The 57,671-nt window shown below is 34.3% G+C and carries 48 protein-coding genes and 1 riboswitch (1 of these 49 running past the window's edge); of the genes, 28 read left to right on the top strand and 20 right to left on the bottom strand.

The window, feature by feature from the left end:
- On the top strand, window positions 1-605 hold the 3' portion of the coding sequence (gene pgeF, locus A9G11_RS03105) for a peptidoglycan editing factor PgeF (protein WP_176701228.1). The gene continues 163 nt to the left of window position 1, outside the view; only the last 605 of its 768 coding nucleotides appear in the window; the start codon falls outside the window, past its left edge; its stop codon occupies window positions 603-605.
- Window positions 606-646: 41 nt separating this feature from the next.
- Here pgeF and A9G11_RS03100 read toward each other — a convergent pair whose 3' ends face one another.
- The 6 genes from A9G11_RS03100 to queD form a co-directional block, all read right to left on the bottom strand.
- Window positions 647-1,741, bottom strand: a complete 1,095-nt coding sequence (locus A9G11_RS03100; RefSeq protein ID WP_065618074.1) for a DUF1176 domain-containing protein — start codon at window positions 1,739-1,741, stop codon at window positions 647-649.
- Window positions 1,742-1,825: 84 nt separating this feature from the next.
- Window positions 1,826-2,917 carry a DUF1176 domain-containing protein gene (locus A9G11_RS03095; protein ID WP_065618073.1) on the bottom strand — a complete coding sequence of 364 codons (1,092 nt, stop codon included), beginning with the start codon at window positions 2,915-2,917 and terminating at the stop codon, window positions 1,826-1,828.
- A 180-nt stretch (window positions 2,918-3,097) separates the two neighbouring features.
- The gene (locus A9G11_RS03090; RefSeq protein WP_065618072.1) at window positions 3,098-4,138 is read right to left on the bottom strand and encodes a DUF1176 domain-containing protein; all 1,041 of its coding nucleotides are present in this window, start codon (window positions 4,136-4,138) and stop codon (window positions 3,098-3,100) included.
- A 701-nt stretch (window positions 4,139-4,839) separates the two neighbouring features.
- On the bottom strand, window positions 4,840-5,910 hold the full coding sequence (locus tag A9G11_RS03085) for a DUF1176 domain-containing protein (protein WP_065618071.1): 1,071 nt from the start codon (window positions 5,908-5,910) through the stop codon (window positions 4,840-4,842).
- Window positions 5,911-6,023: 113 nt separating this feature from the next.
- Window positions 6,024-6,638: a 7-carboxy-7-deazaguanine synthase QueE gene (locus A9G11_RS03080; RefSeq protein WP_065618070.1), complete on the bottom strand. Its 615-nt coding sequence runs from the start codon at window positions 6,636-6,638 to the stop codon at window positions 6,024-6,026.
- Window positions 6,639-6,640: 2 nt separating this feature from the next.
- Window positions 6,641-7,063, bottom strand: coding sequence for a 6-carboxytetrahydropterin synthase QueD (gene queD / locus A9G11_RS03075; RefSeq protein ID WP_065618069.1), 423 nt, complete (start codon window positions 7,061-7,063; stop codon window positions 6,641-6,643).
- Between the two features lie 3 nt (window positions 7,064-7,066).
- Window positions 7,067-7,112, bottom strand: a riboswitch (PreQ1 riboswitch).
- A gap of 158 nt (window positions 7,113-7,270) precedes the next feature.
- On the opposite strand from queD, the gene A9G11_RS03070 reads away from it, so the two are divergent.
- The 3 genes from A9G11_RS03070 to clpB all read left to right on the top strand — a co-directional run bounded on the left by A9G11_RS03070 (window position 7,271) and on the right by clpB (window position 12,680).
- Window positions 7,271-7,657 carry a DUF2946 domain-containing protein gene (locus tag A9G11_RS03070; RefSeq protein ID WP_065618068.1) on the top strand — a complete coding sequence of 129 codons (387 nt, stop codon included), beginning with the start codon at window positions 7,271-7,273 and terminating at the stop codon, window positions 7,655-7,657.
- A 219-nt stretch (window positions 7,658-7,876) separates the two neighbouring features.
- Window positions 7,877-9,862: a TonB-dependent copper receptor gene (locus A9G11_RS03065; protein ID WP_218056024.1), complete on the top strand. Its 1,986-nt coding sequence runs from the start codon at window positions 7,877-7,879 to the stop codon at window positions 9,860-9,862.
- Between the two features lie 247 nt (window positions 9,863-10,109).
- Window positions 10,110-12,680, top strand: coding sequence for an ATP-dependent chaperone ClpB (gene clpB / locus A9G11_RS03060; RefSeq protein ID WP_065618067.1), 2,571 nt, complete (start codon window positions 10,110-10,112; stop codon window positions 12,678-12,680).
- 169 nt (window positions 12,681-12,849) lie between these two features.
- On the opposite strand, the gene A9G11_RS03055 is transcribed toward clpB, so the two are convergent.
- Window positions 12,850-13,440, bottom strand: coding sequence for a hypothetical protein (locus A9G11_RS03055; RefSeq protein ID WP_065618066.1), 591 nt, complete (start codon window positions 13,438-13,440; stop codon window positions 12,850-12,852).
- 505 nt (window positions 13,441-13,945) lie between these two features.
- Between A9G11_RS03055 and A9G11_RS03050 the strand changes: the two genes are divergently transcribed.
- Complete coding sequence (locus A9G11_RS03050) at window positions 13,946-14,749, top strand: Cof-type HAD-IIB family hydrolase (RefSeq protein WP_065618065.1); 804 nt, start codon at window positions 13,946-13,948, stop codon at window positions 14,747-14,749.
- Window positions 14,750-14,781: 32 nt separating this feature from the next.
- Here A9G11_RS03050 and A9G11_RS03045 read toward each other — a convergent pair whose 3' ends face one another.
- Entirely contained in the window at window positions 14,782-15,543 is a 762-nt protein-coding gene (locus A9G11_RS03045) for a DeoR/GlpR family DNA-binding transcription regulator (protein ID WP_065618064.1), read from the bottom strand.
- Window positions 15,544-16,041: 498 nt separating this feature from the next.
- On the opposite strand from A9G11_RS03045, the gene glgB reads away from it, so the two are divergent.
- The 8 genes from glgB to A9G11_RS03005 all read left to right on the top strand — a co-directional run bounded on the left by glgB (window position 16,042) and on the right by A9G11_RS03005 (window position 27,738).
- Entirely contained in the window at window positions 16,042-18,219 is a 2,178-nt protein-coding gene (glgB, locus tag A9G11_RS03040; protein WP_065618063.1) for a 1,4-alpha-glucan branching protein GlgB, read from the top strand.
- A 1-nt stretch (window position 18,220) separates the two neighbouring features.
- The gene (gene glgX / locus A9G11_RS03035) at window positions 18,221-20,122 is read left to right on the top strand and encodes a glycogen debranching protein GlgX (RefSeq protein ID WP_065618062.1); all 1,902 of its coding nucleotides are present in this window, start codon (window positions 18,221-18,223) and stop codon (window positions 20,120-20,122) included.
- Window positions 20,123-20,135: 13 nt separating this feature from the next.
- A complete protein-coding gene (glgC, locus tag A9G11_RS03030) occupies window positions 20,136-21,425 on the top strand; it encodes a glucose-1-phosphate adenylyltransferase (protein ID WP_065618061.1) in 1,290 nt (429 codons plus the stop codon).
- A 9-nt stretch (window positions 21,426-21,434) separates the two neighbouring features.
- Window positions 21,435-22,892 carry a glycogen synthase GlgA gene (glgA, locus tag A9G11_RS14310; RefSeq protein ID WP_065618060.1) on the top strand — a complete coding sequence of 486 codons (1,458 nt, stop codon included), beginning with the start codon at window positions 21,435-21,437 and terminating at the stop codon, window positions 22,890-22,892.
- Window positions 22,893-22,904: 12 nt separating this feature from the next.
- The gene (gene glgP / locus A9G11_RS14305) at window positions 22,905-25,355 is read left to right on the top strand and encodes a glycogen/starch/alpha-glucan family phosphorylase (RefSeq protein ID WP_065618059.1); all 2,451 of its coding nucleotides are present in this window, start codon (window positions 22,905-22,907) and stop codon (window positions 25,353-25,355) included.
- Between the two features lie 167 nt (window positions 25,356-25,522).
- Window positions 25,523-26,311 (top strand): lysine/arginine/ornithine ABC transporter substrate-binding protein, encoded by a 789-nt coding sequence (locus tag A9G11_RS03015; protein ID WP_065618058.1) that lies wholly within the window; start codon window positions 25,523-25,525, stop codon window positions 26,309-26,311.
- A 3-nt stretch (window positions 26,312-26,314) separates the two neighbouring features.
- Window positions 26,315-26,998 carry an ABC transporter permease gene (locus A9G11_RS03010; RefSeq protein ID WP_065618057.1) on the top strand — a complete coding sequence of 228 codons (684 nt, stop codon included), beginning with the start codon at window positions 26,315-26,317 and terminating at the stop codon, window positions 26,996-26,998.
- A gap of 14 nt (window positions 26,999-27,012) precedes the next feature.
- Window positions 27,013-27,738: an ABC transporter permease gene (locus tag A9G11_RS03005; protein ID WP_065618056.1), complete on the top strand. Its 726-nt coding sequence runs from the start codon at window positions 27,013-27,015 to the stop codon at window positions 27,736-27,738.
- A gap of 79 nt (window positions 27,739-27,817) precedes the next feature.
- Here the strand turns inward: A9G11_RS03005 and A9G11_RS03000 are convergent, their stop codons facing one another.
- Both A9G11_RS03000 and lexA read right to left on the bottom strand, forming a co-directional pair.
- Window positions 27,818-28,225 carry a hypothetical protein gene (locus tag A9G11_RS03000; protein ID WP_065618055.1) on the bottom strand — a complete coding sequence of 136 codons (408 nt, stop codon included), beginning with the start codon at window positions 28,223-28,225 and terminating at the stop codon, window positions 27,818-27,820.
- A 50-nt stretch (window positions 28,226-28,275) separates the two neighbouring features.
- A complete protein-coding gene (lexA, locus tag A9G11_RS02995; RefSeq protein ID WP_065618054.1) occupies window positions 28,276-28,902 on the bottom strand; it encodes a transcriptional repressor LexA in 627 nt (208 codons plus the stop codon).
- Between the two features lie 419 nt (window positions 28,903-29,321).
- On the opposite strand from lexA, the gene coaE reads away from it, so the two are divergent.
- The 4 genes from coaE to tsaD are packed head-to-tail and all read left to right on the top strand — an operon-like array spanning window position 29,322 to window position 31,945.
- Window positions 29,322-29,936 carry a dephospho-CoA kinase gene (gene coaE / locus A9G11_RS02990; protein ID WP_065618053.1) on the top strand — a complete coding sequence of 205 codons (615 nt, stop codon included), beginning with the start codon at window positions 29,322-29,324 and terminating at the stop codon, window positions 29,934-29,936.
- Entirely contained in the window at window positions 29,933-30,670 is a 738-nt protein-coding gene (zapD, locus tag A9G11_RS02985) for a cell division protein ZapD (protein ID WP_065618052.1), read from the top strand. The genes coaE and zapD overlap by 4 nt, the downstream gene beginning before the upstream one ends.
- A gap of 25 nt (window positions 30,671-30,695) precedes the next feature.
- Window positions 30,696-30,914: a DNA gyrase inhibitor YacG gene (yacG, locus tag A9G11_RS02980; RefSeq protein ID WP_065618051.1), complete on the top strand. Its 219-nt coding sequence runs from the start codon at window positions 30,696-30,698 to the stop codon at window positions 30,912-30,914.
- Window positions 30,914-31,945: a tRNA (adenosine(37)-N6)-threonylcarbamoyltransferase complex transferase subunit TsaD gene (tsaD, locus tag A9G11_RS02975; protein WP_065618050.1), complete on the top strand. Its 1,032-nt coding sequence runs from the start codon at window positions 30,914-30,916 to the stop codon at window positions 31,943-31,945. The genes yacG and tsaD overlap by 1 nt, the downstream gene beginning before the upstream one ends.
- A 97-nt stretch (window positions 31,946-32,042) precedes the next feature.
- On the opposite strand, the gene A9G11_RS02970 is transcribed toward tsaD, so the two are convergent.
- Window positions 32,043-32,399 (bottom strand): DUF4282 domain-containing protein, encoded by a 357-nt coding sequence (locus A9G11_RS02970; RefSeq protein ID WP_065618049.1) that lies wholly within the window; start codon window positions 32,397-32,399, stop codon window positions 32,043-32,045.
- Between the two features lie 125 nt (window positions 32,400-32,524).
- Here A9G11_RS02970 and ycaO point away from each other — a divergent pair, with 125 nt between their 5' ends.
- The 6 genes from ycaO to fba all read left to right on the top strand — a co-directional run bounded on the left by ycaO (window position 32,525) and on the right by fba (window position 38,873).
- The gene (gene ycaO / locus A9G11_RS02965; protein WP_065618048.1) at window positions 32,525-34,291 is read left to right on the top strand and encodes a 30S ribosomal protein S12 methylthiotransferase accessory factor YcaO; all 1,767 of its coding nucleotides are present in this window, start codon (window positions 32,525-32,527) and stop codon (window positions 34,289-34,291) included.
- 448 nt (window positions 34,292-34,739) lie between these two features.
- Window positions 34,740-35,210, top strand: coding sequence for a PTS sugar transporter subunit IIA (locus A9G11_RS02960; RefSeq protein WP_065618047.1), 471 nt, complete (start codon window positions 34,740-34,742; stop codon window positions 35,208-35,210).
- Complete coding sequence (locus A9G11_RS02955; RefSeq protein ID WP_065618046.1) at window positions 35,204-35,485, top strand: PTS sugar transporter subunit IIB; 282 nt, start codon at window positions 35,204-35,206, stop codon at window positions 35,483-35,485. The genes A9G11_RS02960 and A9G11_RS02955 overlap by 7 nt, the downstream gene beginning before the upstream one ends.
- 24 nt (window positions 35,486-35,509) lie before the next feature.
- The gene (locus A9G11_RS02950; RefSeq protein ID WP_065618045.1) at window positions 35,510-36,892 is read left to right on the top strand and encodes a PTS ascorbate transporter subunit IIC; all 1,383 of its coding nucleotides are present in this window, start codon (window positions 35,510-35,512) and stop codon (window positions 36,890-36,892) included.
- Between the two features lie 122 nt (window positions 36,893-37,014).
- The gene (locus A9G11_RS02945) at window positions 37,015-37,974 is read left to right on the top strand and encodes a carbohydrate kinase family protein (protein ID WP_065618044.1); all 960 of its coding nucleotides are present in this window, start codon (window positions 37,015-37,017) and stop codon (window positions 37,972-37,974) included.
- Window positions 37,975-38,012: 38 nt separating this feature from the next.
- Window positions 38,013-38,873, top strand: coding sequence for a class II fructose-1,6-bisphosphate aldolase (gene fba, locus A9G11_RS02940; RefSeq protein ID WP_065618043.1), 861 nt, complete (start codon window positions 38,013-38,015; stop codon window positions 38,871-38,873).
- Between the two features lie 109 nt (window positions 38,874-38,982).
- Here fba and A9G11_RS02935 read toward each other — a convergent pair whose 3' ends face one another.
- A complete protein-coding gene (locus tag A9G11_RS02935) occupies window positions 38,983-39,816 on the bottom strand; it encodes a shikimate 5-dehydrogenase (RefSeq protein ID WP_065618042.1) in 834 nt (277 codons plus the stop codon).
- 70 nt (window positions 39,817-39,886) lie between these two features.
- Between A9G11_RS02935 and A9G11_RS02930 the strand changes: the two genes are divergently transcribed.
- The gene (locus tag A9G11_RS02930; RefSeq protein WP_065618041.1) at window positions 39,887-40,216 is read left to right on the top strand and encodes a nitrous oxide-stimulated promoter family protein; all 330 of its coding nucleotides are present in this window, start codon (window positions 39,887-39,889) and stop codon (window positions 40,214-40,216) included.
- A 704-nt stretch (window positions 40,217-40,920) separates the two neighbouring features.
- On the opposite strand, the gene A9G11_RS02925 is transcribed toward A9G11_RS02930, so the two are convergent.
- From A9G11_RS02925 to A9G11_RS02910, 4 genes are all read right to left on the bottom strand, one after another.
- Window positions 40,921-41,901, bottom strand: a complete 981-nt coding sequence (locus A9G11_RS02925; protein ID WP_065618040.1) for a hypothetical protein — start codon at window positions 41,899-41,901, stop codon at window positions 40,921-40,923.
- A gap of 95 nt (window positions 41,902-41,996) precedes the next feature.
- Window positions 41,997-42,971: a hypothetical protein gene (locus A9G11_RS02920; protein WP_065618039.1), complete on the bottom strand. Its 975-nt coding sequence runs from the start codon at window positions 42,969-42,971 to the stop codon at window positions 41,997-41,999.
- Between the two features lie 138 nt (window positions 42,972-43,109).
- On the bottom strand, window positions 43,110-44,069 hold the full coding sequence (locus A9G11_RS02915) for a hypothetical protein (RefSeq protein WP_065618038.1): 960 nt from the start codon (window positions 44,067-44,069) through the stop codon (window positions 43,110-43,112).
- A gap of 3 nt (window positions 44,070-44,072) precedes the next feature.
- Complete coding sequence (locus A9G11_RS02910) at window positions 44,073-44,678, bottom strand: hypothetical protein (protein ID WP_065618037.1); 606 nt, start codon at window positions 44,676-44,678, stop codon at window positions 44,073-44,075.
- Window positions 44,679-45,134: 456 nt separating this feature from the next.
- On the opposite strand from A9G11_RS02910, the gene A9G11_RS02905 reads away from it, so the two are divergent.
- Window positions 45,135-46,124: a hypothetical protein gene (locus A9G11_RS02905; protein ID WP_065618036.1), complete on the top strand. Its 990-nt coding sequence runs from the start codon at window positions 45,135-45,137 to the stop codon at window positions 46,122-46,124.
- Window positions 46,125-46,246: 122 nt separating this feature from the next.
- On the opposite strand, the gene ppsR is transcribed toward A9G11_RS02905, so the two are convergent.
- Complete coding sequence (ppsR, locus tag A9G11_RS02900) at window positions 46,247-47,071, bottom strand: posphoenolpyruvate synthetase regulatory kinase/phosphorylase PpsR (RefSeq protein ID WP_065618035.1); 825 nt, start codon at window positions 47,069-47,071, stop codon at window positions 46,247-46,249.
- A gap of 268 nt (window positions 47,072-47,339) precedes the next feature.
- Between ppsR and ppsA the strand changes: the two genes are divergently transcribed.
- The 3 genes from ppsA to mltG all read left to right on the top strand — a co-directional run bounded on the left by ppsA (window position 47,340) and on the right by mltG (window position 52,607).
- Entirely contained in the window at window positions 47,340-49,721 is a 2,382-nt protein-coding gene (gene ppsA / locus A9G11_RS02895; protein ID WP_065618034.1) for a phosphoenolpyruvate synthase, read from the top strand.
- A 771-nt stretch (window positions 49,722-50,492) separates the two neighbouring features.
- Window positions 50,493-51,578, top strand: a complete 1,086-nt coding sequence (gene alr, locus A9G11_RS02890) for an alanine racemase (RefSeq protein ID WP_065618033.1) — start codon at window positions 50,493-50,495, stop codon at window positions 51,576-51,578.
- 6 nt (window positions 51,579-51,584) lie between these two features.
- The gene (gene mltG, locus A9G11_RS02885) at window positions 51,585-52,607 is read left to right on the top strand and encodes an endolytic transglycosylase MltG (protein ID WP_065618032.1); all 1,023 of its coding nucleotides are present in this window, start codon (window positions 51,585-51,587) and stop codon (window positions 52,605-52,607) included.
- Between the two features lie 53 nt (window positions 52,608-52,660).
- Here mltG and fdhF read toward each other — a convergent pair whose 3' ends face one another.
- The 3 genes from fdhF to aegA all read right to left on the bottom strand — a co-directional run bounded on the left by fdhF (window position 52,661) and on the right by aegA (window position 57,514).
- Window positions 52,661-54,808 (bottom strand): formate dehydrogenase subunit alpha, encoded by a 2,148-nt coding sequence (gene fdhF, locus A9G11_RS02880; protein WP_065618093.1) that lies wholly within the window; start codon window positions 54,806-54,808, stop codon window positions 52,661-52,663.
- Between the two features lie 103 nt (window positions 54,809-54,911).
- Entirely contained in the window at window positions 54,912-55,448 is a 537-nt protein-coding gene (locus tag A9G11_RS02875) for a 4Fe-4S binding protein (protein WP_065618031.1), read from the bottom strand.
- Window positions 55,445-57,514: a formate-dependent uric acid utilization protein AegA gene (gene aegA / locus A9G11_RS02870; RefSeq protein WP_065618030.1), complete on the bottom strand. Its 2,070-nt coding sequence runs from the start codon at window positions 57,512-57,514 to the stop codon at window positions 55,445-55,447. The genes A9G11_RS02875 and aegA overlap by 4 nt, the downstream gene beginning before the upstream one ends.
- Window positions 57,515-57,671 lie beyond the last annotated feature (157 nt).

Raw genomic sequence — 57,671 nt, 5'->3', positions numbered from 1 at the left:
AAGATCAACAAATTCCAAGTGAACCCTATTGGCTAAACCAAACACATAGTACGACTGTCCTTGATATTTCTCAGCTCCCGTTACAAACCCCAATCGGTATAGTTAATAATAAACAGATGCTCGATGCTGATGCGTCTTATACACGTCAGGCTAAACAAGTAAGCGTCGTATTAACGGCTGATTGTATGCCCGTGTTATTTTGTTCTGTTAAAGGCGATGAAGTTGCATCGGCGCATGCAGGTTGGCGAGGGTTATGTCATGGAATATTAGAAAAGACGGTGAAGAAATTTATCTGTCCTGTGAGTGACATTTTAGTTTGGCTAGGGCCTGCCATTAGTGCCAAAAAATTTGAAGTTGGTGCTGAGGTAAAAAAACAATTTGAAGCAGTTGCTCCAGAAGCAAAAAATGCATTTAAATTAATTAATGAGAAAGAGCAAAAATATTTGGCAGATCTCTATTTAATTGCCAAACAACGATTAACTGCTGTAGGTATTACTCATATTTTTGGCGGTGATTATTGTACTTTTACTGAACAAGATAAATTCTATTCTTACCGACGTGAAAATAAAACAGGCAGAATGGCTTCAATGATCTGGTTTGATTAAAACCGTTAAATATTAACGGTTTTATCACTATCTTGGTTATTTTAGCGCTCCGCTGTTTTTACTTCGCTAACAAATACAGGCAAGAACCATGCACCTCCGGCAAATTCTTGCCCGCTAAATTCAGTTTTTGCCTCGAGTGAGAATTGTTTGCCATCCCAAATCCAATCAGCTACGTTCATACATCCGTCACCACCTCTGCCTAAATCTACACAGGGTTTAGCATTGATAGTACCATCTAAATAAATATCCCCCATTTTGGTGATGAGTTTGATATTACTATCGATTGGTTCGATGGCATTAGGAATTAGCCAATAAGCAAAGTTACTTTCACGAGGGGTAAAGTCACAAAGTACTTCAAGTAATTGATAGTTATCGTCTAATTTTATTAGCCGGGGAGAGGGAAATTCATCTCTAAAGATAGTATAGTCATTCTCTTCACCAGTGAGTTCTTCAAAGGCAGTACAATTGGACTCTAATACTTCAGGCTCTAAATTAACTTCATGCAGATAACGTTGCTTAAGTTCCGGAAATAGTGCGATTGCTTCTTCAAAGGTTATGTTTTGATTTTGCTCAGGATTAGGAACACGAGCTTTATAAATGACAGGTGGTTTGTTGGCTGAGTAAACTTTTGATTCATCTTGATTGCCGGTATTTATTACCGCACCGGTTGTGCCTATTCTTCCTTGTTGTTCATCCATTTTAAGCATGACTGCATTAAAACCAGCATCAGATAAGACTCTTTTTTTATCGTTTGAATTAAACGAAACCGTATTATTATCACCCTTTAGCGCTTGGATAATTTTTTCAGTTTGTTGTAGTGAAAGTTCATAATAATATTCATCTGCTATCCATGATAAATCACCTAATGATTGATTATTGATTGACAAACTAATGGGGATTGCTTCTGGCTCATCATAATTAAGTTTAATATACCCCGAAAAGGATTGATTCTTGCCTGCGTGACGAATCAATAAAAGTGAAATATCATTTTCTTGTTGCTTATTATTATAACCAACAGCTCGACAAGTTAAGGTATTGTCACAAACAATTTCCCAATCTTTATATTTGAATACGCCTTTTTGAGCTAAGGCACAACTTGAAAATACCATTAAAAATAAACAAAAATAAAAGCGCATTGTCTTATTACCCTAAAAAAAATTGCCTTGATTAATATAATTAGTCTACATTGAAATTATCTTTATACTAGTCATTGTTATCTACTAGCTTTTGATTTTACTGACAAAAATTGGCAAAGACCAAGTAGAGGCATTATCCCGCAAGCTTTGAGCAATTTCAGATTGCAAAACGAAGGATTCACCTGTCCATATCCATTGTTTTGCAATGTTGATAAAGAAAGAATGGTCGTTATATATAACCTGTTGTAAATTGTCAGAGGTAATGATGCCATAATAGTAATCATTCGCTGTCTTGGTTACCAGTTTTATATCGTTATCATTGGGTGTATTGACATTAGGTATAACCCAGAAACTATATAAATTTGAAGTGGGTTGCCCTATATCACAAAAAACTTTCAATAAATTGTATTCATCATTTAAAGTTATGAGTTCTGGTAAAGGAAGATTTTTATTGGCAAAATCTTTATCGAGATTATTGGAGCTATTTGCACCATTACAATTTATCTTTTCTTCATTGGCATAACGCTTTTTAAATTCAGGGAATAATTTATTGATTTCAGAAAAAGTAACATTTTTGATGGGTTTATCACCAACATCAGTGGCAGCTTTAATTATTGGCATCAATGTAGGGCGATAAACCTGAGATTCATCTTTATCACCGGATGATATGATGGCACCAGTCGTGCCAATCCGACCTTGCTTTTCATCCATTTTCAACATAGCGGCATTAAATCCAGCGTCGGATAAAAACCATTTTTTATGAGCCATATAAAAGAAGATAGTGTTTTTATCGCCTTTCAATGCTTCAATTAATTGAGTAAGTTGAAATTTTGAAAGTTCATAGAGATTGTCTTCTTTCCATTTTAAAGGACCGAGGGATTTATCATTAATTGCTAAGCTAAGTAGCGTTTCACCAGGCATCTGATCGTCTATTTTAACTTGGCCACTAAGCGGTTTATTCGCACCTGCTTTACGTTCTAATAATAATGCCATGCGCGCATAAACATTACCGTTTTTTCCCTGATCATAAGAGCCAACAGCACGACAGGTTAAAGTATTATCACAAGCCACCGCCCAATCTTTATATTGGAAAAAATCGTCTTGTTGAAAAGTATTATCTTGTGCCAAAGCAAGCCCTGAAAATAGTATAAAAAAGAGATAAATATAAGAACGCATCCGTTTATCATCCACAAAAAAATTATCTGATTAAATATTATCCGCCAAATATATAGCTCCGATATAAATGTTGCAACTTTTAAATTTATGAAATCAGATCATGATTGCTTATTTTAAATAATCAGATAGTTAAGCAATGAATGTTTAATGTGCTTTGCAATTAGTCCCTATTAATGTCTGTTATTTAATCGCAGTAACCCAAGTAGCTAAATACCATGCTGGATCGACTTTTGTTCTGTTACAAGGGGGATTTATGCCACTAAAGCTCAATATAAATTGATTTTTAGACCATGTCCAAGTTTGGTTAATAGCGCAATTATTTTGATTTTCTATTATGCTTGAGTCGATCGTACCGTTTTTGTAAGATGTCCCTTTTTTAGTCACCAGTTGAATATTACTATCAATCGGATTAATAGCATTAGGTATCACCCAGTAAGCAAAATTAGGGGAATCCATATCATATACACAAAATACTTCAAGTAAATGGTAGTAGCTATCTAACTTAATAAGTCGTGGTAAAGGATAATCGCCTTCTTCAAAACTGATATCAAGATCATTTGACTGCATATATTCATTACAATTTATGCCGTCCTCGCTATTTTCATAACGTTTTTTGAATTCGGGGAAAAGGGTTATTATCTCATTAAAAGTTATATTACGGCTCTGTTCTGGAGTGATCACCGGACTTTTATTAATTATTTGGAAAAATATAGGTGGATAGACATTTGACTCATCTTTAGAACCAGATCTTATCACTGCGCCGATAGTGCCAACTCTACCTTGCAGCTCATCCATTTTTAACATAACAGCATTAAAACCTTCATCAGATAAATTCCAAGTTTGCTGACTATTATAAAAGGTCACCGTGCTATCATTTTTTTTCATTGCTTCAATTATTGCTAGAGTTTGTTGCTCAGTGAGTGAATAGGGTTGTTCATCTTGTGGTTCGATTATTCCGGTAGGTTTATCGTTAATTGATAAAGTAATTTGCTCATAAATTGAGGGATCTTCTAAATAGACAGATCCAATAATAGGTTGATTTGCTCCTGCATAACGTTTTAAGAAGATTGCACTGTTTTCATCATCAATATAACTATAAGCACGGCAAGTCAAGGTATTATCACAAACCATCCCCCAGTTTTTATAACTGAAATAATCTTCCATGGCAAAAGCAGTAATTGAAAATATAATTAAAAAAAAGTAACAAGCAAAACGGATCATATACTCTTCCTGTTAACATTTACGGTAATAATTATACCTACGGCTATGGTAAAGTTACAATATAAATCAGTAATCTAAATAATATATACCGACGATTTTTACACTATTTATTTAATCATTAAATAAGCAAACATTATTTGCAATTGGTAAAGATGTTTCAGGTTAACTATACGTTTAAGTATCATATAAAAACTGATTTCAACAGCGAAGGGAGTAATAACAGAATTTGTCTATAACATGATGCCTATTTTGTAAAAAATATTCAGGAGTCTATACCATTTCATTTTTTCTTAATGCCTGAATTCAACAGCGAAGAGAGTAATAACAGGATTTGTTTGTCTATAAAACGATGCCTGTATTGTAAAAAATATTCAGGAGTCTATACCGTTTTATTTTTTCTTAACGCCTGAATTCAACAGCGAAGAGAGCGATATCAGGATTTGTTTGTCTATAACATGATGCCTGTATTGTAAAAAATATTCAGGAGTCTATACCGTTTCATTTTTCCTTGACGGCTAAATTCCACAGCGAAGGAAGTGACAATAGGATTTGTTTGTACATAAAATGATACCAGTATTGTAAAAAATATTCAGGAGTCTATACCGTTTCATTTTTTTTGACGGCTGAATTCAACAGCTAAGTGCCGATATATCATTAATATCTGTCAAATTAAATGTCAAACTCGGTTAACTAAGCGATAATTATTTTATTTCACTTACAAAATAAGGGAGATCCCATGCGCCACCGGCAAAACCTCGACATAATCCAGTTGTACTTTCGGCAGAGAGCATAAATTGGTTACCATTCCATACCCAATTTGTCTGTTCCCAGCAATCACCTAGACCTCGACCTTTATGTGAGGCATGTATATTTCCTTCACTGTAGTAACTGCCCATATTAGTCACAAAATGTATATTACTATCATTTGGTGTGGTTGCTTTAGGGATCACCCAATATGCATTAGCGGTATTATATGCAGCTAACCAACAGATGGCTTCAAGTAACTCATTATGTTTATCCAATTCAATGAGTCGAAACGGATGAGGGTTATTAGTCATTTGGTCAGGTTCAATTTCATTTGATAAATCAAAATATTCACACTCAGCTCTTTCATAGTGCTCTTTAAATTCAGGGAATATCGCTATTACTTCATCAAGTGTCATTTCTTTGCTTTGTTCTGATTCATTCATTGCTATTTTTTTTATAACAGGAGCAGGGATTGGCGGGTAAACCTGTGATTCATTTTTTTTACCTGTTTTTATAATTGCACCTAGTGTGCCAACGCGACCTTGCACTTCATCCATTTTTAACATGACCGCATTAAAACCAGCATTTGATAACACCCATTTGTGGTTATTTTGATGAAAAGTAACAATACTGTTATTACTTTTTAAGGCTTGAATGATTGATGAAACTTGTTTTTGTGTCAATTTGTATAGGCCATTTTTATCTTTCTCTAAAGATCCTATTTGTTTGTTGTTGATTGACAAGTTAAATGGCTGGTTTTTAGGTACTTCTTTTTCATCAATATTCGTTTGAACGTAGCCTACTAATGATTGATTAGCTCCAGCCTTTCGTTCTAATAGTATTGAAACAGCGAGATTGTCATCAATACCCATATCTTGGTTATTGTAACCCGCTGCGCGGCAAGTAAGCGTGTTTTCGCAGACAATAATCCAATCTTTATGTTCAAAAACAATACCGTTAGCTAGCTGAGCATTAGCTGAGGTAATAAATAACAGAAGTAGTAAACAAGAAAAAAAACGGAACATATTCAATTCCACTAAAATTGATAATTATCGTCATATAATAACAATAACCTTTTAAAAGTTAATATTTAATTATAATTTTACTAGCATAATGATCCGTTCTTGATATCAATTTATTATTCAATATTAGCTAATTTATGCGTTTGCAAACTCAGTAGCCATTTGTTATCTATTCGCTTATGGTTGATTTCCCCTAAAAGCTCGATCGTTTTAAGCATATTAAACTCACCATTTTTTTCACACGGAGAAAGAAAATAACGCGGTGCATGGATGTGCTTTTCGATATTGTGGCAAAAATGGATAAAATCGTCATGCTCTTCAACGACAATACGTACTTCGTTTGCTTTGGTTTGTTGACTTTTTTGATAACGTGATTGGTAGCAAAATTTAGGGCTAATGGCAAGGTAGTCTATTAGCGGATCAACTTTACCTAAGCCATTGCTTTCCATAGCAATGAAATAACCCTTAGCTTTTAATGGTCTCAATAATAACGATAAATTTTTAACCATAGTTGGCTCACCACCGGTGATAATAATATTGTTACTTTTATATTCCTGAATTTTGGTCATTAGTTCGTCAAGCGTAAAACGAGTAAATTGGCGGAAATTGGTATCACACCAAGTACAATTTAAATTGCAACCGGCAAAGCGGACAAAAATTGCCGGCATACCCGTGTTATAACCTTCGCCTTGTAAAGATTCGAAGATTTCCACAATACGAAATTCACTCATTTTTAACTCCGTTGATACTCACAGTATGAAGTTGGTGTTTCCCATAAAGTGATCTTTGAGACAGGTATATATTGCGATAAACAATCAAAGATATATTTACTCATACCTTCAGCGGTAGTACGGCAAGGAAAGGCAAAAATTTTGCGCTGCATCTCTTGCAGTAGTGAGGCTAAATGGCATTCATTTGTATTGTTTTGATGATATAGATAAGCATGATCAAGCCGATCAATAATATGTTGTTTGACGATGGTTTTTAAATCAGCATAGTCCATGACCATGTCGGCACTTGAACCACTGCAGATCAGCTCTCCACTAATTTCGACGATTAATCGGTAGGTATGACCATGTAAGTTATGGCATTTATGATTATGCCCGTCTAACATATGACAAGCATCAAATTGGAACTCTTTGGCAATTTTGAACATCTACTATTCCTAGTTTTTTTACGTGGGATGGGTTACGAACCACGGTTAGGTTGGCTAACAAAATAAAGCACATAATATAGAGGATTAAAGGTAATTTGTCATCTTTAATCCCTTGCTTAATTTAAGACGATAATGATTATCATTTAAATTTGATTATTTTTACGCTACTATACTATCATCTGGTTATCTAACTGATATCTTAATCTGATGAAGCATATAAATAGAGTAGGTTATCTTGGTATTGTTAGTATTTTGCTACTAACGCTTATTCCGTTTGCTTCGAGAATAGCAAGTTCGATAAATTCTCAACATTTATCAACACCACATTGTCATCAAACCACCTTAGATGCATCGACAGCGCCGCATTCAACCAATCATCAATCACCACATGCTAAACATAAAACTAATCCAGATAGTTGGACAAGCATGTGTGATTATTGTGAACTATTTATGCAGGTACCGGTGTTAATTTATGTCAATGTACCTATTGTAAAAATCTTTATTTCAGTCACGTTGGTTAAAAACCATTCGCCTGAATTTGTTAAAGTGTATCGCTTTAACAGTCATCATATCCGCGCACCGCCTTTGGTTTAAGCCTCTTTAAGTAATTAATTAACCGTAAATACGCTATAACAAAGCGGATGCTTTAAGTTGTAGATTTACGTTTTTGCGCTCAATAGTAGTTAAGCTAATCCAAATAACAAAGGTTGGAATAAGGTGCTATGCGCCTTTTTATAACCAGCCAATCTTATTCAATGGTTATTAACGACTAATGAAGTGGGACTTTTGCCTTTAAAAATAAAAGGAGTCGGTATGATTACTGACAAAAAAAATATGAAATTAATCTATTTAAGTGGATTTATTGCGTTAAGTTTGAGTGATTTGGCTTATGCTGAAACTCAAAAAGATCCGAATATTGATCCAACACCACAAGATACAATGATTGTGACTATGGTTGAACAATCAGCACCACTGATTGTAATAACAGATCCTAAAAAACCAAGACAACCGATACCAGCTAGTGACGGGGCTGATTATTTAAAAACGATTCCAGGATTTTCGCTGATGCGTAAAGGTGGATCTAATGGTGATCCTGTTTTTCGTGGCATGTTTGGTTCAAGGCTTAATATCTTGACTAATGGAGGGACTATTTTAGGTGGCTGTGGCGGTAGAATGGATACGCCAACCTCATATATTTCACCCGAAACTTACGATCGAATTACTGTGATAAAAGGCCCTGAAACTGTCATTTGGGGGCCAATGGGATCGGCTGCCACTATCTTATTTGAACGGGATATTTTGCACTTTTCAAAAGTTGATGGTTTTATGCGTGGTGATTTGTTAGCGGGTACAGATAGTCGTTTCGATCAGAGTTTTGATGGCGCTTTCGGTAATGAGGATGGCTATATTAGATTGATTGGTAACCATGCTAAAGCCAACGATTATCATGATGGTAACAATGATCGAGTACATTCTAAATGGCGTCGTTGGAATACAGATATCTCTCTGGGTTTTACTCCCAATAAAGACACTGCGTTAGAAGTGACCGCAGGTAAAGGTAATGGTAAAGCCAGTTATGCCGATCGGGGTATGGATGGTTCACGATTTTTACGTGAATCTTTAGGGATGCGCTTTGAACAAGCTAATATTACTGAATTTTTAGCTAAGCTTGAAGGTCAGGTCTACTATAATTATATCGATCATATGATGGATAACTTCCATTTACGTCCGGTTAGTATGCATAAAATGGAATCGAATCCTTCCAGAAAAACAGTTGGCGGAAGGATTAATACTACCTGGCAATCAAGTGATATCTTCAAATTACAATTAGGGATAGATGGCCGTCAAGATACCCACAAAAGCAAAACTCGGCGAAATATGTTAACTACTCATAATTGGCAGAAAGATTCTAAAATTTCTAATTATGGGTTATTTAGTGAGTTAAACCTTTATTTATCTGATGTGGATACCATTATTTCTGGTATGCGAGTTGATCGTTATAGTGCTGATGCTACGCAATTAAATCAGAGTCGGCATAAAGTATTACCGGGTGGTTTTATGCGTTATGAGCATGATCTTACTGATTATGCGGCAACGGTATATACCGGGCTTGGTTATACTAGTCGCTTCCCGGATTATTGGGAATTATTTAGTGCCAGTAATAAAGTGCAGATGTTCAAAAAACTTAATCCAGAAAAAACAACACAACTCGATGCCGGAGTCATTTATAAAACTGACACATTAAATGTGCAATTGTCAGGTTATGTTGGTTGGGTGAATGACTATATTCTTTATACTACTTTAGGTAAATTCAACAATGTAAATAATGTTGATGCCAGAACATTGGGTAGTGAATTGAATGTTAACTATCATATCACTTCCAATATTATGACAGATATGGCACTTAATTATTCTTGGGCTAAAAATCGTGATAATCATAAACCATTACCACAAATTCCACCGTTAGAATTGAAATTGGGTTTACATTATCATGCTGATAGTTGGTCTATTGGTGGCTTGTGGCGATTGGTTAACTCCCAACATCGTATTGCTAAAGATCAAGGCAATGTTATTGGCAAAGATTTTGCTAGTAGTAAAGGATTCGGCATTTTTTCACTAAATGGCGAATACACTATTACAAAGCAATTTCGGTTATCAGCCGGTGTTGATAACTTATTCAATAAATACTATGTTGAACACCTGAACCGTGGTGGTGTAGCGACCTTTGGTTATACGGCAAATCAACAAATAGCCGAACCTGGTCGAGTTGTTTGGGCGAAATTACATTATGATTTCTAAATCATTATTTACTTGTTTCCGCTGGCATTGTCAGCGGATTTTTAAGGTTAGGGTGATTTTTTTGGATATTGCCATAACCTTTGTTAAGTGATAAAAATTGATTGATATTCATGATACTAAATCAAATCAAAAAAATTTGTTGACAAGCACTTGAAATTTATCCTTCTACACTTATTTAGTAACCATGCAAATGGTTTAAGTGTTTTTAATACATTTTAGCCAAATTTATTGCTAAGGAGATATTAATATGCGGTTAGACCGACTTACAAATAAATTTCAACAAGCATTGGCTGATGCTCAGTCAATGGCTCTTGGCAAAGATAATCAATATATTGAACCTGAACATGTCCTTGCAGCTATGTTAGCGCAAGAAGCCAGTAGCATTAAACCCCTACTGACCAGTTCTGGTGCTAATTTGCCTTTATTACAACAAGAATTAACACAGGCAATTAACAAATTACCACAAGTTGAAGGGATCGGTGGTGAAGTTATTCCTTCTCAACATTTTGTTCGTATTATGAATTTGTGCGACAAATTAGCACAAAAGAATAATGATAGTTATATTTCGTCTGAGTTATTTATTTTAGCGGCACTTGAAGAAAAGGGTGCGTTAGGTGAACTATTGAAAAAAGCGGGTGTAACCACAGCGCGTTTTACCCAAGCTGTCAATCAAGTAAGAGGGAGTGATAACGTGAATGATGCCAATGCAGAAGATCAACGAGATGCATTAAAAAAATATACCATTGATTTAACTGAACGAGCTGAACAAGGTAAGTTAGATCCTGTTATTGGTCGTGATGAAGAGATCCGTCGTACTGTACAAGTTTTACAACGCCGTACTAAAAACAATCCAGTGTTAATTGGTGAACCGGGTGTAGGTAAAACAGCGATTGTTGAAGGATTAGCTCAACGAATCGTTAATGGTGAAGTACCAGAAGGATTACGTAATAAACGCGTTTTATCATTAGATATGGGGGCTTTGATTGCGGGGGCAAAATATCGTGGTGAATTCGAAGAGCGTTTAAAAGCAGTATTAAAAGATTTAGCCAAAGAAGAAGGCCGAATCATTCTATTTATTGATGAAATTCATACCATGGTTGGTGCAGGTAAAAGCGATGGTGCTATGGATGCCGGTAATATGTTAAAACCCGCATTGGCTCGTGGAGAGTTACACTGTGTTGGGGCTACTACCCTTGATGAATACCGTCAATATATTGAAAAAGATGCAGCATTAGAACGCCGATTCCAAAAAGTTTATGTTGCTGAACCAACTGTTGAAGATACCATTGCTATTTTACGTGGACTTAAAGAGCGTTATGAGATCCACCACCATGTACAAATTACTGATCCGGCAATAGTTGCTGCGGCAACTTTATCGCATCGTTATATTTCCGATCGTATGTTACCAGATAAAGCGATCGATTTAATTGACGAAGCGGCATCAAGTATTCGTATGCAAATGGATTCAAAACCAGAGTCTTTAGATCGCTTAGAACGTCGAATTATCCAATTAAAATTGGAACAACAAGCGTTGAAAAAAGAGTCTGATGATGCCAGTAAAAAACGTTTAGAAATGCTAAATAATGAGCTGGATGAAAAAGAGAAAGAGTTTGCTTCACTTAATGAAGAGTGGAAATCTGAAAAAGCAGCAGTATCCGGCACTCAGCATATTAAAGCGGATTTAGATAAGGCGCGCATTGAAATAGAACAAGCTCGTCGTGCGGGCGATTTAAATAAGATGTCTGAATTACAGTATGGTCGTATTCCAGAGCTGGAAAAACAGTTAGCGCAAGCTACTCAGCTTGAAGGTAAAACCATGAAGTTACTGCGTAATAAAGTAACCGATGAAGAGATTGCCGAAGTCCTTTCTAAAGCAACCGGTATTCCTGTTTCGAAAATGCTCGAAGGGGAAAAAGAGAAATTATTACATATGGAAGAGTCATTACATCAACGTGTTATCGGACAAGATGAAGCCGTTGTTGCGGTGGCAAATGCGATTCGTCGTAGTCGAGCCGGACTTTCAGATCCAAATAAACCAATTGGCTCATTCCTATTCTTAGGTCCAACTGGTGTTGGTAAAACTGAATTGTGTAAATCACTGGCTAATTTTATGTTTGATAGCGAAGATGCCATGATTCGTATTGATATGTCAGAATTTATGGAAAAACACTCGGTTGCTCGATTAATCGGTGCGCCTCCGGGATATGTTGGTTATGAAGAAGGGGGTTATTTAACTGAAGCAGTAAGACGTCGTCCTTATTCTGTAGTCTTACTTGATGAAGTTGAAAAAGCACATCCGGATGTATTTAATATCCTTCTACAAGTGCTTGACGATGGACGATTAACTGACGGTCAAGGTCGAACTGTTGATTTCAGAAATACGGTTATTATTATGACTTCGAACTTGGGTTCAGATTTAATTCAAGGTAAAGTTGATTTAACTTATAATGAAATGAAATCATTAGTCATGACAGTGGTTTCACAACACTTCAGACCTGAATTTATCAACCGAATTGATGAAACTGTCGTATTCCATCCGTTAGGACGAGACAATATCAAAGCGATTGCTAAAATTCAGTTACAACGAGTTGAAAAACGTCTTGCAGAACATGGTTATACTGTATCGATTTCAGATGCTGCGCTTGAACATCTTGCTGAAGTTGGTTTTGACCCAATTTATGGTGCAAGACCACTAAAAAGAGCAATACAACACGAAATCGAAAATCCTTTAGCACAACAAATTTTATCTGGTGCTTTAATACCGGGTAAACCAGTTATGCTGGAGTTAGACGATAATCAAATTGTTGCTAAACAGTAATATTGATGTGGGTTTGATAAGTCAAACCCCATAGCGTTTGTTAAACAAAAAGCCTGAAAATAGAACGTTTTCAGGCTTTTTTTATTGTGATTAAAGATACTTTTTTATTGTGATTAAAGATACTTTTTTATTGTGATTAAAGATACTTTTTTATTGTGTTTAAAGGTAATTAATCTTTAATAGGTGTAACTTGAGAAAACTTAAAGATATATTCAGGCTCCTTTAGCTTGCCGTCTAAACTTAAGCTAGCTTCAACAATGCAAGTACTGCTATCTTTAAATAGGTTACCCGAAAATTTTACTTTTTGACCTTTCTTTAAATTTGATACAGTTTCAAAGAGTGTCGTTGAAGGCTTGATCAGAGTATCGTGAAATGAGTCAGAAAGTGAATTATTCCATGTCTTAACAAAAATATTTTTAGCTATTTGAATTTCTAATACTCCAAAACCGTCTGAATTAGAATCTATTTTAGAAATAATACCGACCCAGTTATCAACCGAGAGCGAACCAAGATTAGCACAAATAGTTTTATTTCTTTCATTGAGCGCACTACCTTTTTGCATATCATTTTCAGCTTTTTTAGCTTTTTCCATAGCTGTTTTAGAAGCTTCAACTATTGCGGCTTGATTTTGGGGATATTCAAGTGATGCTAAAGGGTCATTTTGATCATTGTTGGTACTTACAAAGGCCAAAATAACAAATATAACACCGACGGCGATTAAAATTTTTCTTTTGGTAGACATCTTAGGTTTGTCAGACATATAGAAAATTCTCCTTAATTTCGTTGACAGTATAATAACCACGCATGACAGTTTAATTTAATATTATTATTGATACAAATTTTGTTTTACTGTTCTGTTAAATATGTAACAAAATTAAGTTGGCTATAAATTAGTTATTTATGCCCGGTATTTACCCTGTAAAAGAGATCAGCAAAAAGTGTAGGTTGATGCTAATCAAAATTCATCATTCATCTTATTTAAATTCAATTATCTTCCTAACAATGACATTAATAGATCTCAAACATCTATTACGGTTAATAGATGTTTGGTTTGATAATTAAAAGTCCTTATTTTTTGAACAATAGCGCCTTAAGATACAAAGCCCTTGGGGTTTTTTGATGATTTTTTATCGTGATAAATTAAATAACCATTCAGTTAGCAACCATTTAAATATGCATTTAATCTATCTAAATATTGCATAATATTATATAAACGAGCATAATATTGCATTATGAGGTTTCACTTATTTTTAAGAGGTAACATAATGATTAAATTAATTATTACTGATTTAGATGGTTCGTTTTTAAACAATCAAGGTGATTATGACAGACAATTATTTGCTCAAGTGTATGAACTTATGCTTAAGCAAGGTGTTCATTTTGCAGCTTGTACGGGTAAACAGTGTGATCGAGTTGAAGAGTTATTTGGTCAATATAGCGAAAAGATCTGGATTGTTGGTGACAGCGCAACCACGATTAAATTTAATGGAGAGTTTATTTATCGCTCTTTTATTAATAATGCATTAGGTCAGCGTATTATAAAAACGCTAGAACATGCAAGTTCAGATCATGTCATTATTGCTTGTACAGCAAACGGAGCGATCATCAAATCTAATTTGCCCGACAGGCTTAAAGCAAAAGTTCGCGGATCTTATGCCAATATTATTGAAGTGAATGATCTTCATACCATTACAGACGATTTTATTAAAATCACCGTATATGATGAAACAGGTCAATGCCCGCAAACACGAACTCATTTAAACGATTATGAAAAAGAAGTCTATATTGTAGTTTCAGAAGCTACATGGATTGATATTACAGATTTTGATGTGCATAAAGGCAATACCATTAACAAATTACAACAACTCCTTGGTGTAACTTACCATGAAACTATGGCATTTGGTGATGGTTTAAATGATGTAGAGTTGCTTGAACAAGCTCAATATAGTTTTGCAATGAGAAATGCCTTTGAAGAAACCAAAGCAGTTGCCAATTTTATCACGGGATATAATGATGATAATGCGGTAATGACAACGATTGAACAGATGCTTGCATTACAAGCTAAATAGAGATCAATGCAATTAGCGATAAATTGGCGTTATCAAACTACCTCAATGTGTAAGTTTGCATTTTCAAAGCCTTGAATTTTGGTCTCCTGACTAACTACTATGATATCTATATCTTCACAAGTTGCGACTTTATAGCGCGCAACTTGCAACATTTTATCTGCAATGACAGCAGCAATCACTTCATTACTTTGAGCAATGACTTCTTTTTTAAAACACGCATCTTCATAATACACTGCACTTAGACCGGCTTGAGGATCAAGCCCGCAAACACCAATAAAGGTCTGATCAAAGACCATGTTACGTATTTGATTTACCGTGTCACTACCCATAGTACTACCTGTTTGTGGATTGATTTTACCACCTAATAAAATCACTTCACCATGAGTGCGGCTACTGAGTAAAGAGCCAATTTGCGGGGAATTCGTGACAATGGTTAATTCCATATCTTGCGGTATATAACTAGCCATTGCCAAATAGGTCGAACCAGCATCAATAAAAATACAAGAATTTGCTTTTATTAGTTGCGCACATCTTTTGGCAACGGTTGATTTTTCAGCTACACTTTGTGTCATTCTAGTTTCAAACGTTGCAGATTGCTTGAGTTGACTCACTGCCCCCCCATAAACTCGCTTACATATACCGTCACGCGCCAGTTTTTGCAAATCGCGTCGAATGGTATGCTCTGAAACACCTAACAATCCTACTAAATCAGCACTTACCACACGACCTTTTTGGCTAAGTAGTTGTTGAATAAAGGATTGTCGTTGTTCAGGGAAAGCATCATAATCAATCATGAGAACTCCATAGTAAGCAGGCTAAAACGCAAAGTAACATCACCAAATATCATACCGTTATCAAGCCTAAATATCAAAAAAGCGGTAGATATAGTTGAATTTATTGCAAAGTATGTGATATTAATTAGTTATTAGCTAAATAATTTATTACTATTGTGTTCTAAATATGGCTAATGTAGTTCAGATTGAACACCAAGCTAATCAATGAATTTGATAACTTAATTATCTTGGTTTAAATTAAAGAAAAAGATATTTAATTTTCGTACAAAAAACAGGCGAATTTTATGCTATTTCGCCATTAATCAATTTAATTGCTAGCTCTATTAAAATTAACGTTTTATTAGCACTTTTTGATTATTAAGCGACCGTTTTTTTGTGCTATTTTTTAAACAATAATAAGTATTATTTTAATCTTTAGAATAGTAACTTGCATTCAGAAATAGAATAATAAATCTTGCCAGTGAAATTTGCTTTATTTCAATATAATAGGGAATTTATATGCAATACTCTTTCACTCAGGAGATCAAACGGCTTATCAATGGTCAATGTAATGATCCTTTCTCAATTTTGGGCATGCATCAATGTGGTTCATCTCTTGAAGTTAGGGTTTTTATTCCTAATGCTACTCGTATTGTTCTATTAAACAAATATCCTTCTCAACCCATTATTGAATTATCTCAAATTGATAAAACAGGTTTTTTTGTCGGCAAACTACCCAATAAAAAACAGAAATTTGCTTATCAATTAGATATTTATTGGGGTGATTATCATGAAGTGCGTGATGACCCTTACAGTTTTTGGTTTTGGTTACAAGAGCTAGATGTTTGGTTATTAAAGCAAGGTAAACATTTACGAGCCTATGAAAAATTGGGATCTCACCCGGTTAAAATAGGTGATACACAAGGCGTGATTTTTGCAGTCTGGGCGCCTAATGCCAAACGCGTTTCGGTTGTAGGTGATTTTAATTTCTGGGACGGTAGGCAACATCCAATGCGATTACGCCAAGAAACAGGTGTTTGGGAACTATTTATTCCACAAATTAAAGTTGGTCAACTCTATAAATACGAACTTATTACCAGTCAAAATGCCGTGGTATTAAAGGCCGATCCTTATGCCTTTGGTACCGAAATTCGACCTAATACTGCCTCACGCGTAGAAAACTTTCCTAAGTCACCAATTTGCGATAAAACCTTCAAAGAAGGTAATCAATTTGATAAACCCATAGCTATTTATGAAGTGCATTTAGGTTCATGGAAACGGCATAAGGATAATTCATGGTTGACCTATCGTGAATTAGCCGATGAACTCTTACCTTATGTTAAAGAAATGGGGTTTACTCATCTGGAGTTATTACCGGTAATGGAACATCCCTTTGATGGCTCTTGGGGATATCAACCAATTGGTCTGTTTTCACCAACCAGTCGTTTTGGATCTCCGGATGATTTTGCTTACTTTTTACAAGCAGCTCGTGATCAAGATATTCATATTATATTAGATTGGGTGCCAGGACATTTTCCTGAAGATGAACATGGTTTACGTCAATTTGACGGCACTACACTCTATGAATATCCTGATCCCAAAGAGGGTGTGCATCGAGATTGGAACACGCTTATTTATAATTATAGCCGTTTTGAAGTAAGAAATTATTTAATCAGCAATGCCCTTTATTGGCTTGATGTTTATGGTGTCGATGGTTTTCGATTTGATGCCGTGGCTTCAATGATCTATCGTGATTATAGTCGCCCTGATGGTAACTGGATCCCTAATAAATATGGTGGGCGTGAAAATCTAGAAGCAATCTCTTTTTTACAGGAAGTCAATCATGATATTGGTAAATATTATCCGGGTTGTATTACTATTGCCGAAGAGTCCACTGATTATCCTTATGTCACAAAACCACCGGAAAATAATGGATTGGGTTTTCATTATAAATGGAATATGGGTTGGATGCATGATACCTTAAATTTTTTAAAACTCGATCCAATCTATCGCAAATATCATCATCAACTGATCACTTTTGGCTTATTTTATGCCTATAGTGAAAATTACATTTTACCTTTATCTCATGATGAAGTGGTGTATGGTAAATGTTCAATTTTAAATAAAATGTCGGGGGATACTTGGCAAAAATTTGCTAATTTACGCGCTTATTATGCTTTCATGTGGGCTTATCCGGGTAAAAAATTACTCTTTATGGGGAGCGAGTTTGCACAGTGGAATGAGTGGAATCATGATAGTAAATTAGATTGGTTTTTATTAACTGAAGAGAAAGATAATTTACATCAAGGGGTTTTGCAGTTAGTAAAAAACTTAAATAAACTCTATCAGCACAATCCCCCTTTGTATGAACTTGATTATCAACCAGCTGGATTTAACTGGTTAGTGGTTGATGATAATCAAAATTCTATATTTGTTTTTGAACGGGTAGATCGCCAAGGAAAAAAAATAGTTGTGATCACTAATTTTACGCCAGTTATTCGCTATAATTATCAAATTGGTATATCCGAATCCGGTAAATATCAAGAAATTTTAAATACGGATTCAAACTATTATGGCGGTAGTAATGTGGGTAATTTAGGCTCTATTACTGCAAAGAAAATCCCTAGCCATGGGAAACCGTATTCATTGGAACTAACGGTACCGCCGTTAGCCACTTTGTATTTAACTAGGACATAATATGAATTATTTGCCGATGGGAAGTTGTTATCATGCTAAGAATAATAGTGTTAGTTTTACACTATTTTCTGCATCGGCATTCAAAGTGGAATTATGTCTGCTCAATAATGGTTCAGTTACTACTATTCCTATCAATGAAAAAATAGGTGAAGTCTGGTTTACTTGTATTGAAAATATTAAAACTGGAACGCTTTATTGTTATCGAATTAATGACAATCAGTTGTTATTACTTGATCCCTATGCAAAAGCGATAGAAGTTATCGACGGTCAATTTTGGAGTGTTGTGATTGATGATAATTATGATTGGGGCGATGATTATCCAATTAATATTCCATGGTCAAAAACAATTATTTATGAAGCTCATGTTAAAGGATTAACAAAATTACATCCGAATATCCCTGAGCAACTACGCGGAACCTATGCTGGATTATCTCATCCTATCATGATTGATTACTTAACTGAGTTAGGGATCACCACTATTGAATTACTTCCGGTTCAATTTCATCTTGATGAACCAAGATTACAACAATTAAAACTGCATAATTATTGGGGTTATAACGTTATTGCTCCATTTGCTGTGGAAACAAAATATTGGTCAAAAAGACCCAATACTACACCATTATCTGAGTTTCAAGATATGGTAAAAGCACTACATAAAGCCGGTATTGAAGTTATTTTGGATGTGGTATTTAATCACACCGCTGAACTTGATGCTAGTGGGCCAACGTTAAGTTTGAAAGGTATAGATCCTCATAACTATTATTGGCATGATGAACAAGATCATTTAATTAATTGGACTGGATGTGGTAATTCCCTAAAATTAACTCATCCGAAAGTCATTCAATGGGTAATGGACTGTTTACGTTATTGGGTTTGTACTTGCCATATTGACGGTTTTAGATTTGATTTGGGAACACTATTAGGTCGAACGCCAGAATTTAATTCAACCTCTCCTTTATTTATTGCGATTCAACAAGATCCGATCCTACAAAAAATAAAACTCATCGCTGAACCATGGGATATAGGTCAAGGCGGTTATCAACTTGGGAACTTTCCTTATCCATTTGCTGAATGGAATGATAAATACCGTGATACGATGCGTCGTTTTTGGCTTTATCAAGATATATCACTAGGCGAATTTGCCCAACGTTTTGCCGCATCGAGTATGCTATTTGAAAAGCAAGGGCGTACGCCAGCTAGCTCTATTAATTATATTACTTGTCATGATGGTTTTACCATGAATGATCTTGTGAGTTTTGATCAGAAACATAATCTAGCTAATTGTGAAAATAATAATGACGGTAATAATCAGAATTGGAGTAATAATTTTGGCGTAGAAGGGGCTACCGACAGTCCTGACATTTTGCAAAAACGTCTAATCATACAAAAAAGTTTGTTAGCAACGCTACTATTATCACAAGGTACGCCAATGTTACTTGCTGGCGATGAATGGGGTAATAGTCAACAGGGTAACAATAATGGTTATTGTCAGGATAATGAATTGACATGGTTAAATTGGACGTTTATAAAAGACAATAATAAAGATCTCTTTAATTATGTTAAAAGTGTCATTCAAATTAGAAAACAGATCGTTGCATTAAATCATCATCACTGGTGGCAAGATAACACACAAAACCAAACCAGTTATGATGTCCGTTGGTTAAACCAACAGGGGAATTTAATGTCGGTTTCTGATTGGCAACAGATAGCGCCCAAAATTTTACAAATTGAGTTATCAAATAAGTGGCTTATCGTAATTAATGTATCAGATGAACAACAAAGTTTTTGCGCTCCAGGCATAATAAAAAAATGTATCTTAGGTCAAATAGAGCAACAACAAATAGATACTCATAACTGGAACATCAATGCGCACGCAGTTTCAATTTTAATTTTGCAGGAATAAGGGGGGAGACTATATGGATAATCCATTGGATCAAGATGTTATGTTAGCTAAAGAGCTACCAAACCAAGCAATAGCTCTAATTTTAGCTGGCGGACGAGGTTCACGATTAAAAGATCTGACCTCTAAACGGGCTAAACCAGCGGTACACTTTGGTGGCAAGTTTAGAATCATTGATTTCCCTTTATCTAATTGCATAAATTCGGGAATTCGTCGTATTGGTGTATTAACACAATATCAATCACATTCGCTTATTCAACATATTCAACGTGGTTGGTCATTTTTTAATGAAGAAATGAATGAATTTGTTGATCTGCTACCTGCACAACAGCAGGTAGAAAGTAGTAATTGGTATGTCAGTACTGCCGATGCAGTTTATCAAAACTTAGATATCATCCTTCGCTATCGGGCTAATTATATTGTCATTTTAGCCGGTGATCATATATATAAAATGGATTACTCCAAAATGTTACTTGATCATGTTAAAAAAGGAGCCAAATGTTCAGTAGGATGTATCAAAGTCCCATTAAAAGATGCAACTAGTTTAGGTGTAATGGCGGTAGATAAATCCGAAAAAATTATCGAATTTCAAGAAAAACCAGAACATCCAGCTGCTATGCCGAATGATCCTGACCATGCGTTAGCCAGTATGGGGATCTATATTTTTAATACCGATTATCTAGTCAAAATGCTGGAAGATGATCATAATGATACTCATTCCACACATGATTTTGGTCATGACATTATTCCAAAAGGGGTAGGACAAGGTGTGGTGTGGGCTCATCCATTTACCCGTTCTTGTGTTACTTCTGATACGTCAGCACCACCTTATTGGCGAGATGTAGGAACGGTTGATGCTTACTGGCGAGCCAATTTAGATTTAGCTTCAGTCATGCCGGAATTGGATATTTATGATCCTTACTGGCCGATTCGAACTTATACTGATCCATTACCACCGGCAAAATTTGTACAAAATCTTGACGGTGGGCAGGGCATGACCATGAATTCATTGGTTGGTGCGGGTTCAATTATAACGGGATCAATGATTGTTAATTCAATTTTGTTTTCTAGAGTTAGAATTGATTCATTTTGTACGATTGATTCTTCTATTATTTCACCAGATTGCATTATTAAGTTACGCTGTCGATTACGACGTTGTATTCTGGATCGAGCTTGTCATATTCCAGAAGGGATGATCATCGGTGAAAATCCAGAAGAAGACGCAAAGCGTTTTTATCGTAGTGAATCTGGTATAACTTTAGTTACTCGTGAAATGCTTCGTAAATTAGGTATTGTTCAACCATAAGGAAAGAGAATGAAGAAAATATTACATGTTTGTGCAGAATTCTACCCTTTACTCAAAACAGGCGGGCTTGCGGATGTAACCGGAGCTTTACCTAAAGCACAAATTAAATTAGGTGATCAAGTTCGTGTTTTAATACCCGGCTTTCCTGCAATCAAAGCTGGAATTAAAAATACCAATATAGTAAAAAATGTAGATACTTATGCTGGACATGTAACGCTACTCTTCGGCTATTTTGAAGATATAGGTGTTTATATAATTGATGCACCACATTTATATGATAGACCGGGCAGTCCTTATCATGATGCAAATCAAAATGATTATAGCGATAACTATCTACGATTTGCCTTACTAGGCTGGATTGCCAGTGAACTTGCTTGTGGATTAGACTATTTTTGGCAACCAGATTTGTTGCATTGTCATGATTGGCATGCGGGGTTAACGTGTGCCTACCTAAACTTAAAACAGTCAAGTCATCATGCTAAATCTGTATTTACGATTCATAATTTAGCTTATCACGGAAGCTTTAATCGTTATCATTTATCACAAATTCAAATTCCTGAGTCCTACTTCAATGTTAATGGACTTGAATATCATGGGCAAATTTCCTATTTAAAAGCAGGCCTTTTTTACGCTGATCATATAACAGCAGTCAGTCCGACTTATGCGAAAGAAATTACCACACCGGAGCTTGGTAATGGTTTTGAAGGATTATTAAAAACCCGAAGCGAACAGCGTCGCTTAAGTGGGATTTTAAATGGTATTGATGATGAGGTCTGGAATCCGACCAGTGATAGTTTAATAGCAGCCAGATACAGCAAACGTAAATTGGACATTAAAAAAACGGATAAATATGAATTACAGAGAGAATTTAATTTAGATGTTGAAAGTAATGGGCCGTTGTTTTGTGTCATTTCTCGCCTAACCGAACAAAAAGGATTAGATTTAATTTTATCTTTACTGCCGGAGATTTTGGATAGAGGAGGGCAATTTATCTTATTGGGAAGTGGCGACAATAAACTGCAACAAGCATTTTCCGAATTTGTTAATAATCCTCAGTATTCAAATAAGATAGCTGTTTATTTTGGTTATAACGAAGAGCTATCACATCGTATTATTGCTGGTGCAGATGTTTTTATGATGCCTAGTCGTTTTGAACCTTGTGGTTTAACACAGTTATATGCCCTTAAATATGGCACATTACCTTTAGTCCGTCGAACCGGTGGACTTGCTGATACTGTAATCGATAGTACTGACGAAAATTTAGATAAAAAAATCTCAACCGGTTTTTCATTTATTGATTGTAATGAAGATGGGCTACGTTACGCAGTCAATCGTGCTTTTCAATTATGGCAAACACAACAAGTATGGCGATCATTGCAACGACGAGCTATGAGCCAACAATTTAGTTGGCAAGATTCAGCGAGGAAGTATCAACAGCTTTACTATGCTATATCGCGTAAATTATAGGGAGAATATTAAATGGCATTAGCTACTAATTTTGATTATGTTTCACCTGTCGTTACAGTCAAAAAAATCAAACAATCAATTATTTATAAACTGCTTTTTGCTATAGGTCGGCATCCGGCTATGGCAGATAAGCATGACTGGTTAAATGCTGTTATATTGACCGTTAGAGACAGAATGGTAGAAGATTGGTTAAGAACGGTAAGATCAAACTCTTATCAAGATAGCAAAAAAGTTTATTATCTTTCTATGGAATTTCTAATTGGACGAACACTTTCAAATTCCATGATTTCAAATGGTATCTATTCTGAAGTTAAAGAAGCCTTACAAGAGTTAGGTCTTGATTTAGAAGATCTATGTGCAGCAGAAGATGATCCGGGGTTAGGTAACGGAGGTTTAGGTCGTTTAGCAGCGTGCTTTTTGGATTCACTGGCAACATTAGGTTATCCGGGATGGGGATATGGCTTACGTTATGAATATGGAATGTTTAAGCAAACCATAGTCAATAATGAGCAAGTTGAAGTTCCTGATAATTGGTTAAAACATGGTGATGCTTGGGAGTTTTACCGTCATAATATTGAATATAAAGTTGAATTTGGTGGACGCGTTCAGCAAGAAGGGGATATTACTCGTTGGTTAGATACTGAAAAAGTATTGGCTTATGCTTATGATCAAATTATTCCCGGTTATGATAATGATGTCACTAATACCTTACGATTATGGTCTGCTAAGGCTATTGATGAATTTGATCTTGCCAAGTTTAATCAAGGTGATTACTTTGCGGCGGTTCAAGATAAATCACTTTCTGAAAATGTATCATTTGTACTTTATCCTGATGATTCAACTATGCATGGTAAAGCGTTACGTTTATCGCAAGAATATTTTTTAGTTTCGGCCACGATGCAAGATATTATTAGTAGACACCATTCAATTTATGGAACCGTTGATGATTTAGTTGAAAAGGTCGCTATCCATTTAAATGATACTCACCCTGTTTTGGCTATTCCGGAGTTTATCCGAATATTAACTGAACATTATCAATATTCATTTGATAATGCATGGCAAATGGCTAAACAAATATTTTCTTATACTAACCATACGCTTATGAGTGAATCGTTAGAAACATGGTCTGTTGACATGATGAGTAAAGTATTGCCATATCACCTCCAAATTATTTTTAAAATTAACTATGCATTTTTAGAAGAAGTCAAAAAACTGGCTCCGAATGATAATGAACTACTCACTCGTGTATCAATAATTGATGAAAATAATGGTCGCCGAATACGTATGGCTTGGCTTGCAGTTATCGCGAGTCATAAAGTTAACGGAGTATCACAACTTCATTCAGATCTAATGGTTAAATCACTATTTGCTGATTTCGCAAGATTATATCCTGAAAAATTCTGTAATAAGACTAATGGCATCACCCCTAGACGTTGGGTCGGTGTGGCTAATCCTAATTTAGCTGATTTATTAGATAAATATTTAAGTAAAAATTGGCGAACTAATTTAAATTTACTCACTGAATTAAATGAGCAAATTGATGTTCCACTGTTCCTAAAAGAGTTACAAGATGTTAAAAAAGCGAATAAAGAGCGATTGGCTAAATATATCGCTGAAGAACTCGATATAGTGATTCATCCAAGTTCACTTTTTGATATGCAAATAAAACGTATCCACGAATATAAACGTCAAAGTTTGAATTTATTACATACTATCGTTCGTTATAATGAAATTTTAGCTAATCCTGATGCAGATTGGGTACCGAGAGTGGTCTTTTTTGCGGGTAAAGCAGCAAGTGCTTACAAATTAGCTAAACAGACGATTCAATTAATTAATGAAGTAGCAACAGTTATTAATAACGATAAGCGGATTAATGGTAAGCTCAAGGTGATCTTTGTGCCAAATTATAGTGTCAGTCTTGCTGAAATTATGATCCCAGCAGCCGATCTCTCTGAACAAATCTCTTTAGCAGGTTTTGAAGCGTCGGGAACCAGTAATATGAAGTTCGCCCTTAATGGATCATTAATTATTGGTACACTAGATGGTGCTAATGTTGAGATTAAAGAGAGTGTGGGTGATGATAATATTTTTATTTTCGGTCATAACGCTAAAGAAGTTGAAGAGCTTCGTCAAACTTATAATCCACGTGATTACTATGAAAAAGATCCGCGTATTAATCAAGCTTTAACGCAAATCGCGACAGGTTACTTTAGCCCTTTGAACCCAGAACGTTATCGAGGATTATTTGACGCTATTGCTAATTTTGGCGACCATTACCAGAATTTGGCAGACTTCGAATCTTACTACCAAGCGCAAAAAAGAGTTGATGAAGTTTATCGCGATCCGAATCAGTGGTTCCGTAAAACAGCATTTAATATTGCTAATATGGGTAAATTTTCATCTGACAGAACTATTCAGGAATATGCCCAAGATATTTGGGGTATTAAACCGATTAAACTCTAATGTTTGGTGTCATTTGTAATAATTAGTTATAGTCAAGAAAGATTAGAATTGCAAAAAGTACTTTTGCAATTCTAATAATACTGTTCACATTTATAATTTTTTTTTATTATCTAATTTGTTAAGAAAGCGTTATATTATCCACTTGATTCATTCACAGAGAATTAATTATGAACAGACTATTAAAATCATTATTTATTATTAATTTATTATGCTTACCTATAGCTGGACATGCAAAATTACCCGATTCAATTAAAATAGGTTCAGACACTTCTTATGCACCGTTTGATTATATCGATGCTAATGGTCAAATCACAGGATTTAATATTGAACTTACTCAAGCTTTATGTGATCGAATTAGTATCAAATGTAATTTTGCTACGACCGATTTTAATGCATTAGTTCCTTCGCTGTTATCTCGTAAAATCGATATGATTTCATCATCATTTACGATCACTGAAAAACGAGAAAAACAAATTGCATTTTCAAATCCAACTTTCGCTGTCAATTCTCGATTGGTTGCCAAAACCAGTGCAAATTTATTGCCAACTGTTGAATCATTAAAAGGTAAACGAGTCGGCGTTGAACAAGGTACAACTCAAGAATATTATGCTAATGAAATTTGGCGACCTAATGGTGTTATCATTGTACCTTATCAAAATCAGCTACAAGTTTTTTCTGATCTTGTTGCCGGTCGTTTAGATGCTGCCTTACAAGATGAAGTAACAGCTAGCGAATCTTTTCTAAAACAACCGCAAGGTAAGGATTTTTCTTTTGCTGGAAAAGCATTAGTTGATCAAAAATATTTTGGTGTTGGTACAGGGTTAGGATTCCGTAAAGGAGATAATGAACTTCGAGAAGCATTCAATAAAGCACTAGCTGACATTTTAGCTGATGGTACTTACAAGAAAATCAATGACAAATATTTTGAATTTAATATTTATAATAGTAATGAATAATCAATGCAAGGCTATATTCCTTTAATTTGCCAAGGTGCATTAATTACTATCAGTTTAGCTGTTGCTTCATTATTCTTAGCAATGGCACTGGGTGTGATATGCGCTATTGGTAAATTGTCAAAGTTTAAACCTGTTGCTTTACTTTGTCAGGCATACACGTCGCTAATTCGTGGTGTGCCTGATTTAGTTTTGATGATGTTAATTTTTTATGGTTTACAACTGTTACTTAATCAAATTACAGATTTTTTCGATATCGGTTTTATTGAAATCAATCCATTAGTTGCAGGTATTATTACACTAGGTTTTATTTATGGTGCTTATTTTACCGAAACTTTTCGCGGAGCCTATATCTCCGTACCTAAAACAACACTTGATGCTGCTTTTGCCTTAGGTTTACGTAAATCTCAAGTTTTTCGTTATGTTATGTTTCCTTTAATGATGCGTTTTGCGCTTCCCGGTATTACAAATAATTGGTTGGTCGTGTTAAAGGCGACCGCACTAGTATCATTATTAGGCTTGTCAGATCTTGTTAGAGCAACCAAAATAGTTGGTGAAGCAACTTATGCACCACTTTTTTTTGCGTTAATAGCCGGAGCTTTTTATCTCTTTTTTACTTCGATTTCGAATATTGTTTTATGGAAGCTTGAAAAGCATTATTCTATTGGTATTGCCAAAGCAAAATTATAAGAAAGATTATTATCATGATAGAAATTCTTCAAGAATATTGGAAAGCCTTGCTATGGACTGATGGTTTTAATATTACTGGGCTAGCTATTACCCTTTGGATCTTGGTGTTATCTGTGACAATGGGTGGAGTTTTATCTATTTTATTGGCGGTGGCACGTAATTCATCCAATATATTAATTAAATTCCCAATTTGGTTATATACTTACATCTTTCGTGGCACTCCGCTATATGTGCAATTATTAATCATCTATACCGGTATTTATACATTAAGTATAGTTAAAGATAATTATGTGCTTAATGATTTTTTTCGTAGTGGTTTAAATTGTACAATTTTGGCATTTACCTTAAATACATGTGCTTATACAACTGAGTTTTTTGCTGGCGCTATTCGTAATGTTCCAAGTGGCGAAATCCAAGCCGCAACTGCATTAGGCTTTAATCGTTTTCAGTTGTATCGATATATCATTTTACCAAGAGCATTTCGTATCGCCTTACCGGCATATAGTAATGAAGTGATTTTTATGTTGCATTCAACGGCGTTAGCTTTTACAGCAACAGTACCTGATTTAATGAAAATCGCCCAAGATATTTATGCTGATACCTACATGCCATTTCATGCTTTTGGCATTGCTGCTGTAATTTACTTATGTGTCAGCTTTATCTTGATATATGGTTTTAGGCAATGGGAAAAGCATTGTTTAGCTTATATGTCAGCTTCAAATGAGAAGGTTAAAAACTAAAAGAAGCTTTAGGTCTTTAAAGAAGATAGATCAGGCAATTTGAAACGGTTATTGCCTGATCTAAATCCGGGAGTATTAATTATTCTGATAAGATTTGATCACTTCCCTCATCATCATTATCAGAGTGATTATCATGATCACTATTATTATCAGAATCTTGATCTTTCGCACCAGGTAATGCTCTTGCTCTATCTATCGGCACATAACTGCCACTTCGTGTTTCAATTTGGCATTCACTTAAATAGATAGAGTATTTAGTGTTAGTATGCATACTTACTCCACGAAAGTAACAGTGAGTCGCGCTATATAAATGGTGTCGACAAAGCACAATAATTAATATCCATACAATAGCGATGGCTAATCCCACCCATTTCAAATATTTCCAGACAAAAGACCAAAAGCCTCTGTCCACAAAACGGCAGTAAGCATAAATAAGTAACAGAACCGCAACAAACCCTAAAAATTCAAATAACCAAAATAGCCACATAAAATTATCTCCTGACAATATTTAGTAGTTATTTTATACTAACTTTTTATTTACATCCATGACCCATTTCGAATAATCCCAACAGCAAGTCCTTCAATTGCAAAATTTTGTTGCTCAAGGTCGACTTCAATTGGTGAAAAATCTGAATTTTCGGCTAATAGATGAACATGTTTACCTTTGCGAGATAATCTTTTGACAGTAACTTCATCATCAATGCGAGCCACAACAACTTGACCATTTTTAACATCTTGGGTTTTATGTACAGCGAGTAAGTCTCCGTCTAATATACCAATATCTTTCATCGACATTCCCTGTACTCTCAATAGAAAATCAGCATGTGGTTTAAAAAGTGACGGGTCTACTTGATAATGACTTTCGATATGTTCTTGAGCTAAGATAGGTGAGCCTGCTGCGACTTGACCAATGAGTGGAATACCTTCATATTCATTTTCTTCTGTCTGGCTTTCAAGGAGTAAACGAATTCCTCGTGAAGATCCGGCAATCATTTCAATTGCACCTTTTTTCGCCAGAGCTTTTAGATGTTCTTCAGCTGCATTAGCGGAACGAAAACCTAATTTTTTGGCAATTTCAGCCCGAGTCGGTGGCATTCCTGTTGTTTGGATATTTTCTTTAATCAAATCATAGATTTGCTGTTGGCGTTCAGTTAAAGGTCTCATAATAGTCATCCTGTTTTTATATACAGATACATGTGATTATATACAGCTAATGATATAAAACCAATAGTTTTATTGATTTATTTTCTCTAATCATCAATAGAGTTGACTAAATGAGGACAAATTGCACCAGATTAGTTAAATAATTCACCAAGATGGAGCAGTAGCGAAACATCATTTCATTCAATAGATTGATTTATTATGTTTCCCAGCATTTGGTAAAGTTGGTACGATTTTTTCATTGATTATTATGAGCGCGGTTAACCGGTAAGTCTCATTGTTTCTTTGAGTAACTTAACTCATAATCTATCTATTAGATTATGAGTTTTTTTTCAGTATGATTAAGGCAATTTGCTATATATAATCAACTTCAATTATATGATATAATTTTCTAATAGCTTCATCTGATTGGAAATCGTCTCATGCCTTATGTTGTCGCACTTAGTGGTGGAATCGCTAGTGGTAAAAGTACTATTGCGAATCTATTTGCCCAGTTAGGTGTACCAATTATTGATGCTGATATTATTGCTCGTCAAGTTGTTCAACCCGGTACATCTGCCTTTTCGACGATTGTCAAACATTTTAGTCAAGAGATTTTATTAGCCAATGGTGAACTAGATCGTTCTCAATTGCGCGAAATTATTTTTAATAACGATCATGAAAGGTTATGGTTGAATAGTTTATTACACCCAATAATTCAACAACAAACGCAAGATCAAATAGCGTCACAACAAGCTATTTATGTAATTTGGGTGGTACCATTATTAATCGAAAACAACTTACATCATCTGGCTGATCGCGTATTGATGATTGATTCTCCAATTGAGTTACAACTGCAACGTTTAATGCAAAGAGACAACATTGATGAGGCTTTAGCTATGAAAATGATACGATCGCAAGTATCTTCTCTTAAACGGCTAGCCTATGCAGATGATATTATTATAAATAATGATGATTTGAATTCATTAACATTACAAGTAAATAAATTACATCATCAATATATAAATAACGATAAATACAAGAATGGATTAGTATGAATAAAATAATTTTTGAACATCCACTAAATGAAAAAATGCGTACTTGGTTACGGATTGAATTTTTATTGAAACAGCTCAATTTGCATTGTCATTTTAATCAAAACAATGCATTACTTTTTTTTCATGTATTATCTGAATTATTAGAAATCATTGAACGGAATGATATCAAAAGTGATCTAATTAAAGATATTGAAACCCAAAAACAGAAGCTTTTATTATGGCGAGATATTGACGGAGTAGATCAAGATCTACTAGATGGTTTATTAACTAAATTTGATTCATTTATAGCTAAATTTAACTCTTCATCACGTTTAGGGCAGTTTTTAAAAGATGATCGTTTTATTAATTCAATTCGACAAAGATTGATGATCCCTGGTGGTTGTTGTAGTTTTGATCTTCCTTCTTTCCATTTATGGTTAAAACAATCACCTGAAAAACGAGATAATCAAGTTCAGAGTTGGTTGCAACATTTATCCATTTTAGATGAGTCATTAACTTGTTATATGCAACTAGTTAGGCAACTAGGTGAATTTAAGAATTTCATTTGTACTAATAATTTTTTTCAAGAAACCAATGGCGATATAAATTTAATCCGTATTCGTGTCGAGTTAGATAAAAATGTTTATCCACAAGTATCCGGACATATGTCCCGTTATAGCATACGTTTTTTACCACTTGAAGGTAGTGAGAATGTTAATCTTGACGCAATTGAGTTTGAATTAGCAAGTTGTTAGTAGCATAAAATATAAAAGAGTAAGCATGAATAAACAAACAATTACATTTGTCAAATGTCCAACTTGTCAAAAAGAGGTTGAATGGTCTGAAAAGAGTCCTTTTCGTCCATTTTGTAGTAAACGATGTCAGCTTATTGATTTAGGTGAATGGGCAGCAGAAGAACATCGTATACCCGATAAAGATATTACCGAGCAAGATCTCTGGAGCGAAGAAGATCTTTCAGAGTTTGCAGGTAAACATTAATGAAAATTCTGGGTATTGAAACATCTTGCGATGAAACTGGTGTTGCCATTTATGATGACAATAAGGGTTTAATTGCTAATCAACTTTATTCACAAATTAAATTACATGCGGATTATGGCGGTGTTGTACCAGAACTTGCTTCACGCGATCATATTCGTAAAACAATCCCATTAATTCAATCTGCATTAATAGAAGCAAATTTGACTTCAGCTGACATTGACGGTGTCGCTTATACAGCCGGTCCGGGGTTAATTGGTGCATTAATGGTTGGAGCATCAATTGGACGTTCACTTGCATATGCATGGAATGTGCCGGCTATTGCGGTAAATCATATGGAAGGGCATTTACTTGCACCAATGCTTGAAGAGAATCCGCCCGAATTTCCATTTATCGCATTATTGGTTTCTGGTGGTCATACTCAGTTGATCAGAGTTACAAATATAGGTCAATATCAATTAATCGGTGAATCGATTGATGATGCTGCTGGTGAAGCGTTTGATAAAACGGCTAAACTTCTTGGCCTAGATTATCCCGGAGGCGCGAAACTCTCTAAATTAGCTGAACAAGGTGATACATCACGTTTCCATTTTCCAAGACCAATGACGGATCGTCCGGGGTTGGATTTTAGTTTTTCCGGACTTAAAACCGCTACAGCTAACACTATCTATCAAAATATCAATGCTAATAATACTATTGATACTCAAACTAAAGCAGATATAGCAAGGGCTTTTGAAGATGCACTGGTTGATACGTTAGTGATTAAATCACGTCGTGCGCTTGACCAATCCGGATTTAAGCACTTAGTTGTCGCCGGTGGCGTGAGCGCCAATAAGACCTTACGCCAAAAACTAACAGCACTTATGCAACAACGTAAAGGGCAAGTTTATTATCCAAGACTGGATTTTTGTACGGATAATGGTGCGATGATTGCTTATGCAGGAATGATCCACTTAAAAAAAGCAAATGTATCAACAGATCTGACAATCAACGTTAAGCCACGTTGGCCTTTAAATGAGTTAGTTTATTTTTGAGTTTATACGTTTAAAAACGTGTATAACTATTTAATAAAGTGGGAAAACGTCCCACTTTATTCATTTAGTTATCGATATAAATCAGATGAACAAATAATTAATTTTCATCATGACTTGTAAGGTCGTCAGTGGCTTCGCTTGCATCAGTTTTAGTTGAAGATAATTTTTCAATGTTGCGATTTATATTCAATAGTACACAAATTAATTCAAATACAACACGAGTTGTTAAAATGCCAACAATGATGGTTATAATGCCACTAAAAAAGGTAAAAAAAGCCAATTTAAAACTAAAACTGAATAGAGTAAAACTAGTAAATACAATGCTTAATCCACTGATTAATACTAGCAGTAATGTTAACCAATAAAAGAAAGTGATAAATACTGGGGTTAATAATTTGTTTAAAAAGAGAAAATCTTTAACTGAAAGGTTTTGTAAATCAAATTTATTTTTCATTTTATATTCCTATTTATGAAGTTTAAAGATTATTATGATTTTCTATCTTTAGTACAGAGATTTGATAATAGATAGCCCCATAAAGAATGGGTGCTATATGATATATAATTTTATTGAGATCACCTATGAAAACTTACATTACAGGTAAAGATGCCGCTCTTGAAGATTCGATAGCTTATTTTCAAAAGCAATTAGTCAAATATCAATTAGAAGTAAAAGAGGCATCATGGCTTAATCCTGTGCCAAATGTTTGGTCTGTTCATATTCAAAATACCAAGTGTCCACTCTGTTTTGCCAATGGTAAAGGTGCAAGTAAAAAAGCTGCGCTAGCTTCTGCATTAGGTGAATATTTTGAAAGACTATCGACCAATTATTTCTTTTCTGATTTTTACTTAGGCAAAAATATCGCGAATGCTGATTTTGTTCATTATCCAAACGAAAAATGGTTTGCTATTCCTGAAGATAATTCATTGCCTAAAGATATATTATCGAAAAAACTACTTAAATTTTATGATCCAGATAAAGAGTTATGTGCTACCGATCTGATCGACTTACAATCTAGCAATAGTGAGCGTGGTATATGCGCTTTACCTTTTGTTCAACAATCGGATCAAAAAACGATCTATGTGCCGATTAATTTAATTGCAAACCTATATGCCTCTAATGGTATGTCTGCTGGCAATACACCTAATGAAGCCAGAGTACAGGCATTATCTGAGATTTTTGAACGTTATGCTAAAAACAAAATTATTGCAGAAGCGATTAGTTTACCAACCATACCAAGTGACGTAATTAACCGCTATCCAGCCGTTTTAGCTGCCATTGAAGCACTTGAAAGTGAAGGATTTCCTCTTTATTGTTTTGATGCCTCTTTAGGCGGTCAATATCCGGTTATCTGTGTTGTGCTTTTTAATCCTCAAAATGGCACGAGTTATGCTTCGTTTGGTGCGCATCCTGATTTTGGCGTTGCTTTAGAACGTACTGTCACTGAGTTATTACAAGGGCGAAGTTTAAAAGATCTTGATGTCTTTTCGCCACCGAGTTTCGACAATGATGATGTTGCAGATCTGAGTAATTTAGAAACACATTTTATCGATTCTAGTGGATTAATTTCGTGGGATCTATTTAACGAGCATACTGATTACCAATTTGTTGATTGGGATTTTTCGGGTACCACTGAACAAGAATTTGATAACTTAATGGCAATATTTACCCATAATAAAATTGAAGTATTAATTATGGATTATGAGCATTTAGGTGTATATGCTTGTCGAATATTAGCCGTTGGTATGTCTGAAATCTACCCTCCAGAAGATCTTATAATTGCTAATAATAATATGGCGATTCACCTACGTGACCTTATTTTATCATTACCGCATAAAAAACGTTCCGCCAAACAATACCTTGCCATAATAGAACAATTAGATGATGAAAATTTGGATGATTTTGCACGGGTACGAGAACTATTAGGAATCGCAACAGGTAAAGATAACGCTTGGTTAACTTTACGTATTGGTGAATTAAAAGCGATGCTAGCGCTTGCCGGTAAAGATTTAAAACAAGCAAAATTATGGATTGATTGGACGATTGAAATGAATGAATCTATTTTTACACCAGAGCGTAATCACGCTTATCGTTGTTTGCAAACTTTAGTCAATTTTATCATTACGCGAGGTAGCAAACAGTTTAAGAATTACCAAAATGCATTTTATAAAATGTATGGGCAAACGTGTGTTGATGAGATGTGGCAATATGCAACAGCCAAACAACAGTTTTACGGGTTAACCAACTTAACATCAAGCAGTCAATTAGCTGACAATAATCTTGAACAATTTGCAATGCACCAAAAATTGTTAGCTGTCTATAACAAGTTACATAAGGCAATGCAATAGTTTGAGTACCTGCAAATCATCTCTTGCAGATATATATAACAATTAAATAATAGGCAAAATAGAGTATTATTCATTGAATAAAATTTTGCCTATTGGCTCCCTCCAAATTACAAAGAAAATATAAACGCTTCAAATCGCTATAATTCGATCATTTTTTGATCTTTCCACAACAGTTTTTGAGAAGTTCATCACAAAAAAATCGGTTTTTTTGTCGTTTATTTTTATTCCTCATTTTTTAATATTTATTTTCTTATTTTTATTCTCACAATAAATCAATATGTTATATTTTAATGTTTGCCTCTGTTCTCAAAAAAATAAATCAATAATATCAGTAAATTGTGATTTAAATCACTTGGTGTTTTATTTCTTGTGAAATGTATCACATATCTACGTCCTTTCGTTGGTCAAAATAAAACTATCTTGAATCGTTTTATATAAAGTGATTGTCATGAATATTATATTTAATTCTTCATTAATAACATTGGATGTAGATTGCCAAACAGCTGAGCAAGCAATTGAGCGGGCCGGTGAATTATTAGTTAAAGCACAATTGTGTACAGATGATTATGTTTCTGCAATGAAACAGGTATACCAAAATTTTGGTGCTTATATCGTTTTAGATAATGCAATTGCGATGCCTCATGCTCGACCAGAGCATGGCGCGAAAGCGACGGGCTTTTCTATTATCACCCTCAAAAATCCAATTGAATTTGGTAATGAAGATTTTGATCCAGTAACGGTTGTGGTAGCAATTGTTTCAAATGAATTAGACGCTCATGTAGATCTTATTCAATTGATTGCAACATTGATTGAAAACGATTTGGTTTCAGTAGCTCAACGATCAACAACACCACAATCATTAGTTAATTTTGTTGAACCATTTATTATTAAAAACAGTAAAGGAGATTGGCGATGTTAAAAATTCGTACAGTATGTGGCAATGGTATAGGCAGTTCATTAATGGCTGCTAATCACGTCAAAAATATATGTAATACGTTGGGGATCAAAGCAGATGTTGCATCCATTGATTTCGCCAATGCAGTAGGGGAAAAAGCGGACTTATACGTTACGATCAAAGATTTAGCCAGACAACTCCCTGATCAAGATAAAGTAGCCGTTATTCGAAATTATGTTAACAAAAAGCTCATAGAGGAAGATATTTCAGAAAAATTAAAGCAATTGGCTGGAATTTAAAATACATATACAGGAGATTTTACTATGCAATCATTACTTTCATTTTTAACTGATATTTTTAGCCAACCCGCTTTCTTAATGGGGATTATCGCTTTTGTCGGATTAGTTTCATTACGTTCTCCACTCAATAAACTTTTAACCGGTACTCTAAAACCAATTTTGGGTTATTTAATGTTAAGTGCTGGTGCAGGCGTTATTATTACTAATTTGAATCCGCTAGGTAGTATTATTGAAGCTGGTTTTAGTATTCGGGGTGTCATTCCAAATAATGAAGCAATTGTTTCGGTAGCACAACAAATACTGGGTGTTGAAACCATGAGTATTTTATTACTTGGTTTTATTATGAATTTAGTTATAGCCCGCTTCACCAAATATAAATATATCTTTTTAACTGGTCATCACTCATTCTTCCTGGCTTGTCTATTTTCAGCGGTATTACAAGCGGCTCAATTTAATGGTTGGTTATTAATCATTATCGGTGGTTTTTTATTAGGGTCTTGGTCAGCAATTTCCCCCGCTATTGGTCAATGCTATACCAAACAAGTTACCGATGATAGCGGTATTGCAATGGGGCATTTTGGTTCTTTGGGATACTATTTATCAGCATTTATTGCGCAAAAAGTGGGGGATAAAGAAAATTCATTTGCCGATATTGAAATTTCTGAAAAATGGGGTTTTTTACGCGATACTACCGTAACAACGGGTATTATTATGGTCATCATTTACCTAATTTGTAGTCTCGTTGCCGGTAGTGAATATATGAAAACTATCACTGAATTAAATCCGGTTATTTTCTCTATATTAAGTGGTTTACAATTTGCAGTCGGTGTTGCAATTGTGTATAGCGGGGTACGTTTAATTTTGGGCGATCTTGTTCCTGCTTTCCAAGGTATTAGTCAAAAAATTATTCCAAATTCAATTCCTGCGGTCGATTGTGCTGTCTTTTTTACCTTTAGTCCTACAGCGGTTGTTGTTGGTTTCATCTGTTCGTTTATTGGTGGATTAATCGGTATGTTTATTCTTGGTGGACTTGGCATGGCATTAATTATTCCAGGTATGGTTCCTCACTTCTTTTGTGGTGGTACTTCTGGTGTATTTGCTGACAAATTAGGGGGTAAACGTGGTTGCATTATTGCTTCTTTTATAGGTGGTATATTGCTCGCATTTTTACCAGCACTATTACTTCCAACATTAGGTAATTTAGGTTTCCAAAATTCAACTTTTGCTGACTTTGATTTTGCAGTTTGGGGGATCGTTATTGGTAACTTGTTTACCCATTTTGGCCAAATAGCTATTTACTGTATTTGTGTGATTCTCATTATTGCTTTGTGTGTACCATATTGCATCAAATCAATCAAAGTGGTAGGTGATTCTAAACATGATGACGAATTAACCGCAAATAAGTAATTATTCATGATTGAGCAGGATCATGCTCAATCAACATAATGTATTAAGTTAATTCCCTTAAATATTAGGAAAGGAATCCTTTTGTTTGCTAAAAAAATTGAATAATAAATTGAGGATGAATGATGACAATACTGACAATTGGTTTTGCTTGTTATGATCAATTTTACTTTACTACCAGTTTTCCCAAAGAAAATAGTAAATTATTTGCTTATGATTTTATTGAAAGTGGTGGTGGGCCTTGTGCTAATGCTGCATATTTACTAGGTCTATGGGGTGAAGATGTCTATCATCTCGGACATTTACATGATGATATTTACGGTAATAAGATTGTTTCTGAATTTGAACAAGTTGGTGTGAAAACGCAACAAATTATCTTTTCTGACGAAATGATAACACCATTAGCTGCAATTACTGTAAATAAAGAAAATGGTTCCCGAACGATTATTACCCGTAAATTAAATACGCCACCATTATTAACCTGTATAGAGAAAAATAAATTAAATCAGTTTATTCAATATTTAAATGAGAATAAGCGTGATTTGGTCATTTTAATTGACGGACATGAACCAGAATTAAGTGAATACGTCATTAAAAAAATACCAAATGCAAAAGTCGTTATGGATGCAGGTTCACTACGTGAAAGTAATGTCTACCTTGCCAGATATACTGATTATTTAGTCGCTAGTGAAAACTTTGCTTTAGCCTATGCAAAAATTGATGAATTCACGTCTAAAAAATCATTAGAAGAAGCACTCAAAAAATTAGAATCGATCTCAAAAGGTTCAGCTTTTATCACGTTAGGTGAAAAGGGCTGTGCTTATCTTTGTAATAAGAAAGTCAAAATTATTCCAAGTCTTCTTTGTCAATCAGTAGATACAACAGGGGCAGGGGATATCTTTCATGGTGCGTTTTCTTATGGTGTGAGTTATGGGTGGGAGATCGAAAAAATTATTTCATTTGCCAGCTTATCAGCGGCTATTGCCATTGAACGAAAAGGCGTACGAAAAGCTATGCCAAATCTATCAGAGGTAAACAAAGCTCTTCATCGATTTGAAAAAAATTTAACTGAATATTTTAAGTAATAGTAAAAATTAATATAAAGGCAGAAAAGGGGTAAATCATGTTAGTTTCAATGAAAGAGATGCTTAATGAAGCTTATAAACAACATTATGCAGTAGGGCAATTTAATATCAATAATCTTGAATGGGTTGCAACGGTATTAAAAACTGCAAAGGAAAATCGTTCTCCAGCGATTTTAGGTGTATCAGGCGGTACGATTAAGCATATGTTAGGGTTTAATACTATTTACTCGATAGTCAAAAATGCTATGGATTATCTTGATATTGATGTGCCGATTGCATTGCATTTAGATCATGGGCAGAGTTATGAATCCTGTTTTGAGGCAATTAAAGCGGGTTTCAGTTCGGTTATGTTTGATGGTTCCCATTTACCTTTTGAAGAAAACCTGGAAATAACTAAACGTATTGTTGATTATGCGCATAAACGTGGTGTATCTGTTGAAGCAGAATTAGGCACAATTGCTGGTAGCGAAGATGGTATTGTTAACTCTCAGGTCATATATGCCGATCCAAACCAATGTTTGAAATTAGTTAAAGAGACTAATGTTGATTGCTTAGCAGCAGCTTTAGGCTCAACTCATGGTTTATATAAAGGGAAAGCAAAATTAGGTTTTAATGAAATGCAACATATTTCAAATTTAATTAAAATTCCGTTAGTACTCCATGGTGGAACGGGTATTTGTGATGATGATATGTTACATGCAATCCAACTTGGTACAGCAAAAATTAATGTTAATACTGAAAACATGTATACATGGTGTGTCACAGTAGGGAATCTATTTGCACAACAAAAAGAGCATGATATCAATGATCCAAGAAAAGTGATTAATCAAGGATTAAAACCAGTTGCCGAAAAAATTTCAGAACGAATGAAGCTATTTGGATCAATAAATCGTTATTGATATTGGGAATTCTTAATGTGATAAGCTCAGTACCAAGGAGCTTTGTAACTAAAATAACGCATGGAATTTAGGATGATCTCTTAAAGATCATCCTTTAACATTAAAATTCTTAAATATTTTGTCTGGCAAAATCGGCAGCTTGTTTTATCAATTCATCATCAGGTCTTATGCCGGTATATAATACAAATTGTTCAACAGCTTGTAGTACCATCACATCAGCACCAGAAATAATCTTTTTATTTAAATTTCTGGCATACTTAATCATTGGTGTTTCGATCGGCAATGCCACGACATCAAAAACGATATCGGCTTGTTGTATCATCAACTCCGGAAAAGCTAATTCTTGTGCTTCAACACCGCCAAGCATACCAATTGGGGTGACATTAATAATTAGCTGTGCTTTTTCAGGTGGAATATCAAGCTCATTTCTTAACCATTTATAATCATAGCGTTTGGCTAATGCTTCTCCTTTTTGTTGATTACGGGCAGCAATAATACCGCTTTTAAATCCGGCATCATAAAAAGCACCAATAACCGCATTAGCCATACCTCCACTACCTTTTATTACAAATGGGGTTGTGTTATTGATTTGATTGGATTCAATCAGTTTAGCGACAGCAATATAATCAGTATTATATGCTTTAAGATAATGATTAGTATTCACAATAGTATTAACTGATTGAATTGATGTCACAGATTGATCTAATTCATCAATGAATTCAATGCAAGCTTGTTTATAAGGCATTGAAATCGCACAACCACGAATCGCTAATGCTTTAATACCATAAATAGCATCTTTTAAATTATTAGTTGTAAAGGCTTTATAAATATAATTAAGATCGAGTTTTTCGTATAAATAGTTATGAAAACGTGTACCAAAATTACTCGGCCTTGCAGACAGAGACATACAAACAGTGGTATCCTTATTAATAATTCTTGCCATTGTCATTGATCCTTTTGATGAGAATAATTATTGATATTGTATCACTTTCTAACTAAGCGTGAATGTCATTATGGTTGCAAACAATACCGGTCCAAAAATAACACAAGAAAAAGCTACCGTTCGGGTCATGATCTACCTATATTGCCATAAAAAGCATCACACACCGCATAATCAATTGTGTGATGAGTGTAATGATTTATTACAATATGCGATGCAACGACTCACGATGTGCCGTTTTGGTGAAGAAAAAACAACCTGTGAGCGTTGTCCTAAACACTGTTATCGCAAGGATTATAAACTGAAAATCAAACAAGTGATGCGATTTTCAGGTCCCAGAATGATGATCTATCATCCCGTCATGGCAATGAAACACTTATATAAAAATCTTATAAAAAAGTAGTTTTGCCTGCTGATTAAATGGCAACTTTTTTATTTTCATTAGCTTTAAAACAAAAGAATTGAGTTATCATCCATTTTGATTGTTATTATCTTTAGCATGATTATAGTGCAAGATAATATTAAAAATATGGAAAGCAAAAAGATATAAATGGAACAGTTATTATTGATTAGATTGATAGATATCATAATAGTGGGTAATGGTGAAAAAAATAATCTTAAAACTGATTGGGAATTAGAGCTGCACAAATACTAGTACCAAAGCTAAATGAAAAAAATTAACATTAGAAGTTTTAGTTTTTTTGTAGATATTTATCAATATAATATGGCACGAAAAGGTGGTAAATTTTTTAATTTTTATACTGAAACGTATAGTTAACCTGAAATATCTTTGCAATATTTTAAAGTTAACTTTATTTTGGTTTTTTCTTAACTACGTCAAAAAGAATTAAGTTATAGAATGTGTTAAGCTAATTTTGTTTGATTTTGTAAACTACTTCTCTTATTAATACTTGTTCAAGCCTTATCTAACAGTTACCCGTTTTTTTATTTGTCTGTCAGGTTAAATCAAGTTTGTCGTCATTCTACCAATGGCTGGATATCGCCACAACAATATGAACAACAGTATTACTAAAACAACAAGATTATAAAGGTGAATACTGTATGATATTTTGGCGAGGATCGATTACTTTGTACAGTTTTTTTATATTATTTTGCTAATTCTTCCTCAGTTTGTTTTATTTCATCTTTAAAATATTGAATAAAACAACCAGTAATATCTGCTAAATAGGGATTGATATCATTTGGATAAGAAGGTGTTTGTGTCATTAAACAGATAGCATCAACATCTTGTTTTAATTTAGGAAACGTATTGATTTTGCTTTTTTTCTTTGCATCTAATGATGTTATTTTTTGTTTTAATTCATTTAAATAATAATTATAGGCAGTAAAATAGCATTTATCATACTTATCATCATTTTCGGCTAGACATAAATCACGTAGTGCTTGCTTGGAATCAATGGCTAATTTACCAGAAGAGAGTACATTAAATTGGGTTGGGTAAATAATTTGATAGTGTGTTTTTGTTACTTCATCATTAATTATCATCTCTTTAAGTATAAATTTCATTTTTTCAGTGTCAATTTTATAATGTTTCCATAATAAGGGGGTAATCCCTGTATCAGTTTCTTTTGATAATAAGGTATAAATATCCCCACTAGGGGCTATATAATGATATTGATAATCCGTTATCTGTGAAGTTGTTTGATTTTCATACCAATATGTTAAATTAATTTGACTTTGATTTCTATCATCATTGATCATAGCTAGAGATAATCCGCATCCTTGATAATTACGATCTTTTGTATTTTCATAAAATTCCTTACGTAGTTGTATAGTTAAATAATTGCTCAAATAAATACTGTCAGAAATTGTAATAATTGAGTCAGTAAGGGTTCTAAAATTAAATGTGAGGTGTCTTAAAGGGCAACGATTATCATCTTTTTCCCTATCCGTTGCACTCATTTGTTCATAATTCGCATCTCTTTTACAATTCCGTTCCAGTTGCTGCATATTAATCTTGCTAATAAACGGGTCGCCACGATATTCTTCATTAATATTAACCAATTGACCATATGTGTAGCTGGCTAATATAATCCATAATATCCCGATATAGGATAATCGTTTCATAACATACTCCTTAATTATATTGTTTTTTATTACAATAAATGGTTGTTTGATTAATATACAACTTGCATACTTAGCTAGTTTTAGGTTTTATATTCTTACTGAGTCAATTTTTTTTCTGCTTGTTTTATTTCTTGTTTAAATTGTTGTATTGAACAAGACATCATTTTAGATAAATAAGGAAATATATCCTCATAGTAAATAGGAGAAGCCGTTTCTAAACAAATTGAATCCATTTTTTGTTTTAATACTGGAAAGGAGTCTGTTTGTACTTTTTGTTTATGATCCAGTAACTTAATTTTTTGTTTTAACTTATTTTCATAATATTTATATAAATCTAAATAACAATGGTAATATTCACCATCTTTAATCTCTTCTTGACATGATTCAGATTGTTGTTGACTGTAGTCCAATTGAAGTTTTTCAGTAAGGACATCAAATTTCGTTGGATAGATAATTTGAAAATGTGTATCAGCTGCACTAATTAATATCTCTTTAAGAGTAAACTCCATTTTGTTAGTGTCAATTTTATAATGTTTGCTTAACATAGGAGTAATGCCTTCCTCTGTTTCTACAAATAATATTGTATAAATATCCCCACTGGGTGCAATATAGTAACGTTGATAACCAACCGCATATTCACCAAGTTCAAAAAAATCATCAGCCAAAAAAATCTTATCTTTCACTTTATTCTGGTGAATTAAAGACAGAGTGATCTTTCCACCAAAAACTTCTAAATCTTCTTTAATGTTGTCATTATCATCTTTTGGTGCACTTAGCCTAAGTTGTATATTATTATCTTTATAGGCAATAGGATCTTTATCAATCAGTTTGTATAAACTTCCATAATCAAATTTAAGATGATTTAAAGGGCAACGCTCATCATCTTTCTTTTGTTTATTCTGGTCTTGCCAATAATCCGAATGTCTTATGCAATCATACTCAAGTTTTAGCATATTATTATTAGTAAAAAAGGGATCTCCACGGTATTTTTTGGCTATATTAAATGATTGCCCATAGGCACTTGAGCTAACTATAAATAATATAATTGTAATAAAATACCAACGTTTCATTATTTACTCCTCTATTTCTTCAATCTTTGCTATTGAAAAATTAGTATGGAAAATATCAAATTTTCAATTGAATGATTTTTTCATCATGTATCAAAAATATCAATTATCCTTCTGATTTTTAATCAGGTGAATAAGCTGTTATTCATTTTTATCTATTTTTTCTATTTTATAGTTTAGTTTTTCTGTTAAACATTTTGTAATGTTAAAAGTAAAATCTTCGATTTGATTATGATAAATAGGGGGAGATGAAGTTAAGCAAATTTGATTTATCTCTTTATCAATTATGTCTATATTCTCATTAACCGTTGGATTTTTTTCTGCAAGGGATACTAATTTTTGAGATAAAATATCATGGTAATAACGATAGGAATCTAAACTACATATAGTATTATGTTCGTTTTGATAACAAGTTTTAAGCTCATCAATGTTAAACCTTGATGCTTCTAATGACCCCTTTAACATTTTAAATTGATTGGGATAAATAATTTGATATTTATAACCTTCGCCAACTAATAATTCTTTAAGTTGAAATTGCGAGTTTTCTTTATCTATTTGATAATGTTTCCAAAAAATTGGCTTTACGCTAGTATCTATATCTTTCGCTAATAACAGATAAATATCGCCTTTAGGAGTAATGTAGTAATATTGATTACTTAACCAATAATAACCTTCAACATCATAGTAACTATTTGCCAATATTATTTTATCTTTTTGATTATTTTTATAAATAAGAGATAAACTAAGTTCTTTAACAGGATATTTTTTATTATTAATAGTCTTATCATAGATTTTTTTATTAATAACGAGTTTGAAATTATCTTGATTATATATAACAACCTCGTTGTTAATAATTTCATATAAGTTATCAAAATTGGGAGCAATTTGATTGATTTGGCAACGTTCTCTGCTTTTTTCTCGTTCACTATTAGTGAATTGCCAAAAATCATGAGGTTTTTGGCAATCCTTTTCCAATTTCCAAATATCTATCTTTTCAAGAATAGATGAACCTTCAAAGTTATCTGTGAAAATAAATTCCTGACCATAACAACCAAAACTGAATAGAAATAAAATTACACCAATATACAATGGTTTTTTCATTACTTAATCCTTTATTACTTTAAAAACTCCCGAAGCTGTCATTTGATATTCAACTTTGGTTGTGTGAACTTTATCATTTTTGGGAAATTCGTCAGGTTCAAAAAGATTTTGTTTTTGATGTTGTTTTATCAAAATTTTACCATTGGTTTTTATTACAAAATCATTCCAATATGATATTTCTCCACCTTGTATTCGATAAAGTAATATTGCATCAATTAGAAGGCCTTGAGAGTCGTAACTATTTAATTGAAAAGTAAAAACCTTTTCATCATTCTCTCCCATAGCCATTTGTATAATCCCTTTATATAAAATATCTTTATAATAAAAATAGCAATGCGGGAAATAAAAAGTAGTTTTAATCAGATATTCGGATAATTTTGGTCTAAATGAAAATTCTTTATTTGAAAATCTAGATGGAAATGGCATATTAGGTGAAAGATACAAACCATATTCACCCCAATAATAATATTTTTTTAATTCATCAGAAGAATAAGGTAATTTTATTTTACGATAGTTACGTAAATCACTATTTAAATTTTCTGAATATGCAATGTCAACATAACAAAATATTAATAAAGAGATAATAATTAAATCTCTAAATACTCTCATTATATGATTTCCTTAATTTTATTTATGCCAAATTCAACATATAAGGGGTTGTTGGTTTCTGGTTTTGTTTTATGAGAAATATTATTTAGGATGAGCTAGTAAAACTTATGAAGAAAATAGCTTTTATGTCATTCTAATTTATACTTAATCACATTTATTATTCAAAATTAATATTACCTTTATTATCTATCAAATAATAACTTGTTTTGTGTTATTTTGACATTTATGTTTGTGTTCTATAATCCAATCATTATGTTTTTCTTTTAACTTTCCTAAAGTTATTATGATTATTATTGATAAATAAGTATCTGAATCCAGTTGTCGTTTTCAAGTTTATTCGATTGAATAATACTTGCTTTAAATATTGTTATTTTTAGATAATGCTCAATATAATGAATTATTTTTTGTACAAAATTTTGTAATCGTCTTTTTCAGTAAACAAGAATGGAATAATTTATGAAAAAAGTCGTTATATCTCTGTTTTATATCTTATCTATTTTCCTGTCGGTATCTATCACGTATGCGGATGAAACTCAAACAAAGGAAGCGGATATCAGTAAACCGTCTGATTTTAATATTTTTAGCCCTTATTTTTTTGAAGAAGAGGGGATAGTGTTTGTTTCTATGTCAGATATTTATCCGATTAATTCAAAAAAACGTATCATTGATCGTCCTGAAGATGATAAATATGACAAACTTCGTTACCCTATCACAGGGCAATATCGAAAAAATTTCCTTGCCAATTTAAATTTACGTGAAACTGATAAGCTCTATTTTCATGACTATCGAATGGGCAGAACTATCAGTTTTCCTATCAAAGATCTTTCAATTGTTGCTAGAGTGAATATATATCGGGATAGTTTAGACCATTCACCTTTTGATTTGTCTGATTATATGATTGGATTCAATATTTATTGGGCAAAATTTAAATCACATAAAATATCTAAATATTCTTCGCTTATTTATATTGGGTCGAGAAATCCTTTTGTTGCTAAAAAACTTAAATTTTTATCCTGGCATCAAATTGCAAAAAATAAATTTCCAAAAAGGACTAAACAGATTGATGATGCAATTCTGGATTTTGAAAAAGGGTTTGATTTAACTAATAAAACGATTGGTAATACTTATTTAAGTCAAGCCAATGGATATGATTATTACCTTCAGGATCAACTTTACGATGGAAAAGTTTATGTTCGACAACTTATTGTTATTGATCCTAAAACCCAAAAACGCGTTTTGGATACGTTTTATACTAACAATGAAGCTTCTCGTCTTAATACCGGGGAACAAAAACTACCATCGAAATTTAAGATGGGATTATCAGGAAAATTGTTTAAAAATAAACCTCCAGTCGTTTTTGGTTTTGCTTATGTCATTTTTGGATGTGACACAATTGATGTACTTAGTGAAAATTACATTCCGATTAATTGTGATAATCGACATTAAAGGATCCAGCATTTTATTTTTCTAGCCCGTTTTTGCGGGCTTAGTTTTAATTGTTATTTTGATTAACCGTTTGTTTTTTATTAATTGAAATGAAAACGTTGGATTTTAGCAAGCAATCCTAATTAACTCGGACTTAATAAATTTTTCATTTTCATAATGGTAGCAGCTAGCTCTTCAACTGAACGATTGGTTGTCGATAAATAAGGAATACTAAAACGTTTAAATAGTGTTTCTGCTGTTCTGACTTCAAAATCACAATTGAGTGGATTTGCGTATTTAGAATTTGGTCGGCGTTCTTCTCGGATACGGCTAAGACGTTTATAATCAATTGTTAACCCAAATAATTTATCTTGAAATGGTGCGATCATTCTGGGTATTTGGTTATCATTAAGGTCTTCTTCTGTTAGCGGGTAATTAGCAGCACGAACACCATATTGTAGAGCAAGATAAAGGCAAGTTGGGGTTTTTCCTGAACGTGAAACACCGATTAAAATAATATCGGCTTGATGATAATTTTTTTCCGTGATCCCATCATCATTATTTAAGGCAAAATTTACCGCTTCCATTCTTTCGTCATAACGTTTTTCATCAGTAATACCATGTGTTAAACCTGCCACCATATGTGATTTTGTTTGTAAGGTGGATTCTAATGGTGGAATAAATAAACTGAAAAAATCCATATGAAAAATATGAGATTGCTGATCAAATAGCGATCTTAATGAGGTTTTAACCAAACTAGATATCACAATGATTGGTTCTTGATGTGAACAATAGATTCGGTTTATATCTTCTAATACTGCTTGCACTTGTTCAACCGAATCAACAAAAGGTACGGTATGACGTTCAAATTCAATGCCTGTAAATTGATTAAGTAAAGAATTACCAAGATTCTCTACCGTGACACCAGTGCGATCTGAAATAAAAAAAACAGTGCGTTTTGTTAACATTTTAATTCCAATGAGGATCAACTCTGTTAGTCATAGAGACAATTATTTAGGAATAGATGTAATATTTCAATCATTATTTAGTAAAGGACGTAAAGCTATTGTAAATAATATGATCCAAATCACATCGTGATCATTGACTAGCTGAATATTTGCTCAATGTCACCTAGAATGAACTAGAGATAAGTTAATTATGAACTTAATTAAAATCTCTTGTAGTAGTCCGTAGAAGCGTATTTTTTATTTATGACTTTAAATATAGGAGTAAATTATGGTTATGCAGAACGTAATTTGGTTTAACGAGTTACGCAAGGATGATGTTGAAAGTGTGGGAGGCAAAAACTCTTCATTAGGCGAAATGATAAGTCAACTCTATGCCAAAGGTGTACAAGTTCCCAATGGCTTTGCAACAACCGCTGCTGCATACCGCGCTTTTTTAGCGCAAGGGGGATTAGATCAACGTATTACAATGCTTCTTAATTCAGTTGACATTAATGATATTAATCAATTAACTAAAGCTGGTGAACAGATCCGTACTTGGATTTTACAAACTGACTTTACACCTGAATTTGAACAAGCAATTAATCAAGCTTGGCAAACGATGTTAACAGATTATGGCGATAATTTTTCCGTTGCGGTGCGTTCTTCTGCTACAGCCGAAGATTTACCTGATGCATCTTTTGCTGGTCAGCAAGAGACGTTTTTAAACATTCATGGTATTGAAAATGTCAAGGAAGCAATCAAACATGTATTTGCTTCTCTGTATAATGATCGGGCAATTTCTTATCGTAAACACCAAAATTATGATCACTCACAAGTTGCGCTTTCAGTCGGGGTTCAAAAAATGGTTCGTAGTGACATTGGCGCTGCAGGCGTTATGTTTACGATGGACACCGAGTCAGGCTTTGATAAAGTAGTATTTATTACGTCAGCTTATGGTTTAGGTGAAACAGTGGTACAAGGAGCTGTTAATCCCGATGAATTTTATGTCCATAAACAATTATTAACCCAAGGTTACCCGTGTATTTTACATCGAGGTTTAGGTTCCAAATTAATTAAAATGGAATTTACCGATATCGCTTCAGCAAATAAATCCGTTAGGACAGTTGAAGTTGATGAGCAACTACGAGGTCAGTTTTCAATCACTGATGAGGATGTTTTACAGCTTGCTCGTTATGCGATAATCATTGAAGAGCATTATGGACGGCCTATGGATATAGAGTGGGGTAAAGATGGCGAGGATGGTAAACTTTATATTTTACAAGCCAGACCGGAAACCGTTAAATCCAGAGAATCGAAAACAAGTCTTACTAGTTACCATATCAAAGGTAAATCAGACATTATTTGTCAAGGACGAGCTATAGGACAGAAAATAGGTCAGGGCAGTGCCAAAATTATTCATGATATCCGCGATATGGACAAAATTCAGTCAGGGGATGTATTAGTCACCGATATGACTGATCCTGATTGGGAACCGATCATGAAAAAAGCCTCTGCAATTATAACGAATCGAGGCGGTCGAACTTGTCACGCAGCGATTATTGCTCGTGAATTAGGGATCCCGGCGATTGTGGGATGTGGTAATGCAACCAAAATGATTACAGAAGGCGAGCCGATCACTGCTTCATGCTGCGAAGGTGATACAGGTTTTATCTATAAAGGTCTTTTAAATATTGAAAAATCTCAGGTAGATCTTGGTGCTATGCCTGATATTCCTTTAAAAATTTACATGAATGTGGGTAATCCAGAGTTAGCCTTTAGTTTTAGTCAACTACCTAATCATGGGGTGGGACTGGCCAGAATGGAATTTATTATTAATAAACAGATCGGTATTCATCCTAAAGCTTTATTAGAATTTGATTCATTACCAAGCGATCTTCAGCAAATTATAAGTGAACGTATTTCTGGTTATGCGTCACCGCGTGATTTTTATATTCAAAAATTAGCAGAAGGTATTGCGATGATTGCGGGTGCTTTTTATCCAAAACGCGTCATATTAAGAACGTCTGATTTTAAATCTAATGAATACTCCAATCTGATTGCCGGTACACGTTATGAACCACATGAAGAAAACCCTATGCTCGGTTTTAGAGGTGCAGCCAGATATGTTTCAACCTTTTTTAAACCATGCTTTGAGTTAGAATGTGAGGCGATAAAAATGGTACGGAATCAACTTGGGTTAAAAAATTTGGAAATTATGATCCCATTTGTACGTACTGTTAATGAAGCCAAACAAGTTAATGAAATTTTAACTGCTAATGGACTAGAACGCGGTAAAGAGGGTTTGCGTTTAATTATGATGTGTGAGATCCCTGCAAATGCCGTTTTAGCTGAGGATTTTTTGGTCTATTTTGATGGTTTTTCTATTGGATCAAATGATATGACCCAACTTACATTAGGTACCGATCGTGATAGTGGTGGCCCAATTGCTGCGACCTTTGATGAACGTAATCCAGCAGTAAAAGCAATGTTATCTATGGCGATAACAGCATGTAAAAAACATAATAAATATATCGGGATTTGTGGACAAGGTCCCTCTGATCATCCTGATTTTGCTAAATGGTTGCTAAATCAAGGTATTGATAGTTTATCACTTAATCCTGATACTGTAATTGATACATGGCTATATTTAGCTGATTCATCCAATACTTGACAATTATTGTCTAACAGCGTTAAACATTTTTAGTAATGAAATTTGTATAAGTAAAATAACCGGTCTGAGTAAACAGACTGGTTATTTTTGGAATTCTGTTGCTGTGCTTATTATGAGAAATTTTTCAGTTTTATCATTGCCTTATTTTAGCGGTTCTTACACTAGTTTGATGATGTGATTGATCATAATTGACAGCATGTTGTATATCAACGAGAGGATTTTTAATTAAAATCTATGTTTGTTTTTTTTGAAACAAGGTTTATATTATTGATGTTTCTAATTCACTTTTGTATATGTGAATTAGAAATCACTTAAAAATTCGAACATTTAATAAATGATATTCACCGCTGTGGAAGCGGTTTAGAAAATATTAAAATTTAAAATGGCTGAATTAACATATTTACCGCTGTGTAAGTGGTTTAGAAATTTTATTGTTTTTTTAGATATCTTTATGTACTTTTCACCGCTGTATAAGTGGTTTAGAAAGCTAGTATTACCAATTTGCGTTAGCAACTTCACTGCCGTATAGGTGGTTAAGAAACAAAATTGATAAATCTAGATATAAAATTTAGGGTTATACCGCTATATAAGCGGTATAATTCTTTTAAGAAAAAAATTTCAATATTATTCAGATATCGTTTTTGCTTGGTATAGTTGGATTTCATGTCGTTATCGGGATAAAAATTAAAAAATTGGTTATTTTTTATTTGTGATTATAATTAACAGAACTTACAATATGTACCTGATATAAAAAGAGTTAGGTTTAACAAGATGTCTATTGCTGTAGTTGAAATTGATCGCAAAGCTATTCTACATAATGTTGAGTATTTAAAGGAAATTGTACCCGATAGTGAACTCATCGCCATTGTCAAAGCAAATGCCTATTCTCATGGTATTAAAGGTATAGCTGAATTAATACATGATCGAGTTGATGGTTTTGGTGTTGCACGTCTTACCGAGGCGATGAGTTTACGTAGAATAGGGATCAATAAGCCAATTGTGATATTAGAAGGTTTTTTCCTGCGAGATAACATTTGGTTTTTAATTGATTTTAATTTACAGACAATTGTTCACAGTCCATGGCAAATCGATCTATTAAGAGATTTTGCCGGCGAAAGTCTAATTACTGTTTGGTTTAAACTTGATACAGGGATGCATCGTTTAGGCTTTAATATGGATGAAGCGCTAAGTGAATTTAACCGTTTAGCAAATTGTCCTGTGGTTCGCAAACCGATTAATATCATTAGTCATTTTAGTTCAGCAGATGAATTAACATCACAACAAACATTACAACAAATAAAATTGTTTGATGATTTTATTGCATCAATTCAAAATAAATCATTGATTGGTAAATGTTCTATTGCTGCATCGGGTGGTGTTTTAGCATGGCCGATGTCTCATCGTGATGCCGTTCGTCCTGGCATAGCCTTATATGGTGTATCTCCATTTCAAACTCCAGTTGCAGAATTACAACCTGCAATGACATTTAAATCAGAGCTAATCACTGTTCGTCCACATAAACAAGGCGAAACAGTTGGTTATGGGCAAATTTGGACCAGTAGCCAAGATACAAAGTTAGGTGTGGTTGCGCTTGGGTATGGTGATGGATATCCTCGAAGTATTCCTGAAAATACACCGGTTTTAATAAATGGACGACGCGTTCCTATTGTTGGGCGTGTTTCAATGGATATGATAGTGATTGATTTAGGTAATGAGAGTCAGGATAAACCCGGAGATGAAGTCATTTTTTGGGGAAAAGGTTTACCTGTTGAAGAAATAGCAACACTCACAGGCATTAGTGCTTATGAATTATTAACGCGCTTAACAACTCGCGCAAAGATCCATTATATAAATTAACTAGTTATGATTAAAAAAATTTTTCTTTATACATTACTCACCTTTATGGTAATCGGTGGTGGTTCGGTTGGAATTGGTTATTATTTTTTACACCAATTTTCTCAGCAAGTTATACATGTTTCCAATGATAATCAGATGTTCGTTCTAAAAAAAGGTACATCAGTGCATCAATTAGTGGTTCAAATTAACCAAGCCCATTTAATGGAAAAGGCTTATTTATTACCTTATTTGTATAAGTTAAATCCTACTTTAGGTACTATTAAAGCGGGTACCTATCAATTACAGTCACACATGACAGTTGATGAGTTTTTGAAATTACTGGTTTCAGGCAAAGAGAGTAGTTTTTCAATCCAATTTGTGGAAGGTAAACGTGCTAAAGATTGGTTAATTGTCTTAAAAAATACTCCATATATAGAGCAAACTCTCAAAGATAAATCACCAGATGACATTGCTAAATTACTTGGAATTGAAGGTTCAATGGAAGGTTGGTTATCACCTAATACCTATCTTTATACTGCTGATACGGTCGATATCGATATTTTAAAACGAGCTTACCGTACCATGAAGAGTAATTTACAAAAAATTTGGGATAATCGCGATAGTAATCTGCCGTATCAATCTCCTTATGATTTGTTAATTATTGCTTCAATAATTGAAAAAGAGACAGGCATCAGTTCAGAGCGGGCTAACGTTGCTTCAGTATTTGTTAATCGTTTACGATTAAAGATGAAATTACAAACCGATCCGACTATTATTTATGGATTAGGTGATAATTATTCAGGCACTATTAAGCGCAGTGATTTAACCGATACTAATAATCCCTATAATACCTATGTCATTGAAGGATTACCGCCAACGCCAATTGCAATGCCTAGCCTAGCGTCATTAGAAGCGGCAGCTCATCCAGCAAAAACAAATTATCTCTATTTTGTTGCCAATGGTAATGGAGGACATACCTTTTCCAATACTTATAGTAATCATCAACAAGCTGTTAATGAATATCGTAGGTTAACCCGAGGGGGAAATTAATTAATTTTGATTGATTACCGTATCAATTAATCCGGTAATCAATCAATAGGCTACTAAGCTACATTTGCAATTGTTTTTAAGCGATTTTTAAGTTCACTATAAAGTTGTTGTACTTTTTGTTCAGCCCACCTTTGGTTTTCAATATGACTGACTTTAACTGCCGAATATTTGTATTCTGGCGTTTTAGATACAGGATCCAGATGATCTAAAGTTAGTTCATTACATGCACCAACCCACCACTGATAAGTCATATAAACCGCCCCTTTGTTAACTCTTGGATTGACATTCGCGCGAGTAATAATTTTACCTCGGCGTGATTCAACATAGACTAACTCCTGATCAGCTATGTCCAAATTGTGTGCATCATCAGGATGAATTTGCACATAACCCGGTTCATCAGCCAGAGCTTGTAATAAGCGGCAATTGCCTGTCATTGAACGGCAAGAATAGTGACCCACTTCCCGTACGGTACATAGTATCATTGGATAATCTTCGTTAACTTTATCTTTTGGTGGGATCCATTCAGCAGTCGTCAGTAGACCTTTACCATTTGGGCGGTCAAATTTATTGTCTTTATAAAGGTAAGGTGAACCAGGATGATCTTCTGTTGGACATGGCCATTGAACATAGCCTAATCCTGCCAGTTTTTCGTAAGTTGCACCTTTGTACTGATCGCAAAGTAAGCGAAGTTCATCCCAAATTTCTTTAGTATTATTGTAATGCATTGGGTAGCCCAATTTGGTGGCAATTAAACTGATAATCTCCCAATCGACTTTAACATTACCGGTAGGTTCAATCGCTTTTTCAAAATGTTGAAAACCACGGTCGGCACTGGAATAAACACCTTCATGCTCTCCCCATGATGTGGCAGGGAGTATAACATCTGCTTCGGCCGCTGTTTTAGTCATAAAAATATCTTGCACAACTAAAAAATCAACTTGTTTAAATGCTTTGCGTAATTCGGACAAATCTGGATCGGTTTGTAGCGGATCTTCACCTAAAATATAATAACCTTTTATTTTTCCTTCTAAAATACGATGAGGCACTTCAGTAATAGTGCAACCAGGATTCTCAGGTAATGATTCAACATTCCAAGCTTTGGCAAACTTATTTCGAACATTAATATCATTAACTTTCTGATAACCCGGATAGTCTTTAGGCGTTGCCCCCATATCACAAGCACCTTGGACATTGTTTTGCCCACGTACAGGCCCAACCCCAACATTTGGACGACCTAAATTACCGGTAATTAATGCCATACTTGATAAACCTTTGATGACGTCAGTACATTGTCCCCATTGTGTGACGCCCATTCCCCAAAGAATTGTTGCAGCAGGTGAGTTCCCATACATATAAGCAGCTTCACGGATCTGTTTAGCACTTAATCCGGTGATCTCTTCCACCGATTCAGGGGTATATTTGTCAACGAGGGCTTTTAGTTCATCAAATCCTTCAGTATGCTTTTGGACATAATCGGGTTTATAGAGATTTTCATTAATAAGTACATTTAAAAAGGCATTCACTAGTGCCATGTTACTGCCATTTTTGAGTGGTAGCCAAAGATCTGCAATGCGTGCGGTTTCAATATAGCGCGGATCGCAAACAATAATTTTTGCACCCTTCTGTTTCGCTTTTATAATTCGACGTGCAACAATTGGGTGAGAATCAGCAGCATTGTAACCAAAGACTAATATGCATTTGGTATCTTCAATTTCCACAATTGAATTACTCATTGCGCCATTACCCAATGTCACTTGCAAAGCAGCAACGGAAGGCCCATGACAAACACGCGCACAATTATCAATATTATTGGTACCAATTACAGCGCGCGCAAATTTTTGCATTACATAATTGGTTTCATTTCCGGTTCCACGGGATGAACCAGTTAGCATGATAGAGTCAGGACCATATTTAGATTTAATATCAGCTAAGCGATCTGCAACATAATTTATTGCTTCATCCCAACTTACTGCTTCAAAATCGCCACCTTTTTGTCGGCGGATCATTGGGGTTTTAAGTCGCGGGGTTAAAATTTGAGTATCATTTAAAAAATCCCAACCATAATAACCTTTTAAACAAAGTTCACCTTGATTGGTTACACCATTTGCGCCTTCTGCCGCAATTATTTTATTATTTTCGACTATTAAATTAATTTTACATCCTGATGCGCAATACGGGCATACCGTTAATGCTTTTTTTATATTATGCTCAACCATTGTCTATATCCTCCAAATTTATTGATGATATAAATTATTATTATTATTTCTTAACTATAAGTCAGTCATTGAAAACCAGCAACCATTTTCATAGTTGAATAAAAATATTCATTTCATCTAATGCTGTTCGTTTCTGTTTTTCTTGTATTAGTTTTTCAATATTACGTGGTTCAACTATTGATAATGTATTAGTGGGACAGGCATTAACACAAGCAGGGCCTGTTGGATTATCAATACATAAATCACACTTAATTGCTTGAGTTTGATAACTGTCGTTATCGTTTTGTTGATTATATTCGGTTTGTTGCGTTACTACCGTCATAGCACCAAAAGGACAGGCAATTGCACATGTTTTACAACCTATACAACGTTCTTGAATGACCTGAATACTATTTGCTTTGCGAATAATGGCATTTGTAGGACAAGCATTTGCACAAGGTGCGTTATCACATTGACGACATACAACCGGTATTGTTACGCTCATCCCTTTAATGACTTTTAAACGTGGATGAAAATTTGAGAATGTCATATTGTTATCCTTAACGTGTGAGGCTACACAAGCTAACTCACAGGTTTTACATCCAATGCACTTGTTAGCATCAGCTACAATAAATCGATTAGTCATGATGCTTTCTCCATGTTTGTAATCTCTTGTTTATTGATATTATTCATTTGGTTATTAGTTATATTAAGATATTGCATGATACTTCTTGCTGCCATTCTTCCGTCTGAAATTGCGGTTACAACAAGATCAGCGCCTCGTACAATATCACCTCCAGCAAAAATTTTGGGATTATCAGTTTGGCAAGCCAGTTTTTGGCTGTGAATAGGAATAGCGGCAATAGTTCCTCGTCGGTTTAGTTGTACGCCTTCTGCTTGTAACCATGAAATGTCATGAGGTATAAATCCGAAAGCGACAATGACTATATCAGCTTCAAGTACAAATTCTGAGTCGGCAATTGGTTGTGGACTTCGACGCCCTTTGGCATCAGGATCGCCGAGTTCAGTTTTAACCATTCGAATACCTATTACCTGATTTGCCTCATTTACTTCGATTTTGATCGGTTGCATCATAAACATAAATTCAGCGCCTTCTTCACGTGCGTTTTTAACTTCTTTTTTAGAACCCGGCATATTACTTTCATCACGTCGATAAGCACATGTTACACTACTTGCACCTTGACGAATGGCTGTGCGTAAACAGTCCATTGCCGTATCACCACCACCTAATACTACGATACGTTTATCTTTAGTATTGATATAAGGTTGTGAAGCAAGTTCGGGTAATCCCATAACGTGCTTAGTATTGGCGGTTAAGAAATCTAAAGCTTGATAAACGCCTTGTGCATTTTCATTTTCAAGGCGAGCTTTCAATGATTCATAAGTTCCAATACCGGTAAAAATAGCGTCGTAGTTATTGAGTAGTTCAGTCATAGACACATCTTTACCAATTTCAGTATTGAGATGAAATTCAATGCCCATAGCCGAAAAAATTTCACGACGGCGAATCATAATCTCTTTTTCAAGTTTAAAATTAGGAATACCAAAGGTTAACATTCCACCAATTTCCGGATGACGATCAAATACTACCGGTTTAATTCCTCGTCTGACTAAAACATCAGCACAAGCAAGCCCAGCAGGGCCAGCACCAATTATTGCAACTTTCCTACCTGTAGGTTCAGCGCATGATGCTTCAGGTCTCCAACCAAGCTCAAAGGCTGTTTCTGTGACATAACGTTCAATATTTCCGATTGTTACGGCATCATTTTCGTTTTTAAGCGTACAAGAACCTTCGCATAAACGATCTTGTGGGCAAACTCGTCCTGTAATTTCTGGTAAGCTATTGGTACTATTAGATAGTTCAGCTGCTTCAATAATGCGACCTTCTTTTACCAATTTGATCCAGTGTGGAATACGATTATGCAGTGGGCAAGTCCATTCACAAATTGAATTAGGACCACAACTTAAACAACGAGAAGATTGTAATTGCGCTTGGGTTTGGGTAAAACCATAATAGATTTCGTTATAGGTTTTTTTACGTTCTTCAATGGGTTTCTTATCTGCATCTTGACGAGGAATGCTAACTAATCTTGAAAAAGGTGTTTCTTCGCTAGTAAAGGGTGAATACTGTTTATTAATCATCGCCCGATCTGGTGTAGTACCAAAAGCGGTTTGCAGTTGTTTTTGTCGACGTTGTTCTTTAATCTTATCAATGCTTACCAATTTAATTGATCCTGTCGGGCAGGCATCTAAGCAAGCAGGGCTAGCTCGTCGCTCATTACAGAGATCACATTTATGTGCTATAATTTTATTTAATACACCTTCAGTATTACCCACACCAAGCACGCCTTCAATTGATTCATCAACCATTCGAATTGCGCCGAAAGGGCAGGCCATGACACAGGCTTTACAACCGATACAAAGTGATTTATTAAGATGAACTTTTTCATTACTTTGTTTTAGTGCAGCAGAAGGGCATGATTTGACACAAGGTGCATTTTCACATTGTCGACATGCTAATGCGGTATAAACTTTTTTTCTACCTTGAGAGATTTTATGGACTTTTATTCTTGGTTGAAATTGCTCTTTTATATCTGGGTGTTTTCCTTGATGATAGGTTAACACACAAGCAACTTCACAAGCATGGCAACCAATACAAGTTTGGGGATTAGTGATAATAAATTGCGTCATTTTTACTCCGATTATAAAAAAACAAGCGCAACAAAAAGCAGGAAAACCAACTAATCCATTAGAATTGGTTATCCCGCTAAAATCGTTACTCTTGTACTATTAATGCTTTTTGTAATTATTATTTTTTATAATCAAAGCTAAAACTAAGTAATATTAT

The organism is Gilliamella sp. wkB108 (assembly GCF_001690195.1).
In the GTDB taxonomy this organism is placed as follows: Bacteria; Pseudomonadota; Gammaproteobacteria; order Enterobacterales; family Orbaceae; genus Gilliamella; species Gilliamella apicola_L.
Note: the sequence above shows the minus strand (reverse complement) of the source record. Positions and strands in the feature narration are given on the sequence as shown.

Coding starts and splice junctions, on each gene's coding strand:
- A9G11_RS03100 (WP_065618074.1), bottom strand. CDS start 1,741: ATGCGCTTTTATTTTTGTTTATTTTTAATGGTATTTTCAAGTTGTGCC.
- A9G11_RS03095 (WP_065618073.1), bottom strand. CDS start 2,917: ATGCGTTCTTATATTTATCTCTTTTTTATACTATTTTCAGGGCTTGCT.
- A9G11_RS03090 (WP_065618072.1), bottom strand. CDS start 4,138: ATGATCCGTTTTGCTTGTTACTTTTTTTTAATTATATTTTCAATTACT.
- A9G11_RS03085 (WP_065618071.1), bottom strand. CDS start 5,910: ATGTTCCGTTTTTTTTCTTGTTTACTACTTCTGTTATTTATTACCTCA.
- A9G11_RS03080 (WP_065618070.1), bottom strand. CDS start 6,638: ATGAGTGAATTTCGTATTGTGGAAATCTTCGAATCTTTACAAGGCGAA.
- queD (WP_065618069.1), bottom strand. CDS start 7,063: ATGTTCAAAATTGCCAAAGAGTTCCAATTTGATGCTTGTCATATGTTA.
- A9G11_RS03070 (WP_065618068.1), top strand. CDS start 7,271: ATGAAGCATATAAATAGAGTAGGTTATCTTGGTATTGTTAGTATTTTG.
- A9G11_RS03065 (WP_218056024.1), top strand. CDS start 7,877: ATGATTACTGACAAAAAAAATATGAAATTAATCTATTTAAGTGGATTT.
- clpB (WP_065618067.1), top strand. CDS start 10,110: ATGCGGTTAGACCGACTTACAAATAAATTTCAACAAGCATTGGCTGAT.
- A9G11_RS03055 (WP_065618066.1), bottom strand. CDS start 13,440: ATGTCTGACAAACCTAAGATGTCTACCAAAAGAAAAATTTTAATCGCC.
- A9G11_RS03050 (WP_065618065.1), top strand. CDS start 13,946: ATGATTAAATTAATTATTACTGATTTAGATGGTTCGTTTTTAAACAAT.
- A9G11_RS03045 (WP_065618064.1), bottom strand. CDS start 15,543: ATGATTGATTATGATGCTTTCCCTGAACAACGACAATCCTTTATTCAA.
- glgB (WP_065618063.1), top strand. CDS start 16,042: ATGCAATACTCTTTCACTCAGGAGATCAAACGGCTTATCAATGGTCAA.
- glgX (WP_065618062.1), top strand. CDS start 18,221: ATGAATTATTTGCCGATGGGAAGTTGTTATCATGCTAAGAATAATAGT.
- glgC (WP_065618061.1), top strand. CDS start 20,136: ATGGATAATCCATTGGATCAAGATGTTATGTTAGCTAAAGAGCTACCA.
- glgA (WP_065618060.1), top strand. CDS start 21,435: ATGAAGAAAATATTACATGTTTGTGCAGAATTCTACCCTTTACTCAAA.
- glgP (WP_065618059.1), top strand. CDS start 22,905: ATGGCATTAGCTACTAATTTTGATTATGTTTCACCTGTCGTTACAGTC.
- A9G11_RS03015 (WP_065618058.1), top strand. CDS start 25,523: ATGAACAGACTATTAAAATCATTATTTATTATTAATTTATTATGCTTA.
- A9G11_RS03010 (WP_065618057.1), top strand. CDS start 26,315: ATGCAAGGCTATATTCCTTTAATTTGCCAAGGTGCATTAATTACTATC.
- A9G11_RS03005 (WP_065618056.1), top strand. CDS start 27,013: ATGATAGAAATTCTTCAAGAATATTGGAAAGCCTTGCTATGGACTGAT.
- A9G11_RS03000 (WP_065618055.1), bottom strand. CDS start 28,225: ATGTGGCTATTTTGGTTATTTGAATTTTTAGGGTTTGTTGCGGTTCTG.
- lexA (WP_065618054.1), bottom strand. CDS start 28,902: ATGAGACCTTTAACTGAACGCCAACAGCAAATCTATGATTTGATTAAA.
- coaE (WP_065618053.1), top strand. CDS start 29,322: ATGCCTTATGTTGTCGCACTTAGTGGTGGAATCGCTAGTGGTAAAAGT.
- zapD (WP_065618052.1), top strand. CDS start 29,933: ATGAATAAAATAATTTTTGAACATCCACTAAATGAAAAAATGCGTACT.
- yacG (WP_065618051.1), top strand. CDS start 30,696: ATGAATAAACAAACAATTACATTTGTCAAATGTCCAACTTGTCAAAAA.
- tsaD (WP_065618050.1), top strand. CDS start 30,914: ATGAAAATTCTGGGTATTGAAACATCTTGCGATGAAACTGGTGTTGCC.
- A9G11_RS02970 (WP_065618049.1), bottom strand. CDS start 32,399: ATGAAAAATAAATTTGATTTACAAAACCTTTCAGTTAAAGATTTTCTC.
- ycaO (WP_065618048.1), top strand. CDS start 32,525: ATGAAAACTTACATTACAGGTAAAGATGCCGCTCTTGAAGATTCGATA.
- A9G11_RS02960 (WP_065618047.1), top strand. CDS start 34,740: ATGAATATTATATTTAATTCTTCATTAATAACATTGGATGTAGATTGC.
- A9G11_RS02955 (WP_065618046.1), top strand. CDS start 35,204: ATGTTAAAAATTCGTACAGTATGTGGCAATGGTATAGGCAGTTCATTA.
- A9G11_RS02950 (WP_065618045.1), top strand. CDS start 35,510: ATGCAATCATTACTTTCATTTTTAACTGATATTTTTAGCCAACCCGCT.
- A9G11_RS02945 (WP_065618044.1), top strand. CDS start 37,015: ATGACAATACTGACAATTGGTTTTGCTTGTTATGATCAATTTTACTTT.
- fba (WP_065618043.1), top strand. CDS start 38,013: ATGTTAGTTTCAATGAAAGAGATGCTTAATGAAGCTTATAAACAACAT.
- A9G11_RS02935 (WP_065618042.1), bottom strand. CDS start 39,816: ATGGCAAGAATTATTAATAAGGATACCACTGTTTGTATGTCTCTGTCT.
- A9G11_RS02930 (WP_065618041.1), top strand. CDS start 39,887: ATGGTTGCAAACAATACCGGTCCAAAAATAACACAAGAAAAAGCTACC.
- A9G11_RS02925 (WP_065618040.1), bottom strand. CDS start 41,901: ATGAAACGATTATCCTATATCGGGATATTATGGATTATATTAGCCAGC.
- A9G11_RS02920 (WP_065618039.1), bottom strand. CDS start 42,971: ATGAAACGTTGGTATTTTATTACAATTATATTATTTATAGTTAGCTCA.
- A9G11_RS02915 (WP_065618038.1), bottom strand. CDS start 44,069: ATGAAAAAACCATTGTATATTGGTGTAATTTTATTTCTATTCAGTTTT.
- A9G11_RS02910 (WP_065618037.1), bottom strand. CDS start 44,678: ATGAGAGTATTTAGAGATTTAATTATTATCTCTTTATTAATATTTTGT.
- A9G11_RS02905 (WP_065618036.1), top strand. CDS start 45,135: ATGAAAAAAGTCGTTATATCTCTGTTTTATATCTTATCTATTTTCCTG.
- ppsR (WP_065618035.1), bottom strand. CDS start 47,071: ATGTTAACAAAACGCACTGTTTTTTTTATTTCAGATCGCACTGGTGTC.
- ppsA (WP_065618034.1), top strand. CDS start 47,340: ATGGTTATGCAGAACGTAATTTGGTTTAACGAGTTACGCAAGGATGAT.
- alr (WP_065618033.1), top strand. CDS start 50,493: ATGTCTATTGCTGTAGTTGAAATTGATCGCAAAGCTATTCTACATAAT.
- mltG (WP_065618032.1), top strand. CDS start 51,585: ATGATTAAAAAAATTTTTCTTTATACATTACTCACCTTTATGGTAATC.
- A9G11_RS02875 (WP_065618031.1), bottom strand. CDS start 55,448: ATGACTAATCGATTTATTGTAGCTGATGCTAACAAGTGCATTGGATGT.
- aegA (WP_065618030.1), bottom strand. CDS start 57,514: ATGACGCAATTTATTATCACTAATCCCCAAACTTGTATTGGTTGCCAT.